This is a genomic window from Enterococcus phoeniculicola ATCC BAA-412 (assembly GCF_000407505.1).
In the GTDB taxonomy this organism is placed as follows: domain Bacteria; phylum Bacillota; class Bacilli; order Lactobacillales; family Enterococcaceae; genus Enterococcus_K; species Enterococcus_K phoeniculicola.
Genome location: NZ_ASWE01000001.1, coordinates 288,358 through 346,028 on the forward strand (window position 1 = coordinate 288,358; position 57,671 = coordinate 346,028).

Below are 57,671 nucleotides of genomic sequence, written 5' to 3' on the forward strand. Positions count from 1 at the left end.
CAAGAACATGGGGCGTATCTTTTAAGCGGACAAGGGATGTATAACTTAGATAATCAGTGGTACCCAGTTGAAAAAGGGGACTATATCTTTATGGGAGCGTATGTTCAACAGGCAGCTTATGCAGTAGGACGTGGAGAACCACTTGCTTATGTATATTCAAAAGACTGCAATCGCGATCCACAGCTATAATTAAGAACTTGTGCAGCCGAGAAAACGGCTAAGTATAAATTAGGAGTAATCATATGATTGAAGAAACAGCGATAGTAACAGTTGAGCCCAATAAATTGCTTCAACTGATTAAAGAAAAATTAATGGCTGCTGGCTTAAAAGAAGCACACGCCCAAGAAACAGCGAAACACTTGGTGTTTGCTGACGCTTGCGGGATTCACTCTCACGGGGCTGTGCGAGTAGACTATTACGCAGAACGCATCGCAAAAGGTGGCGTAACGATTGAACCAGAGATCGTTTTTGAAAAAACCGGCGCATCTACAGGAATTGTTCATGGTGATAATGGGGTCGGACAGTATGTTTGTGATGAAGCGTTGAAGTATGCAATAGACTTAGTACAGGAATCAGGGTTAGCTTTGGTAGGCGTATCTCGTACAAGTCACAGTGGTGCACTATCTTATTACGTAAAAAAAGCAGCTGAGAAAGGCTATCTGGCATTAGCCATGTGCCAGTCAGATCCTATGGTTGTTCCATTTGGCGGCAAACAAACATATTTTGGAACGAACCCAATTGCTTTTTCTGCCCCTAGAAAAGGGAGTAACCCCATTGTTTTTGATATGGCGACGACCGTTCAAGCATGGGGAAAAATCCTAGATGCACGTTCAAAAAACAAAGAAATTCCTGATACATGGGCAGTAGATGCAGAAGGAAACCCGACAACCAACCCGCACAATGTCAATGGACTCTTACCTATCTCAGGACCTAAAGGTTACGGATTGATGATGATGGTAGATATACTAGCTGGTACGTTATTAGGCTTGCCTTTTGGAAAACATGTCTCCTCCATGTACGCAGATTTAACAGAAAAAAGAAATTTAGGACAAATCTATTTGCTGATTGATCCAGCACGTTTTACCGATTCTGAAGTCTTTAAAGAAAATATTGATAAGATGGTGGATGAATTACATGAAATCGAGCCAGCTAAAGGATTCGACCAAGTATATTATCCAGGAGAACTAAGTCAGACTCGTTACGACAAATATATGGCTGAAGGAATTCCTATTGCTGCATCTATTTATGACTACTTAGTAAGTGATACAGTTCATTTTAATCAATATGGTGGTAAAGGTGCGTTTGCTGAATAAAGAAGAAAGTGAGTGAATCCAAGAATGATTCATACAATTATTGAAAAAAATAGTTATCAAGATTCGATTGTTCTCATGCTTTTAACGAATCACTTAGAAGAAATGGAAGGTGTTACCAGTGTCTCCGTTATGATGGGAACGCCTGCAAATAAAGATATTTTTAAGACGGGTGGTTTATACACAGAGGAGCTTGAGACAGCAACACCAAATGATATGGTGATTGTAGCAGATGTGGAAAATACCTCAATTATTGACGAACTTGTAAATGAAGCAAAAAATTACTTAGAAATACAAGCAAGTAAAAATAAAAGTGAAACCACTGAGGAGCGGGTAAAAACCTGGGACAAGGCTTATAGCTTAGGAGAAGAAGCCGCAGTTTCTATTTTATCAATTCCTGGCACTCACGCAGCATTGGAAATTGAAAAAGCGTTGGATGCAGGAAAGCATGTTTTCTGTTTTAGCGACAATGTTTCAATTGAAGATGAACGACGCTTGAAAAAACAAGCGCACGATCAAGGGTTGCTTTTAATGGGACCTGATTGCGGAACGGGTATTATTAATGGAATCCCGCTAGCATTTACGAATGCAGTTAGAAAAGGAAATATTGGGGTGATTGGTGCCTCTGGAACAGGGATTCAAGAAGTGACAACCATTATTCATCGACTAGGCGCGGGCGTTACTCATGCGATAGGCACGGGTGGTCGTGACTTAAAAGAAGAAATCGGCGGAACGACGTTCAAAGACAGTATTTCTTTATTAGAAAGAGATCCCGATGTGAAAGTGATTGTGGCTATTTCTAAACCACCAGCAGCTTCTATTCGTGATGAAGTCTTAGACTTATTAAGAGCAAGCACAAAGCCTGTCGTGACGATTTTTCTAGGAGAGAATCCAGACTATCATGAAGAAGGCTTATTCCATGCACATACGTTAGAAGAAACGGCACGAATTGCAGTGGCTTTATTAAACGGAGAGAATCCAGCAACACTTAAAGAGAAGGTATCGGCTGTTCCTAAAATAGAATTAGCTACTGATCAGCAAACGATTAAAGGATTTTATTCTGGTGGAACATTGGCTTATGAAGCAGGAATGTTGATTAAAGAAGCGTTTCAGCTGAAATCAGCAAGTCCGTCAGAAGGGTTTATCCTTCAAGCTAATGGACATGAAGTGATTGATTTAGGGGATGACGTGTATACAAATGGAAAACCGCATCCAATGATTGATCCAACTATACGTAAAGAAATGCTTTCATCAGCAGGACAAGATAAAACGACAGCAGTTATTTTGTTGGATGTTGTTTTAGGGTACGGTGCTCATGAAGATATGGCAAGTGAGCTTGCACCAACCATTAAGAAAATTCAAAAGGATGCATTGGAAGAGGGACGTCAGCTTACTGTTATCGGTACGATTGTAGGTACGGATGAAGATCCTCAAAATATGCAGGAGCAGCAACGGATTTTAGAGGATGCAGGAGTTATTTTGTGTGAGAGTAATGCACAGGCAGTCAAACTAGCATTAGCTATTGTGGGGCATCCAATCACTGAACAAGTGAAAGTCGTAAAAGAAAAAGAAGCAACGAATACTGAAATTCCAAAAATATCAGAAAGTTTAAGACAGTTATTGCATGCAGATAAATTTATTAATATTGGATTAAGCAGTTTTACAAGAGCTATTACAGACTATGGAGCAAAAGTCGTTCAGTATGACTGGCAACCTGTAGCAGGAGGGAATATTGAACTCCAAAAAGCACTTCAATATTTAAAAAAAGTTTCACTGAAAGCTGAGGTATAACGATGGTTTATCAAACAATTAATGAAGCGAATCAAGCAGTAGTTGCTAAAATTATTGCCGGTTCACCGTTCTTATTAGATGTTGTTCCAGCAAAAGAGGTTATTGAACCATTACGCACAGGTAAGGTCCTTCTTCATGCAGGCCCTCCCATTACGTATGACAAAATGGTAGATCCAATTCAAGGAGCCTGTGTAGGTGCTGTGTTATTTGAGGGTTGGGCAAAAGACGAGGATGATGCTCGTGAATTGCTGGCTAATGGCGAGGTAGAATTAATTCCTTGTCACCATGTGGATGCAGTAGGTCCAATGGGAGGAATTACATCAGCGAATATGGCAGTGCTTGTTGTTGAAAATAAAGATGAAAACAATCGTGCGTACTGTACGATGAATGAAGGAATCGGAGCGGTTTTAAGATTTGGTGCCTACTCAAATGAAGTAGTCACACGTTTACATTGGATGAAAGATGTATTAGGTCCAACACTAAGTAAAGCATTAAAGAAAAAAGGACCGATAAATATTAATGTACTTGTAGCAAAAGCAATTGCGATGGGCGATGAGTTTCATCAAAGAAATATAGCTGCATCTTTAGCATTTCTAAAAGAAGTGGCACCGACGATTGTTTCATTGGAGGACGTAGAGCAAGAAGAAAAAGAAGCAGTCATTCAATTTTTGGCAGATACAGATCAGTTCTTCTTAAATATCATGATGGCTTCTGCAAAATCTGTTATGGATGGTGCTAGAAAACTTCAAGAAGGAACAGTTGTGACAGCGATGTGTCGTAATGGGTATGAATTTGGTATCCGTATTGCTGGAATGGGCGATCAATGGTTCACAGGTCCTGTAAACACACCTAAAGGATTATATTTTTCAGGTTTCTCTGAATCAGATGCTGCTCCTGATATGGGAGATAGTGCAATTACTGAAACATTTGGTGTAGGGGGAATGGCAATGATTGCTGCTCCTGCAGTTACACGTTTTGTCGGATCAGGTGGTTTTAATGATGCGCTAAACACAAGTGAGGAAATGACAGAAATTACATTAGCGCACAATCCGAACTTTTCGGTACCTACTTGGGATTTCCAAGGAATTACAACAGGAATCGATGCTTGTAAAGTTGTTGAAACAGGGATATTACCTGTCATTAACACAGGAATTGCCAATAAAAAAGCAGGTTTAGGACAAATTGGTGCTGGAACAGTCACTCCACCAATTGAATGCTTTGAAAAAGCAGTGCTTGCTTACGCGAAAAAGTTGGGATTTGAAGGATAAGAAAATGAACGTCTTAGATGGAGTCGCGGACTTAGCTGTATTTCCAAAAGGTTCTTCAAAATGGGAACTTCACAGTAAATTTCATCAAACATTTAATCTGATAAATAAGAGCAATCAGCAGCTATTGCTGGTTGCTCCTGAAAATCAGAGTGTCGTGCCTGGAGGACTCTTTTTACAAGAGAAAGCATTTTTTGAACTGCGCTTGCTTGTTGACACCTTTGAATCTGTAGTGATTGAAAAGCAAACGGTGCGTATAGAGACGAAGAATCAAGTATATGTGATTCACGTTCATGAGGGACCATCAACACGACTTAATTATGAAGGTCAAGCACTTGTTTGTTCGAACCAAGTGCTTCATTTTTTGGAGGGCTTTTCAGAAGTCACAGGATTTGATATTGCGTTGAATCAATTTATTGGAAACCAAGGGATTGGCTTACTGCAGGAGCAAACAAAGAATACTTTGAATACAAAGGACGACTGGATTGATTTTCTTATGGGTCGTGGGCGAGGACTCACGCCATCTGGTGACGATTTTCTTATCGGATGGACGATGGTAGAACAACTATATGGGTCAAATGAACTCGGTCAATCAATAAAAAAAAGACTTGATCAGGTGCTTCAACAAACGACGGATATTAGTCAGCATTATTTACGTTTAGCTAGCAAAGGATATTATGGCATAGATCAGCTAGCGCTAAGTGATGTATTGCAAAAAAAGACAGCAGTCACAAGTTTGCCTATTGTCATTAAAAACATACTCAGTCATGGACATACGTCAGGCTGTGATTTTCTAGCAGGAGTGGTATTTGGACTGAGTCTAAGAAACAAATCGTATTTTAGGGGGAAATGAAATGGGAGAACGTGTAGTTATTGCTCTTGGTGGGAACGCAATTTTACGACCAAAACAAGAAGCAACAGTTGCAGTACAGTTAAAAAATTTAGAAACAAGTGCAGAACAAATTGCACGAATTGAACAATTAAATTATGAGGTTGTTTTGACCCATGGAAATGGTCCACAGGTAGGAAACATTTTACGCCAAAATGAAGTAGCAAAAGAGGTAGTTCCACCTGCGCCATTAGAAGTTTGTAACGCACAATCACAAGGGTTTATTGGGTATATGATGGAGCAAACGATTAAAAATGCGTTGAAAAAAAATCAATCGAATGCATCGGTGGTTACTCTGTACACCCAAACAGAAGTAGACCGAAAAGATCCTGCATTTAAACAACCTAATAAACCCATTGGTATTTTTTATGATGAGGATGAAGCAAAGAAGCTGGCTGAGGAAAAAGAGTGGACAATGATGGAGGATGCTGGGCGTGGGTATCGTCGTGTGGTTCCCTCACCAATGCCACTTTCTATTCATGGAATGGAAGCAATTTCTCACTTATTAGAAAAAAATATCATTGTGATTGCAGGTGGAGGAGGAGGAATCCCAGTCTACAAAGACGATGAGGGGATGCTTCACGGGCTAGAAGCAGTCATTGATAAAGATCGTACGGGAAAGAAAATGGCTGAGCAGGTCGATGCTGATATTTTCATGATGTTGACAGATGTGCCTAATGTATATATCAATTATGGAAAACCAAATCAAAAAAAATTAGAAGAATTATCAGTTGCTGAAGCTGAGCAATATATGCAAGAGGGTCATTTTGCAGATGGAAGTATGGGTCCCAAAATGGAGGCTGCTATTTCGTTTGCAAAAGGTGGCCGAAAAGCAATTATTTGTGCGCTGGACGAAGCAGATAGAGCGTTGCAAGGAAAAGCAGGAACTCGAATTGTAGGGTAAGAGAGTAGATAAAATAAGATTAGAGAGCAAACATATCGAAGGATGTGTTGCTCTCTAATCTTATTGTGTTTTTACACTCAGGTAAATGAGAGGAACTTGTGAGTAATGATCTATCTCAACGGTGGTCATTCTTTTCTGATTGTCACTTGGTTTGCTGCCTCAGATAACTCGATTGCCATTCGCAGATTTAAACTTGTCTGCGGGTTTTGAATCGTGCTCTCTAATAGCTCCTCACATTGATTAATCCGATATTTAATCGTATTTCTATGAAGATAAAGAACACTGGCCGTTTTAGAAATCTCACAATTAAAATCGAGATAATACTTTAAAGTCTTGCGCAGTTCAATTAGTGAGGGCTCTGTAGGATACGCTAGCTCTTTTAAGGTTTTTGTACAGAAGTAGCGAATATCCTCCGTGTTGGTCTGTTCAAATAAAGCAAATAGTCCTTTCGCATGATAATACTGAAAGATAGGCGGTTCCTCTAATTGTTTTAATTCCTCCATAGATATTTTAGCCTCCACATAAGAACTAGCCACTTCCTCTAGCGCTTCATAGGCATTGCCCAAAGTGAAATGTAGTTGAATGGGAAGTACTTGTGCCAGTTCAGTAGATAAATCTTGAAAAATTTGCTCAAGAGAGGCTTCTGGTTCCTGAAATAACAAGGCAATATCATTACTCCCTTTTATGGGGAAGATAAGGACATTCTTTACTCTCTCAGGCAGTTTTTCCTGAAGCCATGCCAAAGCAAGCTGAGATTCTTCTGCTTGATATCTTAACTTTGTAGCATCTTTTTGTTGAACAAAACAAGTCGCTATATTTAGTTGATAAAAATGACTGTCAACAATTCCAAAAGACTGTCCTAAATCCAGCCAGTTTCTCCCTTCATTTTTTTCAAAATTTTGAGAAGTAATCAATTGATTAAGATAGTCATTTTTTAGCATGTCAACGGATTCTTGGATTTTTTGGTTTTTAAAAAGCATAAACGTAAGGACAAGAACTGCTTGATCAATTGCAAATTCCGAGGTTGGGAAAGGAATTTGTTCAGGATTTAAAACGAATAAGTAATATGGAAAGTACGTATCAATTTTTATTGGAAATCCAGCTATTTGAATCATTTTATTTTCAGGATTCTGAATTAAAAAGGAAGTTTTTCCTCTATCGATTCTTCGAAAATGATTGTCGTTAATCTGATGGATATAGTGTTCTACTGAGTGTGCTCCTTTTGAAAAATGAGTAGAATACGCAAGAATTTCTTTCCATGGATTTAACAAAATAGTCGGAGCGTTAATAATTTTCCCTAAATCTGTAATAAAACGTTCACTATCTACATCATGAATCAAAAGATTGGTAAAGCGCTTTTGTATATCTAAAGCGTAGGTTAACTGCTCGGTTTTTGAGTCCCAGAGATAGCTGAGCATTTTATGTAAAAGCTGTCCCAAAGGCTGAGTGGAAGGGACTTCAACAATAGGCAAGTCTAATTCTGTTCCGTAGGCGATGATTTCAGCTTCTATTTCACCCAAAAAGCGTCCTACTTTGATACCTAAGCCAGCGCTATTTTTTTCTTTTAAAGAACGAATCATTTGTTTTAAATCAGACTGATTATTTTTAAAAGCCATTGCAGTTGTCAGAATAAATGTTTGTTCGGGAATATAATTAGCGACGTCAGGAGTTTCTGTAATCTCAACACTGACGATTTCATGTTGTTTTGTATGAGTAGAAAGGATGTGTAAATCTGAAAATCTAGGTACTTGTAAAACCTCTTCTAAAGTTGCCAAACATAGCTCCTCCTTAAACTAGTATAAATGAATGAACTCTTTCATTTTAGATGAAAACGAAAACATTTGCAAAATTCTATTAGCTGTTTTGCACAAATAAGTGGAAACATTAGTTAATAAAACCAATGAATGCGTTGATTTTCTCTATTAAAATTAATAAAAAAAGAAATGAGGGTAAGCAATGTATAAAGAAGTGAATGTGAGTAAGCGAATCATTATGACCCCGGGACCTGTAGAAGCACAACCACGAGTGCTACGACAGATGAGTCAAACTATTGTCGGCCAATTTGATCCAGAATTTTTAACCATTATGAGTGAAGTAAAAGAGATGATCAAAATACCATTCGGCACAAAAAATAAACAGGCATTTGCTGTAGATGGAACTTCCAGAGCTGGAATAGAAGCTGCACTTATTGCACTAATTCAGCCAGGAGACAAGGTGCTGATTCCTGCGTATGGTCGATTTGCCTATCTTTTAGGAGAGATATGCCAACGTGCACAAGCGGAAATTATTTGGCTGGAAAAAGAATGGGATGCTCCATTTGAAGAAAAAGAAGTGATTGAAGCGATCAAAAAATCGCAGCCTAAGATTGTTGCCATGATTCATGGAGAAACAGCCAATGGTCAGATGCAGTCTCTGGCTGAGATTGGCGAATACTGCCGACAAAATGAGCTCTTTTTTGTTGTGGATATGGTTGCTACTTATGGTGGAGTAGAGCTAAAGGTTGACGATTGGAATGTTGATATTGCGATTGCTGGGACGCAAAAGTGTGTGAGTGTTCCTTCAGGTTTATCACTAATTACTTATAATGAACGGGTAGAAAAAGTATTAGCTGATCGATACCAAAAAGAATTAGGGCTTGGTGATGATGAGCAAAGTGATGCCTACATTTCCAGTAATTATTTAGATCTTTCTCAATTAGAAAAATACTGGAGTCCAACACCAATCAATCATCATACCGAAGCAACTGTAATGATCTACGGATTACATGAAGGTCTGCGGTTAATGATAAATGAGGGAATGGAGAATGTGATTGCACGTCACAAATATAATTATGAGGTATTAAGAGAATCTTTTGCAAAAATGAATCTGACATTTTATGGAAATATGGATACCATGATGCCTACAGTACTTCCTATTATGATTCCAAAAGGAGTAGATGGAGAAGCTGTCAGAAGCACTTTGTTAAGGGAGTATGGAATTGAGATTGCCTCTTCTTTTGGTTCTCTTCAAGGTAAAGTCTGGCGAGTGGGAAATATGGGGTATAGCAGTCAAAAATCAAATATTCTTCTTCTGTTAAGTGCATTTGAAACCGTTTTGAAGGCATATGGTCATGACTTTGACTATGGTGCAGGAAGTATTCATGCATTACAAATGTATCAAGAAAAAAATGATTGTGCAAAATAGACAAAAAAGTTTGTGAATTTGTGAAAATAGGATGATTTTTTTGCTCTTGTTACCGTTTACAATTAGTCTATCGAGGGAACTCGAATAACGAATTATACGGAGGTCTAAAATGGAAGCAAATGAAGCAAAAGGCAAGGTTGGATTTGCCTATTGGAAAAAAATTGTCATTTTATTATGTGCGGGCTGGGTGACTATTTGGATTTATAGATCTGCATTATCACCAGTCTATCCACAAATTCGCGAATCTTTGGGAGGAAACGTTTCAGATACAGCTTTGGGATCTATCTCTAGTTTTTACTTCCTAGGCTATGTTATCATGCAAATTCCAGCAGGTTTTCTGGTAGATAAAATTGGAAAGAAAAAAGTTTTAATTCCCGGATTTATTGTGTTTGGAATTGCAGCGGCATTAATTTCTCAGGCGCAAAGTTTAGGAATGATTTATGCGGGTAGCTTGTTAGCTGGCTTGGGTTGCGGTTCTTTTTATGGTTCAGCATATTCATTAACTTCACAAAATATTCCCAAAGAAAAGAAGAGTTTTTCAACGGCAATTGTGAATAGCGGGTCGGCAGTGGGTTCTGGCCTAGGAATGATTCTTTCTAGTTTCTTAGTTGCACAACAAGGATTGCCTTGGCAAACGATGATGTATATCTCAGTCATCATGATTATTTGTATGATTTTTGCATTTCAAGCTATTATTCGTAATAATAAAGAGGACATTGAGGCCTTGAAACAACAAGAACTCAATGTGGTGTCTGAAGAAACAGAAAATGTGCAAGCCGCTTCTGAAAAAGTATCCTTTACAAAACTTTTTGCACCAAAAATGCTCTTCACTTATCTTCTTTATTTTGCTACGTGCTATGCTTATTATATGACGGTTACTTGGTTGCCCAATTTCTTAGGAACAGAACGTGGATTTGAAGGAGCAGCAATTGGTTTTTCATCTTCACTGGTTGCATTTGCTTCTATTCCAGGGGCGTTGTTCTTTAGTAAATTAGCAGATAAATATATGCATAAGAAAGTAAGCTTTATTATTATTTTAGAATTACTAGCAGCTGCTATGTTATTGTTAACCGTTCAAGCAAATACATCAACATTTTTATTAGTTGCTTTAATCTCCTATGGTTTTTTAGGGAAATTAGCTGTGGAGCCGATTATCATCTCTTGGTTAGGGGAGAATGCTCCTCAAGTAGGTGTCGGAACAACTCTTGGCGTATTCAACTTCTTTGGGATGATGTCTTCGGTCATTGCGCCTACATTAACAGGCTCAATTTCTGATTCAACTGGCTCAAAAGTAATGGGCTTTTATATTGCTGTTATTCTTCTAGTTGTTGGCACTTTGCTATTTTTACTTGCAAATATTAAAAAAAAGACGAATAGTTAACAGAAAGGAATAACCGATATGCCGAAGATATTAAAAAGCTTAACAAATCAAATTTTATTAGCAACGATCTTAGGTATTATTTTGGGGTTAATCTTTCACGAACAAATTGTATTTCTCAAAGTAGTTGGCGATGTTTTTCTAAGGTTAATTCAAATGTCTGTAGTTATTTTAATTATGGGTGCTGTTGTGGAGGCTGTAGGGAGTTTAGATCCCAAAACGTTGGGTGGAATTGGTCTAAAGGTAATGCTGTGGTTTATTGGGTCAACGATACTTGCTGCTGGAATAGGTGTCGGAATGGGTCTTCTCGTAAAGCCAGGAGCAGATGTAGTCATCGCCAATTTAGATGTCGAACAGATTACATATAATAGTAGCGGCAGCCTTTCAGAAATTATTTTAGAGTTTTTCCCAAGTAATATTATCGAATCAATGGCAAATGCTAATATGATTCAAGTCATTGTATTTGCTCTTTTATTTGGTTTAGCACTTAGCTTAACTGCTAAAAAAAAATCACAGTCCGTTTTGGAATTCGTTGTTAGTTTTAATCATGTGATATTGAAGATGGTAACGCTCGTTATGAAGTTAGCACCAATTGGAATTTTCTGTCTTGTAGCACCAATGATTGGAACTGTTGGTGTTGAAGTGTTGCTGACTTTGACAAAGTTTTTACTTACACTTGGAATAGCATCAATCTTATTTTTAATGCTGTGGTTATTATTAACAGCTGTTTATTGCAGAATCCCCTTTTTCTCTTTATGCAAAAAGATGTGGCGTATGTCTGTGGTAGCTTTTACAACTACATCTTCAGCCGTAACGTTACCTATTCAGCTTGAAGATAGTGAAGAGAAGCTAGGAATCAGTAATAGAATTTCAAAATTGGTTCTTCCATTGGGGATGACCCTAAATAGTAATGGTTTAGCATTGTTTTTATCAATTGCCATCATTACATTTGCTCAATTTTACGGAATAAACTTAGCGTTGCCAAATTTGATACAAGTAGTGATTTTATCAACACTGGCATGTTTAGGCACTGTTGTTGTACCTGGTGGCGGGTTGGTTGCCTTGGCAACAGTTATGCCTATGATTGGTTTACCAACAGAAAGTATTGCAATTTTAGCTGGGATTGACTGGTTTTCAGGGATGTTTAGAACTTTATTGAATGTTGATGCAGATACAACAGTAGCTTTAATTATTGCAAAAGATGAAGGCGAATTAGATTACTCAAAATATAAATAAAATAGACCTCTGGCAAATGTGTAGAGCACTCATCATCAGATTGTTGAGTGTTCCGCTGCTGCTAGGGGTTTTTGATTATTATACGAGGAATTAAATAGGTCAGATTCAGAGAGTGTTCCACTCGTCCAGTCATTTCTTTTTTCGTGTGAAATCATTTAATTCTAAATCAGCCCTTCCTCAACACTTATTTTTCATTTCAAAACTTCTTCCCTGCTTTTCAGTGGTTCTAAAAAAATATTTAATTGAGTTATTAAAACTTTGATGGCACTCTGCAATCTTTTTCGATTGTTTCCAGCTGTTAATAAAACGACTGGATGTGTAAGATAGAATAGTTAATAGACTTCAGAACTATTTAAGACGAAATTTTCAGCGTAAGTACAAATAAAAACAGACAGTATTGAAAAGGAACGCCAAAACTGTCTGTCATAATTTCATTAGAAAATGTAAACCGAATTAATTAACGAAATACACCAAATCCACCAGTCCAAGAAATTTTTTCTGCTGCAGCTAGAGAGATTTGTAGGAAACCCATTGCTTCTAATTCGCGCGCACGTTTTAAAGAGCCTGCGTCAATAACTGCTAAGCCACTTCCTTCTAGAGCGTTGCCAATTGTTGATTTTGCATCCTGATTATCACCTGCAAGTAAAACCGTTGTTTGTTGTTGGTTAGCCACTTTTTTTGTTTCCAATGTAGCACCAAAAGTTGTATTAAATCCCTTAACTACTTTTGCGTCAGGAAGTAGAGTTGCAATTTGAGCTGCCGCTGAACTATCTGCCGGCACCACCAACTCGTCAAAGGTATCAAAATTCACAGGATTTGTAATATCTATTATTATTTTGCCAGAAAGTGCCTCTTTGTATCCTTCAATAATGGAGCGAATAGCTGGGTAGGGGACAGCTAAAATAACAATATCTCCTAATTCACTTTTGGGAGAATCTGATTGAATGTAGCTTACATTGTTTCCTGCTGCTTCAAAATTTTTACCGATAGCTTGTCCCATATTTCCTTTACCGAAAATGCTAACTGTTGTCATATGTATCTCCTCCTCGTTGTCTATATAAAATAGAATACATCCCTTACAAAAAGTAAGCAAGAAGAATGACTCGCAAGTCAACACCATCAAGTCAGCCTTTGAGAGAAACTAAGACTTGTCCCTATCTAAATGTTAATAAACCGAATCAAGGAAAAAGGGTATCAGCAGTTAGATAAGTACGTAATGATAAGGTGAAAATTGATTTCTCAAAAGAGTTGACAACTAATTTTTTCAGAGGTATATTATCAAAGTGAACGATGTTCATCAAAGAGGGAGGGAGCGAATTGAATGTTTCGGTAACATCCAAAGAAGAGATTATACGCCAATGCCAACTGATGGTACAAACAGAGGGACTAGGGTCAATTAGTATCCGTTCAGTAGCTAAGAAATGTAAGATTTCAGTAGGTGCGGTTTATAATTATTTCCCCTCAAAATCTGCGTTACTTTCGGCTGTAATTGGGAGTATTTGGCTAGATATTTTTCATATGCAGGAAGATTCCTTTTCCTTTTCAGATTTCATCGCTTGTCTTTCTTGGTTATTTGAAAGCATTCAAGAAGGTGGAAAAAAATATCCAGACTTCTTTTCTTCTCATATTAGTGTGTTAGCTTCTGATGAAAAAGAAATTGGGAAAAAAATGATGGAGGAGTACTTTTCACACATTAAAGAAAGTTTGCTAAATGTGATTCTTGCAGATAAAAAAATTAAAGAATCTGCATTTAATAAGGTGCTCACACCAGAGTTGTTTGTTGAATATATTTTTCAATTGTTCATGTATGCTACGATGAATGATGCTAAAAATAGTCAAGGGATTCTAGAACTTGCACGAAAGTATCTGTATTAACCCGTTCTTTTTGAATGGGAATTTTTTTAACCGAACATGAACAATGTTCACATTGGTGGAGGATAGGTAAATGAAGATAAAAAAAGAACGTTTGCTGTTAATAGCAGGTTTTGTATGGTCCATAGCTGGAGGGAATATTCTGTTTATCGGATTAAACACGTATGCAGAATATATAAGTATAAGAAATGGCGCTCTGACATTGATTGTATTTTTTCTTTTTTGGCTGTTGGTTTTTAAAAAACTGACAAGAAAACACACGAAACGAATTAGAGAATACCCTGATGAAAAACAATTCTTTTGGCTTTTTTTTGATAAGAAATCATTTATTATCATGTTTTTCATGATGACTTTTGGCATTGTCATACGTACACAGCATTTACTGCCTAATCAATTTATTGCTGTGTTCTATACAGGGTTGGGCACGGCTTTACTACTAGCAGGAATTATTTTTTTAAAAAACTATATAAGAGAACAACGATCTTTGAAAGGATGAACAAAATGAGACGAACAATGAATTTATCAATTGGCTATTTTATAGCAGCGATGATTAGCGGTGTTTTTTATAGAGAGTTTACAAAATGGAATGAGTACACACAGCCAACAGTGCTTGGGGTACTTCATACACATTTACTAATTTTAGGAGTTGGGGTATTTCTCCTTTTAGCCGTTTTGAATAAACAAATTAAGATAGAGAGAAATAAGCAATATAACTCTTTTTTTCTTCTATATAATCTTTCTTTGCCGCTTATGATGCTCACCATGCTTCTTCGAGGGATAACAGAAGTGAAAGCTATATCTTTAAGCAAGATGTTCAATGGAATGTTATCAGGCGTAGCTGGACTTTCTCATATCGGGTTAGCTATCGCCTTGTGTCTGTTACTATTCATAATAAAAAAAGAGTTACTGAGAGAAGAGGTGAAGCAATAAATGTCTATGTTATTAATAATTGCAATTATTTGTATGACGCTAGCACTTGGGTTCTATACAATAGGCGTATTTGCTGAAAAAAAATCAGGAACACTACTTACTTGGCATGCAATTGTATTTTGGTGCGGGTTCATATTTGATACGACTGGAACAAGCATTATGAGTAAACTTGCAGGAAGCGGCTTCCAACTAAATCTTCATGGAGTTACAGGACTCATCGCTCTACTTTTAATGGCTTTTCATGCGATTTGGGCAACGGTTCTCTTGATTCGAAAAGATGATCAGTCAAAGAAAGTATTTCATAAATTCAGTATTGTTGTATGGGCTATTTGGTTAATACCGTATGTCATGGGGATGTTTATTGGAATGAATGGTTAATAAAATCCGTTTGTATGAGTGACTAGCAATAAAAGTCCACAGACAGTCTTTTAGCCCTCACGTAACAAAAGGCTCTATTTTTTACTAGCCAATTGTTATTAAGTAAGGATTACTTGTGTAAGCGGAGACTCATTTTATAAGAGTGAAAACAGACGATCTTTGGTCTGTTTTTTTTGTTGATGGAAGGAGTCGTTTAGGAAAATTGACTTTTTTGTGAAAAGTAGTTCTTTGGTTAAAAAAACAGAAAATTTATACGATTTGGATAAAATTTAAGTTACATGGTGAAAATGCTGAGTTCTTGCAGGTTTAAGAGTAAAAATGGTTTGACAAATTCTTTGCTACTTGATACACTTTAAACGCGATGTTTTGTTTATAAGCGGTTTTTTTTTGATACAAAAATAACCTAAGGTATTAAAACATATGTTTTTTTCGGACGTTGGAAATATCATTTTTAACCAGGGAGAAAACAGTTCGTACTTCGGAATAATTGAATAACTATTCTACTAGTTTTGAATAAGTTGATTCACAAGGATAAACAAGCGTGAGTAGTACAATGATTCAATATCTAGTGAAACATGTTCTAAATAAATAAGGAGGAAAGCAAGTTTTGTTTATTACTATGATTATAAGTAGCTTTCTTTTACTTGGGGGAATGGGGATATTTGTTTATCGGTATCTGGTATATAACCGGCTGAATCAAATTAAAGATGCAGAAAATTACGACCCCACTTTCCAAAGAAAACTAACTTATGTGAAACAGAAAGAAACAGAAAAGCATGTATTCTATCTACTTATCCTCGCTTTTTTATTACTAATTAGTCTGTTTGTGGGAACGATTTCGACTTATCAATTAACAAAAGCGTCAGATGCTTCTCAAAAAGAGATACAGCAGCTACAAGAGGAAGTCACACGGATAAATAAAACACAACAAATTGGATTGAATCAACAGGACTCTAAAGGGATTAATGAAATTCAGCAGAGTGAAGAAGTACCTGATGTTGATTTAAATCTAACTAGTTATAAGTGGAAAGAAGTCTTTGAAAATAAAAACCAAAGTGAAAAAAATAGAATAGAAGCGGACCTATCAAAAGAATTAAAAAACTATTTTAAGGTTGATACGGTTAATGTAACCCTAGTAAATAATAAGGCGATGAATCTCTTTTTAATTGGAGAGTCAAATGCTGCTGACGAAAGTGAGCAGCTATTAGATAAGGTGAGTGAGTTTGTTGAACAAGCAAATGAAGTCCCTGAATTAGACCAGATTCGCTTTGAATCAGACAAAGCACTAAAAAATGATGATACGAGTATTTTATATTCTAGAAAAACGAATCAAGAAAATTTCAAGGAACAGAGCAATAATACTAGTAAGATGAAGGAAGGAAAAGGGTAATGGTAGATAACAAAAAAGAAAGATGGTTTTCTCAAAAAAGTTTGATAGATGAGGTAAATAAAGTGTCGGATGAAGTTATTGAATCACTTTCACAAGACGATAGCGGTTCTAAATACAAAAAAAATACATCTGTTGATACAACATCAAATGACGCAGAAGATATGGAACGTAATATGAAGAGATATGAACGACAAATAAAAATTCTTCAAGCAGAGATGATTCAAGAAAAACAATTACATGAGCAAGAATTAAATGAAGTGAAAGCTGAGTTGGATACAATGAAAGAAACGAATCAAGCGAATTCAGCAGATGCAGAAATTCAAGAAGAGCTAGCACAATTAAGAAAAGAAAATGAAGAATTAAAAGCTGACTCTTTGAAAGTAACGGTGAATCATTCAGAAGAGCTGTCTAAAAAAATAGATTCTCTAAACGGAGAAGTTGTTGGTTTAACAGCGGATAAGCTTGATCTTAAAGATCAGCTCTTGGATATGACAGCAAAAAACAAAACGTTACAAGAAACACTAAAAGAAAAAGAAGCAATTATTCAGTCAATGACAAAACAACTGGATGAGCGAAACGATGGAGAAGCTGATTCAGAAGCTTTACTAAAAGCAAAACGTCAAATTAATGACTTAATGGAACAAAATGAAGACTTAAAACAAGAAGTAATTGAGTCTCAAAAAGAGATTGGTGAAGTTCTTGTTTCTGCCAAAAAACAAGCAAATCAAATGTTGGAAGAAGCACATGTAGAAGCAAAACATATGATTAGTAGTGCAGAGTTAGAATTAGAAAATATTGGTAGTCGTGCGAAGAAAATCTTCATTGAAGTAGAAGATTCTAAAGATCAGGTTGTAAGCATGTATAATGAAATGCAATCAAAAATTAATCAATTAGTTGAGGGAAGTTTACTTTCGGATTATCAATCAAAAAAGTAAGTAGAACTTACTACGGGCTCTATAAATAAGAATGTAGTAAGGCGTTTAAAAAGAATAAAACACCAACACTATTTGGTTTATCTGAAAATAGCAGTTGAGGGAAGTTTTAAAAAATAGTAACTAATAATGGGTAGCCCTCCGAAAATTAGATGAAGTATCTAGCTTTTGGAGGGTCTTTCATTATACTGGTACAAGGTATCTTTATAGAAGCAGCAATCCATGTTAGAATAAATACAGAGATGCAGTAAAAAAATCAATTGAGTGGAAATATAGGCAAAGAAATGCCGGTTGCCCTCTGAGGGCAATTAAATTTTATAACAAAAAATAACGAAACGTATTTATGATGAGTACAGAAAATGTTTAAATGACTAAAAATAGAAAGAGAGAATAACCATGGGGATTTTTAAAAGAAAAAAACAAAAAGCATTATTTGATGAATTTGATGATCTAGATGATGATGAATTTGATGACGACGATGACGAGTTTGACGAGGATGAATTTGAGGATGACAATGAAGAACTTGAGGAACTTCAAGAGAAAAATCTCCTGTTAGAAAAGGAAAATAGTAAATTAGCTTCTGATAAACAGGAGATGGAAAAAAATCGTGTAAAACTAGAAACAAAAATTCATGATTTGGAAACTGAATTATCATCTGTAGAAGCAATTCCATCAGATTATTCTGAGCGTGCAGTAGAATTAGAAGAGTACAAAAAGAGAGTAGAACGATTAACGGCAGAAAATGTAAAATTAACTTCTGACCTGCAAGAAGTTTCAAACGACAGCTCACAAATAGATACGGTAAAAGAAGCGTTTGCGAAAGAAAAACAAGATTTTGAAGCAGAAATTGAACGTTTAGCGAGCGAACAAGAAGCCTTACTTACTGAGAATAATCGCTTGGTAGATGTAAATCAAGAGCTCACAACTGAAAATGAACGTATGTCTGCAGAAATTTCTACATTGACTGAAGAAAATGAAAAACTTTCAAATGAAAATATTCGTCTTGCCTTAGAAATGAGACAATTAGAAGAAAAAGTGGAAGCCGAAGAAGCGACAGAAGCTGTTGAAGAAGTTGAATCACCACGTATTTCACTAGAAAAAGAACGATTAGAAAAAGAAAATGAAACCTTGCAAAATCGTTTGGAATTATTAACTCAACGTAATGATCAATTGGCTGATACTCTAACTAGGTTAGAAGAAGCTATTAGAAACCGTACAAACGAGCCGCAAGACGTAACGCAGACAGAAGAGTACAAAGAACTGTTAGCCCATGCGCAAGCCTTAGAAGAAGAATTAGAGCACATTAGACGTCAAGGACAAGCGGAAGACTATTATTCATTAACAAAAGATGAAATGGCTGAAGTTATGCTGGAAGCAAAAGCAAAAGCGAAAGATATTATTAAGAAAGCAGAAGTTGTTGCTTATGATATCAAGTCTGAAGTAGAAGAGGAATTACGTGCTCTTAAAGCAGAAGCATTGTTGTATCAACGAAATATTGAACGTGCAAAAGATGATTCAGCAGCGCTGTTTAATAAATTGATTGAACAAGCAAGTGAATTGAATCGTACATTCTAGGGGGGAAGAAAATGGATTATAAAAAGGTTGGGGTAGTCAGTAGTGTTGTGTTAGCCTATTCAGGGTTTACAGCAAGCATACCTGTGCAAGCAACAACCGTTTCAACTGATTCATTCACCCTCCAGGACGATCGTGGAGAAAAGCCTGTAGATTTAACAATCAAGCAACTAAGTACACAGAGCAGTTCTGAAATTACAGAGGAAAGCACCTCTCGTGATACAACGAGCGAAAATACAGAAACAAGCGAATCAACACAAATGAGTATATCAGATTCAGAAAGTAGCAGTGATGCTACTTCTGAGTCTTTAACAAGCTCAGAAGTAGAAAGTACATCTACTGATTCGATAAACACAACAGATACTGCCTCAAGCTCATCACAACCAAGTGTAACGACTGATAGCAGTGAACAAAAGACCGGGAATACAAGTCATTCACAAGAATCGTCTAAGATAAAGGAATCTACAAAAGAAACTGAGAAAAAAGAAGCTTCTGAAGAAATTCCTGCAATTATTTTTTATTCACCTAATTATTCTACACAACGATTTGTCAGTCAAATTGCAGAACAAGCAAGGACAATAAGTCAAGAACATGATTTGTATGCGTCAGTTATGATTGCCCAATCAATTTTGGAAAGTGGCTCGGGAAATAGTGGATTAGCTAGCCCGCCAAACTATAATTTGTTTGGAATAAAGGGAAGCTACGGAGGGCGAACCGTTCGATTTGCAACTTCTGAAGATGATGGAAGTGGAAAACTAAATAAAATCAATGCGAATTTTAAAAAATATTCTTCTTACAAAGAATCACTAGAAGATTATGCCAATTTATTGAGTCGAAATCTATATAGTGGTGCTAGAAAAAGTAACACTAGTAGTTATCAAGAGGCGACGAGCTTTTTGACAGGGCGTTATGCAACGGACACAAGCTATGGAGCAAAATTAAATGGACTAATAGAAGCCTATAATTTAGCACAATATGATAATCCTGTAGAGAAAACGACCGATTTAACTGAAGTTAAAGACTCCTCTAGTACGATAGTTAAACCAAAAGTAGAAGCTGATAAAGCTAAAGAAGCATCTAAAATGACAGTGGAGCAGAACTTTTTTATGCATGAAGTACAATTTGGAGAATCATTAAAAAAAATTAGTGAGCTGTATGAAACGCCTATCTCTACTATAGTTCAACAGAACCAATTAAACCGTTTGGTATTAATGGTGGGACAAGTATTAAAAATTGAGACAAGTATTCGTCCAAATGAGGTTGATCAGACAATCATTGAATCAGATACACGTCTTAAACAAGATATTCTTTTAAATAAAAAAATAACTGAAGTTATACCAGAGCCAGTTTTTAAAACAAAAGACTTGCGTTATAAAATTACGGCAACTTCTGCTTTACCGACAGATAGTTATCAGGTACAGCGTGGTGACAGCCTCTTAAAAATATCCCAAAAAGTTGGTTTATCAGTTCAGTCCATTAGAGAATGGAATCAGTTAGAAGGATATTTACTGAGAGAGGGCCAAATTTTACGCATTACGCCAGTCTTAAGCGTGTAAATGTACATTAAAAAATGAGAATAAATAAGAAGTGAATCACTCCTCGAAACTACCACTATCCTTTCAATACATGCGTATATTGAAAATCTTCAGCACTCCCCAGAGGCTTGTTTATACACAATGAATCAAGTCTCAGATGATCGATACAGAAGTATTCAGCTAAGAAGTTACTTCTGTTCTCACCGTTTATTAAAATTTTGGAAGATCTGGGCAGAACTAGTGTAGTTCTGTCTCAGAGTCTTTTTTTTTCGGAATAAAATTGAAAAATAAGATTGATATAAAAATTAGAGTAAAAAATTTGAGATTAGAAGTAGTTCAATCCAAGACTTAAGCAGAGGTATTTGTAAGTTCCATTCATTAGAATTATCGCAAATAAAATCGATAGGATTCATTAGAGATAAGTTGAACTGAATACAAAGAGAGAGTGAGACATAACTATTTAAGTTATATCTCACTCTCGTAAAATCTTAATAAACGGCGGGAACAGAAGTAACTCATCTCCACTGCGTTTCGCTCTCAACAACTTCTACGCATGAGACATGTTAGAGTTGAAGGCTTCGAAAATAAGCTGAAATTCCCAAAGATTTGAGGAGCAATCTTCGTGAATTCCTTCTTATTTCTTGGAGCTGAACACTTCTGTCCCGACCTCTCTTTTTGACAGTTATTGTTTCAAAGTAAGGTATTTATGTTAACGGAAAAGCTCCGCTACCGCATTTTCTACTTTTGATTCTTCTGAAATATAAGGAATAGTGATGTGGTCTGAGCCTTCATTCATCTTGTTATATTCGATGGATGTTTCTATTGCATGCTCATTTCTTGCCCAGCTGCGACGGGCAACACCGCCCATTGTATCCCAGGCAATTGCAGATTTGATGATTTCATCTGTTTCTTTTGTTCCGTCTAAAACTAAGCCAAATCCGCCATTAATTGATTTTCCAATCCCTACACCACCACCATTATGCAAGGCAATCAATGTCATTCCTCGTGCTGCATTTCCAGCAAAGCATTGAGTGGCCATATCTGCACAAACATTACTACCATCCTTAATATTTGAAGTTTCTCTGAATGGGGAATCCGTTCCTGAAACATCATGGTGGTCACGACCAAGCATTACGGGTCCAATTTTTCCTTCTCGAACCATTTCATTAAATTTTAGTGCAATATTTACTCGTCCCATACAATCTTGATATAGAATTCGAGCTTCAGTACCTACAACTAGTTGATTTTCTTCGGCATCACGAATCCAGTTGTAGTTATCACGATCTTGGTAACGACGATTTGGATCAATAACTTCCATTGCTGCATGGTCTGTAGCAACTAAATCTTCATGATTTCCGCTTAAACATACCCAACGGAAAGGACCGTAGCCATAGTCAAAGAGCATAGGACCCATGATATCTTCCACGTAAGATGGCCAAATAAATCCATCTTTATCATCGATTCCATTTTTAGAGATTTCTTTAATTCCAGAGTCATAAATTGCTTTCATGAAAGAGTTTCCGTAGTCAAAGAAATAAGTTCCTTTTGCCACTAAAGACTTAATGACTTTATAGTGGCGAGCAAGGGTTTCATCGACAAGCTTATGGAATTTCGCTTTATCTGAACCTAATAATTCTGTTCGTTCTTCAAATGAAATTCCGGCAGGGCAATATCCTCCTTCATAAACATTATGACAAGAAGTTTGATCTGATAATAAATGGACGTGGATATTTTCTTTATCAATATATTCTAGTAAGTCAACAATATTTCCATGATAAGCAATGGAGGTCTTTTCTTTTTTATCCATATATTCTTTTGCAATACGCATTGCTTGTTCTGGTGTTTCAGCTAAGTTACTAATCCAGCCTTGTTCCAGACGTGTATCGATACGAGATTTATCTACTTCAGCAATAATTGCGACAGCATTAGCAATTTCTCCGGCTTTTCCTTGTGCACCACTCATCCCACCTAAACCAGAGGAGATAAATAATTTTCCAGCTAAATCTCCATCATCAGGAATCCCTAATTTTAATCGGCCAGCATTTAAAAGTGTATTAAATGTTCCATGAACAATTCCTTGAGGGCCAATATACATCCAGCCGCCAGCGGTCATTTGTCCATAGTTTGTCACACCCATTTCTTCAGCAATTTCCCAATCATCGATATTATCATATTCTCCAACTAGAAGTCCGTTTGTAATGATTACACGAGGGGCATCTTTTTTTGATTTAAATAAACCGAGAGGGTGACCTGATTCTAAAACAAGTGTTTGTTCATCAGTAAGAACTTCTAAGTATTTTTTGATTAGCTGATACTGCATCCAGTTTGAACATACTTGGCCTGTTTCACCATAAGTAACTAATTCATAAGGATAAAGTGCAACTTCAAAATCAAGGTTATTATCAATCATTACCTGCATGGCTTTTGCCGCAGTGCAATTTCCTTTATATTCTTCAATTGGTTTTCCATAAACTCTTTCTTTTGGATACCAACGATAACCATAAATTCTTCCACGAGTTCGTAATTCTTCTAAAAATTCAGGAATTACAATATCGTGATATTTAGGATGAACATAGCGTAATGCATTTTTTAAGGCAAGAATCGTCTGATCCTTACTTAAGCGAAATCCACGATCTGGTGCACGACGGATTCCTTCTTGAAAGATTGTTTTTTCTGGTAAGACATCATCTAACTTGATGGTCATTGATGCCTCTACTTCTGTTAACTCTACCATTTGTTTTTCCTCCCTATTAGCCAGATACTTGAATTTTAGAAAAACTGTGATTTGATGACTGCACCTATAAGTATAAATAAGAAAGTCAATAAACAGTCTATCTCCTTAACTAATTTCTATTATATAATAGAATTAAGCGCTTTCAATAATTTGACAGAAATTTGACAGCATTTTATAAAATAGAAGGTGCAAGAATAAAAGGAGTGAATAGAGATGAAAGCAGACAAACTTCTAATTAATTTTAGCCAAATTTTTTGTCCAGTAGATAAAGGGCACCCTTTACGAGGAGAAGAAATGAGTGAGGCAACGATCATTGAAGATGGGTATATAGCAATTAAAGACGGCAAGATCCTTGAAGTAAACTCAGGGAGTCCCAGAGAAGAATTGAAGGGAGAAGAGACGGAGGTTATCGATTACAGTGGTAAGTTAGCTACGCCAGGACTAATTGATTGCCACACGCACCTCGTTTATGGTGGAAGTAGAGAAAATGAATTTTCAAAAAAACTAAACGGTGTCCCTTACCTTGATATCTTAGCAGAAGGAGGAGGCATTCTTAGTACAGTCAATGCAACTCGAGAAGCTTCGTTTGATGAATTATATCAAAAATCCGCTCATTTGTTAGATGAAATGATTATTCATGGAGTCACTACAGTAGAAGCAAAGAGTGGGTATGGACTAGATTGGGAAACTGAAAAACGTCAATTAAACGTAGTAAAAGAATTAACAAAAGACCATGATATTGACTTAGTTTCAACCTTCATGGGTGCACATGCTATTCCAACTGAATTTAAAGGACGGGCGGATGAATTTATAGATCTGCTAATCAAAGAAATGCTGCCAAAAGTGAAAGAAGAATCCTTGGCTGAATTTTGTGATATTTTTTGCGAAAAAAATGTGTTTACAGCGGAACAATCGTATCGATTACTTAGTGCAGCTAAAGAAATGGGCTTCAAACTGCGAATACATGCCGATGAGATTGCTTCAATTGGAGGTTCTAAGGTAGCTGCAGACTTGCATACAGTCAGTGCGGAGCATTTAATGGTTATTACAGATGAGGATATTGATCGTTTGAGTGAAGCCAAGGTCATTGGAAATCTTTTACCAGGAACAACCTTTAGTCTAATGGAGGATACCTATGCGCCTGCTAAAAAGATGATTGAACGAGGCATGGCGATTACATTAACAACGGATAGTAATCCTGGGAGTTGTCCAACCGCAAACTTACAATTTATTATGCAGCTAGGATGCTTCCAATTAAAATTAACACCGATTCAAGTTTTTAATGCAGTCACAATTAATGCGGCATATTCTGTTTGCAGAAATGAAAAAATCGGTAGTTTTGATACCGGTAAGCAAGCGGATATTGCAGTATTTGATGCACCAAACATTGATTTTCCTATGTATTTCTTTGCAACAAATCTGGTAAGTCAGGTATATAAAAACGGGGAGCTAGTGGTGAACGAACGTCAAAGAGTCTAACTGGTAACTAGTTTAAATAGTTTATTCATACACGAAAGGAAACACCCGTCTATTTAGGTGAAATTCCTTTCGTGTTTTATCTCATCTCAATAATTTACTGATGAAATAAAAATATTATCCAAAAAATGGAAGCGCATTCTAATTTTTGTATGTTTTAGAAGAAAAGTATCGTAGAATGGAAGAGAGAAGGTGAATAAATGAAGAAGATGCTGCGATGTGAATTATTTGGTAATCCGAAAATTTATTTGAATGAAGAACCCGTTTTTTTTGCATTTTCAAAAATTAACGCTCTTATCTACTATTTAGCCATTAATGGTTCTGTCAGTAGAGATGAGATTGCGGGGGTTTTATGGTCTAATAAATCAGAGCAAAGTGCAAAAAAAAATCTTCGAAACACGATTTATCAAGCAAACAAAGAATTAGGAGAGGAGTTCATTGTTTCTCCAAATAAATCAATTCTTCAACTAAATGAAACTTTAGTGCAGCCGAGTGATGTAGACTGTTTTTTACAAGATCCAGTAAATCATTTAGATGAATACCAAGATGAGTTTTTAAAAGGATTTTTCTTAAAGGATTCCGATGATTTTGATTTATGGGTGACAAAGATGCGCAATTATTTTGAGCAAAAATTTATTCAAAGCTGCTATCAAAAAGTTGCTGCAGATATTGAAAATAATCAGTTAATTGATGTAGAAAAAAATATTCGACGACTGATTGCTATAGATGAATATGACGAGCGAAACTATCAAATGCTGATGAAATTTTATCAAGACAGTCACAGAAATGGGAAAGTCATTGAAACGTATTATGATTTGTCTAGTATTTTAGATGAAGAATTAGGAATCAAACCAAGTGAAGAAACACGTGCAATTTATGAAAAAACGTTAGCAATTGTTAAAAGAAATAAGGAACAAAAAAAGGTGAAGAATTACCGTTTTTTTGGTAGAACAGCTGAAATAGAAGTATTAGAAGCAAACCTTGACTGTTTCTTTCATAAGCAGGCATTTCAATCGGTCATTGTTCAAGGAGATGATGGTGTTGGAAAAACTGCTTTATGTCAGCTTGTCTTAAGTAATACGGCACCGAAACTTTTAATTAAGGTAACTTGTTACCAAGCAGAACAAGGCTTTACCTTGAGAATGTGGCGGGAGATTATCAATCAGATTGACCAAATTGTTGTTGATGAAAAAATAGTGGAGGAAGAAACATGGCGTGCCATGTGCTATCGGTTTTTCCCTAGTTTTTTGGATAAACAAAGCGCCTGTTTTGAAGAGTCAGTGGATGACTCAGATATGAATTATCTTTCTCAATTTTTGCTTGTCATCCTTAATAAGATAGCAAAAATTCATTCAGTAGTCTTTTTAATCGAAAACCTGCAGTGGATAGATGAGCGAAGTCTTCAATTATTGACAAGTGTGTTGTTACACAATGAAGACTGTATGTTTCTTCTAACCCTGCGCACAGATCACCACAGACGAATCACCGATTTTATTAATGCTGTTAGTCATTATGATAAGCTTACACAGCTTTTATTAGACCCTTTTCCAAGAGAGGCAATAAAAGCCTTTATTGAAAAACAGATACCAGATCAAAAATTCAGCTATGATTTTTATGATAAGCTCTATGAAGAATCAGAAGGGAATCCTCTTTTCTTAATAGAATACGTTAGACAGCTTAGAGTAGGAACAAAGATTGACTATATTACACCAAAAATTCAAGAAGAGCTGGAGTTTTCTCTTACACAGCTTTCAACTTTTGAGGAAGAAGTATTAGAAATTGTTTCATATTTTCGAGAGCTGGCTGAATTGTCCATGCTTGAGACGATTTTACGAACAGATCATGAGCAGCTTGCGCATGCAATTGCAAATTTACAACAGAGAAATTTATTAATTGAACGAGTGTTTTCCGGAAAAATTAGTGTCTGCTTTAAACAAAAAAAATTACGGGAATATATCTACTCGAAACAATCTGCAACAAAACTTCGTGTCATTCACGAACAGATTGCTTTCTTATTTGAACAGCAATGGAAGCTGACAAACGATAAAGAGCTGTTATCTTTGGTGGCCTATCACTATAAGTATGCAAATCAAGAATTGAAATCTCTTGATTATGAATTATCAAAGCTAGAGCTGTCTTTGAAGTTTCAACACGAACTTTTTCCCATTTACAATGAGCGAAGCGAAATAGCAATTGAGCTTCAGCCGGTAGAATGGCAAAAGGAATTTGAAAAATTTGAACAAATTGGTGAGCAGTTAAAAAGAAACGAAGAGCTTTACGGAGAACAAGAGGATTACCAGCTGTTGTTAATGAAATATCTATATCTTGAGGGTCGCTACTTCATTAATCGAGGAAATTACGGTCGGGGAATTGAAAATATTCAACGAGTGATTGTAAAAGCAAGAGAATACCACAATGATCGTTATCTGGTTAAGGCTTATCGACAAATGATTTATTACTTTATTCAGACAGATAATGCAAGCGATATGGCGCACTATATAGAATTAGCGATGTCCATCTCAATAAGGACAAATGATCACGAATCAATCGGGATTTTGTTACGTCTAAAAGGTTTATATAACTTAATGGTTGGTGAACTAGAAGTTGCTGAACGATTGTTTCATGAATCTATTACCATCTTTACTATTTCTGATGAAGTAAGAGAAAAATATGCAAGTAACATAGCAGCTTCTTATGATTATCTTGCAGAAATTGAACGATTGAGACAAAATTATGAGAAGGCAATTTCTTATCAGAAAAAAGCGATTGTTTTATGTGAGGAAACGAGTTTGATTACTAGTTTAGTTATTTTTTATGTAGATATGGGGATTTCAGCTTTTGCTGCACAGGATTATAAAGAAGCTCGACTCTATTTACAACGATCAAATGAAATGTATGTCAATCTCACTTCTCCCTGGAAGAGAACGCAGTTAAGTGTCTATCTTGCACTAATTGATTTGTTGGAAGGGGACTATCAGGCAGTATTTGAAGCGCTCTTGCGATTTAATGAAATTCAAACACAAATGACCAACCCGCGAGATTTAGGAATCTTATATTTCTATAAAGCGATTGTTAAACATTTGTTGAATACACATGTGATGCAAGAGCCAAACCTAAGCAAATTGCTTGATAGAGAAGAGTCCTACTATTACGAGAAAGCAGTCGAAAATCTTAGCCCTTATCGAGATCAATATGAGCTGCACTATCTGCGCGAGGTTGTTTTTGAAGGAGCATCCTCACAAGCTGATTAGATAGGAGTAAATTTGCCATGACACGTATACAAAATTAGATAAATAGAAGTTTTCTGTAGTCTCTAGCTAGGATGAAAAGTTTGAGCAAGGAGAGAAATGATGTGCCCCCAAAAGTTGTACTTGAAAAATACAATTTTTGGGGGTATTTGTTATGAATTATTATGAAGTAGAAGTCAAATTGAAGATAGTTCAAGAATAAGTAGAAGGACGCCATTACGTTTGTCTATCAACAACTTCTGCGCATGCATGCTAGAGTTGAAGGCTTCACAAATAGTTGCATAAACGTACCTATTTGGTACTGCAAATCATGTAGCTTCACTTCCGCTGATCCATATCCATAGTACCTACTTGGTTCTTGGAACTGAACTCTTTTATTTCGACCACTCTTTTTCTAAGTCTTTTTAACAAGGTAAAATCATTTTTTTCAACAGAAGAAGGGCTGCTTGCGGATAGCTTTGGGAAAGAAGCCCGAGTGCTGAAAATAAATAATGTGTATCAATAAAAAAAGTGGGAGCTAAGGGTTTTAAATGAGTAGTATCAGAAAAACACGCATACTTTAGGATTTGTTTGGGTTGCTGATGATAGACAAGAACGCCCCCAGTCCCTATGACATTTGGAAATGTACGCAAGTCTTTTCCTTTTTGATAATAAACGGTTCGATTAGGTGTTTGACTCGCACGTAGCGTCCCCGCGTGCCGATTAACTGAAAGTTCTATCGCTTTTGAGGCAAGTAGTGTATCTAACTGCTGCTCTTTTTTTGTGTCGGGAAGATAGGTCGGCTGTGTGATTCGTTTTTTAACGCTTCGGTGTAATGCTTGTTTATCACCCTGAAATAGTTTCTGAAAGTCATCAAACCCAACAGCTTCAATCAAACTTTCCGAAGAATATCGCATGCCTAAATCACCTTCTACTGTTCTCTTAGCGTGAGGTTCTTCTAGCCCTTCAAAAAATGTCTGATTATCTGTGATTGGCGGATTTCCAACACTAAATACATCTGTAGTTGCACCGCCGACATCAACTACTAATGTTGGACCGATTCCCTGAATATTTGGCAGTCCATCTGCTAATAACTGAATCGCCAATAAAACAGATGTAGGAGTCGGAATAATTGGTAACTGACTCTTTTTTGCAACTTCCTCAATGCCATTTGTTTGAATAATCTTTTTTAAAAAGATGTCTCTGGCTATTTCTCTTACTGGTTCTGCTTGTAAAACATTTACTTTAGGCATGACATTTTTTGTGTAATAGACGGTTAGATGAGGGCTAGTTAAAAGAGAACGAATTTCAGGAATTGCTGCTTCATTTCCAGCAACTAAGATAGTTCCTGAGGATAAATAACGATTTAACATTTGTGCATTATGACAGATAATTTGTTGGTTTCCACCATTTGTTCCTCCAGATAATAGAATAATATCTGGATTTAATTGGTTCATTTCTATCACTTGTTCTTTTGTTAGTCTATAGTGATAGGTATTGATGACTCTTGTTCCAGCACCTAGTGCCGCTCGTTTTGCCGCTTCTGCAGTGAGACTTTCAGTTAGACCAATAGAGACCATACGAAATCCGCCCCATGCAGAGGAGCAGATAAAGACCTCGTCAAAAGCGGATTTTCCTAGCTGCTGTAAAAGTGTGTGTTCTCCTTTTTGATAGCATGCCATAATTCCCTGTTCATGGGAGGTAGGTAGGCTGATATGAGCAGCTACCTGTATGGTTGTTACATTGATTGCGGTAAACTTCGAATAGGTACTACCAAAGTCGACGAGTAAAATAAGTTTATCCATCTATCCGACCTCCTGTTTAAAAAATAATTAATGAGAAAAATTTAATTTTAGTTCTTCTTTTTCTCATTTTAGAATCAATTAAACGTCAAAAGAACTAAAACTCATTACAAAATCTATTGATTGATTCTTTTTTCGTAGTTGTAAAAAAATAAATAATTGGTTTTATGTTTATTTTTTTCTCTTTATTTCTTGCACTGTTTTTCCGTTCGTTTTATAATCCTTTTATTTTATTTATGAAAACACCTAGATTGCGTATGTTATCAAAAGTGTTTAGGGAATAGATTATTTTTAAGTGACGACTCAGTTATTTCTTCCTTATGAGTTCTACTCCAAGTGTAAAAAAAGCAGTCAAAAAAGTGTCAAATTATTTGCTCATAAAAAATAAGGTGAACGTTTCAAACAGAATTCTCTTGATAGAAATTGTCTTTGAATGATGAGAAAAGGCTGGTAACACGCAATTTTGACGTGTTGACCAACCCATATAAGCATGGTAAGGTAAAGCCGTAAATGAAAGCGTTAACAAGTTTTTGAGAGGTTGTTAACGTATAAATCTTGACTTTTTTGAAATAAAAATTGTGAGGATGAACTGCGTATTTTTATTTTGTACAGGAGTGATGACCTGTACAAGCTGAAGTATTTACTTTGTTACTTAAAAGAAATTTTGAAGACGAGAGCGTAAAAAAGAAAGGATGTTTTAAATGGCAAAATTAATTGAATGTATCCCAAATTTTAGTGAAGGTCGCGATGAAAAAGTAATTGAAGGATTAGTGAATACTGCAAAAAGTGTGAATGGTGTGACTCTTTTAGATTATTCATCTGATACAAGTCATAATCGTAGTGTATTTACTCTAGTTGGAGATGAAGACGGTATTCAAGAAGTTGCTTTTCAACTAGTTAAGTATGCAAGCCAACACATTGACATGACAAAGCATCATGGGGAGCATCCTCGTATGGGCGCAACAGATGTTGTTCCATTTGTACCAATTAAAGACGTGACTACAGCAGAATGTGTTGAAATTTCAAAAAAAGTAGCGAAAAGAATTAATGATGAACTAAACATTCCAATTTTCTTATATGAGGAATCTGCAAGTACACCTGCTCGTACAAACTTAGCGAAAGTAAGAAAAGGACAATTTGAAGGAATGGCAGAAAAATTGTTGGAAGAAGAGTGGGCACCTGACTTTGGTGAAAGAAACCCCCATCCAACTGCGGGAGTCACTGCTGTGGGGGCTCGTATGCCATTGGTTGCATTTAATGTGAACTTAGATACAGATAATATTGACATCGCAAATAAAATTGCGAAAATTGTTCGCGGATCTGGCGGCGGATTTAAATATTGTAAGGGAATTGGCGTGATGCTGGAAGATCGGAACATTGCACAAGTTTCAATGAATATGGTCAATTATGAAGGAACTCCTTTATATCGAGCGTTTGAAACAATTCGATTTGAAGCCAAAAGATATGGTGTAAATATTATTGGCAGTGAAGTGATTGGGTTAACTCCTGCAAAAGCACTTATTGACTGCGCAGAGTATTATCTTCAAATTGAAGAATTTGATTATAAAAAACAAATTTTGGAAAATCATCTACTAAATTAGGAGGACTGACCATGCAGTTAATCGATAGAGAAGTAAAAGACTTTGTAACGGTCTTAGGATCAGATGCACCAGCTCCTGGTGGGGGCTCCGCATCAGCACTTGCAGGTGCAATGGGGATATCATTAACAAAAATGGTAACAGAATTAACCATTGGAAAAAAGAAATATGCAGAATTTGAAGAGGAAGTAAGTAAGGCACAAAAAGAAGCGGCTCGATTACAGTCTGCATTTATACGTGCAATCGATGAGGATACAGAGGCATTTAATAAAGTATCTGCAGTATTTACAATGCCAAAAGATACTGAGGAAGAAAAAGAAATCCGTAAGCAAGCAATGCAGCGTGCCTTGGAGGGCGCAACACAGACACCTTTCAAAATGATGGAAATCGCAGTAGAAGCGTTAAAGGTGACAAGAGAATTGATTGGAAAATCAAATACAAATGCAGCAAGTGATTTAGGTGTAGCTGCGTTGAATTTGAAATCTGCTCTGCAGGGTGCTTGGCTAAATGTTTTGATTAATCTTTCTGGGGTAAAGGATGAAGAATTTGTCACTCGCTACAAAGAAAAGGGAAATGTACTGTTAAGTGAAGGAACGAGTCTAGCAGATGAAATTTATACTGCCATCGAAAAAATTGTTTAGGTAGGAAGGAAGAAAAAAATGACAAATTTATCAGATATCGAAATTGCAAATCAGGTTAAGATGAATCCAATTACGAATGTTGCTGAAAAACTTGGAATTCCTAGAGACAGTCTATCATTGTATGGAGATTATAAAGCAAAAATAAATGTTAGTAAATTAGGCGATTTAGATAAAGCTAAGCGTGGCAAATTAATTCTTGTTACGGCTATTACGCCAACTCCAGCTGGAGAAGGAAAAACCACGACATCCGTTGGGCTAGTGGATGCCTTGTCAAAAATTGGCAAAAAGGCTGCCATTGCACTACGTGAGCCATCTTTAGGTCCAGTATTTGGTGTCAAGGGTGGAGCTGCAGGAGGCGGGTATGCACAAGTAGTTCCAATGGAAGATATCAACTTACATTTTACTGGGGATTTTCATGCAATCGGTGCGGCAAATAATTTATTGGCAGCCTTGTTAGATAACCATATTCATCAAGGAAATGCACTAGGAATCGATAGCCGACGAATTACCTGGAAGCGTGTGGTAGATATGAATGATCGACAACTACGTCATATCGTAAATGGTCTTCAAGGCAGAGTTAACGGCGTTCCACGTGAAGATGGATATGATATTACCGTTGCTTCTGAAATCATGGCGGTTCTTTGTTTGGCAAATAATATTACTGATTTAAAAGAAAAGTTAAAGAAAATCATCGTTGCCTATAACTTTGAAGGAAAACCTGTCACAGCAGGAGACCTAAAGGCAGAAGGCGCAATGACAGCACTTTTAAAAGAAGCGATTCAACCCAATATTGTACAAACACTTGAACACTCACCTGCATTTATTCATGGCGGTCCATTTGCGAATATTGCACACGGTTGTAATAGTGTTCTTGCGACAAAGCTTGCATTGAAGTATGCAGATTACGCAGTAACAGAAGCAGGATTTGGTGCAGATTTAGGCGCAGAAAAATTTATTGATATCAAATGTCGTTTGGCAGAATTAAAACCAGATGCGGTTGTCTTAGTTGCGACTATTCGTGCTTTAAAGATGCATGGTGGAATGAAAAAAGCAGATTTAGGAACAGAAAGTGTAGAAGCGGTTCTTAAGGGACTTCCTAATCTAGAAAAACATTTGAGTAATATTCAGGAAGTATACGGCATGCCTGTTGTAGTAGCAATCAACAAGTTCCCAACCGATACGGACGCTGAATTAGCAGCTATTGAGAACGCATGTAAAGAACGTGGTGTTGAAGTGACCTTATCAGATGTTTGGGCAAAAGGTGGCGAAGGCGGGATTGATCTTGCAAATAAAGTAGTCGAATTAGCAGACAAACCAAATAGTTTCAGCCATGTATATGATCTATCTGATTCAATAGAAGAAAAATTAACAAAAATTGTTCAACGTGTCTATGGTGGAAAAGGAATCGAGCTTGCACCAAGTGCACGAAAAGAGCTTGCAGAATTAGAGAAGCTTGGTTTTACTGAGTACCCAATTTGTATGGCAAAAACACAATATTCTTTCTCTGATGATGCCACGTTGCTTGGTGCACCTAAAGACTTTACTGTAACTATCCGTAATTTGAAGGTTTCTGCTGGCGCAGGATTTATTGTTGCTTTAACGGGTGCAGTAATGACGATGCCGGGACTTCCTAAATCACCAGCAGCAGAACGAATTGATGTAGATGCTGAAGGAAACATTTCTGGATTATTCTAAGATGAAAATAGAACATTTTACGCATAACCAGTATAAGCAGTCAACTTGGAGTGGAGGAAAGACAACTGAGCTTTTCCTCTTCCCTCCAGAGGGAGATTATCAAAAAAGAACATTTGATTATCGAATTTCTAGTGCCACGATTGAACAGCAGTATTCAGAATTCACTTTATTACCTGGATACCATAGACTTTTGATGCCACTTGAAGGAAGCGTTATCCTGACACATGGAGAAAAAACGATACGACTAGACACATACGAGGTAGGAGAGTTTGATGGAGCACTTCCTACAACAAGTGAAGGGAAATGTATTGATTTTAATTTGATCTATAAAAAATCTATGCAAGGGGAGATGAAGCTGGTTCAAGCACATAATTCTCTATACTCGATAGAAAAAGACAGCTATTTATATTGCATAGATGAGTGTGCAGTAAAAATAAATGACGCTACTTATTTCTTGAAACGATACGATAGTCTCGCACTTACTGAAATAACTGAACAAACTGTTTTAGAACTGTTAAACAAGGACGATGCAGTAAAACTAATTTATGTCAGTTGCACTTAGGTTTAAACGAGAATGAAAACGTTTTAAACGAGAGGAGAATAACCATGCAAAATGAGGAACAGATTCCGGAGGTTTCGGATATTAAAGACCCAGAGGAGCTATCGAGCAGTGAGGATAAAGCAAAGTTTAGTCTGAACGGAGCTACGTTATACGGAATTAATGCGGTAATTGGTTCAGGGATTTTCTTACTTCCTAGAACCATTTATCAGGATTTAGGACCAGCATCGCTCGTCGCTATGCTAGTTGACGTATTACTTGTATTAATGCTTGCTGTCTGCTTTGCGGAAGTTGCTGGATACTTTAACAAAAATGGTGGGGCATTCCAATATGCAAAAGCAGCATTTGGTGATTTTGTTGGATTTAACGTAGGAATTTTGGGCTGGTTTGTGACGATTATTGCCTGGGCTGCAATGGCTGCAGGATTTGCGAAATTATTAATTCAAACATTTCCGTCATTAGAAGGACAAAATACACTTATAAGTGTGCTATTAATCATCTTTTTATCAACAATTAATAGCATGGGAATTAAGACATCAAAGATTTTTACAATCACGATTACTATTGCGAAATTAATTCCTATTATTGCTTTTACGCTGATGAGTATTTTCTTTATTAAAAATGGAATTGACGCTGGAAACTTTACTCCTTTTCTACAGTTAAATCCTGACATGACCTTATCTCAGGCGATGGCTTCTACCTCACTGACTGTATTTTATGCCTTTATTGGGTTTGAAGCGTTGCCGGTAGTAGCAGGAGAAATGCGTAATGCGAAGAAAAACGTACCAAAAGCAATAATTGGCTCAATTAGTATCGTATCTATCTTATACTTTATGATTATTGCTGGAACAATCGCAATGCTTGGTATGGGGATTTTACAAAGTAATGCCCCAGTACAGGATGCCTTTGTGGAGATGGTCGGACCTGCAGGGAAATGGATTATTTCAATTGGCGCATTAATTTCTATTGCCGGGTTGAATATGGGTGATTCTTTGATGATCCCACGTTATGGTGCATCAATTTCAGATGAAGGATTATTACCAAAAATAATTGCAAAGAAAAATGGTAAAGGGGCACCGATTGTCGCTATTATCGTCTCCGGGTTAATTACAATCGGATTTTTATTAAGTGGTTCATTTGAACAATTGGCTGAACTGAGTGTTGTTTTCCGTTTCTTCCAATATATTCCAACAGCTTTGGCACTGATTTGGCTTAGACGGAAAAAGATGGATACTGTACCAGCCTTTAAACTACCTCTAGGACCAGTCATTCCTGTTATTTCCATTGTGGTGAGTATTTGGATGGTTGCAGCAGCAAATCCAGTCAATCTGATTGCAGGATTAATCGGAGTAATTGTTGCAAGTATTCTATATTTTGTCATTAATAAAGAGAAAAGACCAGGCGCGACACAAGACTAGAAACATTTGTATATAAGCAAATGAAAATTGGAGGATATTAGACATGAAAGAGGATAACAAAGTAATTATTTTAGATGGCGAAAGCTTAACATTGGAAGATGTTGTTGCCGTTGCAAGAAAAAATGTTCAAGTAAGTATTGCAGAAAGTGCAGAGGAAGCAGTTAACCGCTCTCGTAAGATTGTTGACGATATTGTAGCAGAAAAAAGAGTGGTATATGGAGTAAATACAGGGTTTGGTTCATTGTGTAATGTAAGCATCTCCCAAGATGATACAGTGCAGCTACAAGAAAATCTTATTCGTACGCACGCTTCTGGATTCGGTGATCCGTTTGCAGAGGATGTGGTTCGTGCAATCATGTTGATTCGCGTAAACTCACTTGTGAAAGGCTATTCTGGTATTCGATTAAGTACAGTTAAAGCACTGATGGCTATGTTAAATAAAGGGGTTCACCCATTTATTCCAGAAAAAGGCTCATTAGGTGCATCTGGAGATTTGGCACCATTGGCACATATGGTGATGCCTTTATTAGGTCTTGGGAAAGCCTACTATAAAGGAGAATTGCTGTCAGGAAAAGAAGCAATGCAGAAGGCTGGACTAGAAGTGATTCAATTGAGTGCAAAAGAAGGGCTGGCATTCATTAATGGAACAACTGTTTTGACAGCAGTCGGTGCACTAGCTACGTATGACGCGATTGAATTACTAAAACTTTCAGATATTGCAGGTGCACTTTCTTTAGAAGTACATGGGGGCATTTCCAGTCCATTTGAAGAAGAACTTCATACCATTCGCCCACAAAGCGGACAACTAGCAACTGCTAGAAATATTCGTCGACTCATCGAAGGAAGCGGATATATCACCGAAGCAACACCTGATCATGTGCAAGATCCATATACATTACGCTGTATGCCACAAATTCATGGTGCGAGTAAGGATTCTATTGCATATGTGAAAGAGAAAGTTGAGATTGAAATAAACTCAGTAACAGATAATCCAATTATTACGCGTGACGGAAAAGTGATTTCTGGCGGGAATTTCCATGGGGAACCAATGGCTCAACCATTTGATTTCTTGGGAATCGCCGTGGCTGAAATTGGAAATGTTTCTGAACGTCGGGTAGAACGATTAGTGAATACACAATTAAGTAAGCTCCCTTCATTCTTAGTAAAACATCCTGGTCTAAACTCTGGATTTATGATTACACAATATGCATGTGCTTCTTTAGTTTCTGAAAATAAAATCTTGGCACACCCAGCAAGTGTTGATTCTATTCCATCATGTGAAAACCAAGAAGACTTTGTTAGTATGGGAACCACTGCCGCAAGAACTGCTGCAGAAATCTTATTGAATTCTAGACGGGTGGTGGCAACGGAAATAATGGCTGCGTGTCAGGCATTAGATATTCGTGGTTATCAGGACAAACTAGGAAAAGGAACACAGCCTGCTTATAAAACATTCCGTCAATTTGTCGCATTCATTGAACATGATAAAGATATTGAAATGTATGATGAATTAAATAAAGCGACAGATGTCATGATTCATGGAGACCTTTTATCGACAGTAGAAAAAGAAGTGGATTTGGATATTCAATTTAGCTAGTCGCTAAATAGATGAGTGGAACAAGTAGAAAGCAACGGTCAATTCGGTCCTTTTTACTTGTTCACACTTTTTTGACTTCCTACAGCAAATCACTTTTAAATGAGGAGGATGAAGGATGAATTACCAAAAACCAAAAGGGACGGTAGATATTTTACCGGGGGAATCTGAAAAATGGCAATTTATTGAAAACAAGGCACGTGAGGTATTCAATCTATATCATTTTAAAGAACTACGGACACCGATTTTTGAACATTTTGAAGTGATTGTACGGAGTGTTGGAGAAAGCACAGATATCGTATCAAAAGAGATGTATGATTTTTATGATAAAGGAAATCGACATGTGACGCTTCGACCGGAAGGAACTGCGGCTCTGGTTCGCAGTTATGTGGAAAACAAGCTTTACGGACCAGAACACCCGCAACCTTTTAAAGCCTATTATATAGGGCCAATGTTTCGGTACGAACGACCTCAGGCGGGACGTCTGCGCCAGTTTCATCAAATTGGTGTAGAGGCAATAGGAACAAAGAGTCCTGCAACCGATGTGGAAACAATCGCAATGGCATTAGATTTTTTCCAACAATTAGGGATTACTCACACGAAACTTGTTATCAATTCTCTTGGTAATGTAGAAAGTCGAAGCCGATATAGAGAAGCGCTGATTGCCTATTTGACAAAAGTAGAGGATCAATTAAGTCCCGATTCGCTGCGTCGTCTTCATCAAAATCCACTGCGTGTACTTGACAGTAAAGCACCTGAGGATCAAACAATTGTAGAGAAAGCACCTTCTATTTTGGCTTATTTGGATGAGGAAAGTAAAACTTTTTTTGATGAAGTGAAAAAATTGTTAAATAACTTAAGCATCCCATATGAAATCGATCATCGCATGGTTCGCGGATTGGATTATTATAATCATACCGTATTTGAGATTATGAGTGATGCGCCAGGGTTTAATCATGTTCTAACGACAATTTGTGCAGGAGGAAGATACGATGGGCTAATTGGTGAGTTTGGCGGTCCTGATGAGAGAGACACAGGTTTTGGTTTTGCCTTAGGAATTGAGCGCTTATTAATTGCCATTGAAGCAGAGGGAGAAGAACTGACCACCTCACAATCAATTGATGTCTATGTTTCTTGTTTTAGTCATGAAGAAAGCAGCGTAGCCTTACGTATCGCTCAAATCGCCCGACATGCCGGGTTGATTGCTGAGCAGGAGATCCAGTATAGGAAACTAAAAGCGCAGCTACGAACGGCCAACCGTTTAGGAGCAAAGTTCGTTGTATTTATTGGAGAGGAGGAGATACAGAGTAATAAAATAACGGTTAAAATCATGAAGACTGGTGAAGAAAAACGAGTTCCTTGTGAAGAGTTACAAAATTTCTTTGAGGAAATGAAGGAAGTGTAGTAGAATGTTTAAGGCAAAACAAGAAAAGTTTTGGCAAGATTTTGTGACAAAAGTAACTATTGCGTTAATCTATGCATTTTTGTATTCGATAGCGCTTAACTTTTTTTGGCAACCGGGGCATATTTATGCAGGTGGATTGACTGGGATTGCGCAAATTCTCTCGACCTTATTTGATCGAAGTGGTGGATTTACGCTGTCTATCTCTGTTATTTATTATTTGTTAAATGTTCCGATGTTTATCTTAGCATGGTTCAAGATAAACAAAAAATTTGTCTTTTTTACAGTGATTTCTGTCACCTTTGCTTCTATTGCTATTTCAATGGTTCCAACAGTGCCGCTTACGAATGATCCGATTATTTGTGCTATTTTTGGCGGTGTGATCAATGGGTTTTCCTTAGGATTAGCATTGAAATATGGGATTTCTACAGGAGGAATGGATGCACTTATTATTACACTCAGACAGCATACTGGACGGAGTATTGGTGCAATCTCAATGGGAATTAATGGTCTAATTATTTTAACCGCGGGCTATCTTTTTGGCTGGCCCTATGCATTTTATAGTTTGCTTGCTATTTTTGTCAGTGGAAAAGTAACTGATTTAGTCTATGTCAAGCATCAGAAAGTTCAAGTCATGGTGATTACTCAGCAGCCAAACCACGTCATCCCGGAATTACAAAAGGTTTTGAAGCGAGGAATCACGGTCATTCCCCAAGGATATGGTGCGTATGATTATCATGCACAAACAATTTTGATTACAGTCATCACTTTTTATGAGATGGAGCTTTTAGCAAAGGTCATGAAAGAAGTTGATCCAAAAGCGTTTGTTAGTGTCTCACAAGACATTAAAATTTTAAGTCATTTTGAAGAATTAGATATAGTATAAACGAATTGTCAAAATGGGAAAATCAGTTTTTGAAGAATGAGGAGATGGGTATATGTTAAATCCAGGTGAAATTTTACAACAAAGTATCAAGATGGGGAGCCAAAAAATTGAAAAGCCTCTTTTAGCGAAGCTAATTCTAGGATTTATTGGGGGCGCGATGATTTCATTAGGATATTTAGCGTATATTCGTGTATCTGCCTCTATTTCAGTTGAGTTGCCAAGCATTGCAAGTCTGGTAGGAGCAAGTGTTTTTCCAATTGGTCTGATTGTCATTTTATTAGCAGGTGGCGAATTAATCACAGGGAATATGATGGCCGTTAGCAGTGCGTTTTTTGCAAAAAAAGTGACACTGATGGAATTAATAAAGAATTGGCTAGTCATCACACTTGCGAATATTGTTGGTGCTATTTTTGTTGCCTACTTTTTTGGTCACTTTGTTGGTTTAACTCATACAGGTGCTTTTCAAGCGCAAGTGATTAGCGTGGCACAGCACAAAGTGGAGAGCTCATTTCTTCAGGCATTTGTCTCAGGTATTGGCTGTAACTGGTTTGTCGGACTTGCTTTGTGGTTGTGCTATGGAGCAAAGGATAGTGCTGGAAAAATTTTAGGCATCTGGTTTCCGGTGATGGTTTTTGTTGCCATCGGATTTCAGCATAGTGTGGCAAATGCATTTGTCATTCCAGCAGCAATCTTTGAAGGCGGCAGTACATGGATGGACTTTATCCAAAACTTTATCCCCGTTTATTTAGGCAATATTGTTGGCGGAGCAGTATTTGTTTCCGGATTCTATTATCTAAGCTACAATCATCATTAATAAAAAATAACAGAGTAGAGGACAAAGCGTTAAGTGTCACATGAGATGGGATGTTGCTCTATGAACGAAGAATAGTAATTCGCGGTTTTGTCCTCGCATTCGCTGCATGAATCTTTGTGTAGCAGCTCAAGAGGAGATGCTCGTAATGAAGAAATTAAATGTACACGCTATGACGACCATTAGCTTACTTATTGCTTTAATGGTCATACTATCTCAAGTATTTGGTTTTGAAACACAATTAATAAAAATAACCTTTGATTTTATTCCAGAAGTAGTTATGGCGTCTTTGTTTGGGCCTTTTTGGACAGGTGTGGGCGCATCTATTGCAGATATAATAGGAAATACTTTGTTGGGGAAAGCACCGTTCTTTATTGGGTTTACACTCAATGCATTTATTGGCGGATGGGTCTATGGCTTCTTCTTTTATAAGAAAAGTGTTACACTCAAAAATGCTTTTTTCTGTGTATTAGTAAATACATTAGTGATTAGTCTATTTTTAACTCCGTTGTGGTTGTCCATCATGTATGGCATTCCTTTCACAGATGAAAAGCTTTGGGCGATTCGTTTAATGAAGGCTGCTGTGATGCTTCCAATTCAAACAATTCTTATCTTTTTCTTTGGCAATGCCATTCCGATAAGGGTTATTGGTAAACGGTTTGTTTCATAGAATTTATTAAGTAAAATGTGTAGATACTTTGAGTGAATGAAGTCTATCCTTTGAGACAGAATTTTTGTCTGTCTTATAGGGAGGTCATAAATCTGGTATCTACTCTTTTTGTTTTTGTTTGTTTATATTATACTGTAGAAGAAGGTGTCTTAGAGAAATAACACCCCTTTTATATTCAGAAAGGACGCATGAATGATGAATTTACTCCGAGGTAACTCCTCGATATAGCTGATTTTGATAGGCACTGTATCGAGGATAACTAATTTTTCCTATCAATTGGCTATATCGTTTTTATTCAAATTATGAATGAGGAGATATAGAAATGGACAATAAAGAAAAATTAAACAGCTGGAAAAAGAGCGAAGAAAATCAAAAAAGTTTTCAAGGATGGGATTTTTCTTATCTTGATGGCAACTATTATATGGAAGAGACGCCTTGGTGCTATGAGACATTCATCCATGAGCATTTAACAAATGACTGTCAGCTTTTAGACATGGGAACCGGTGGAGGCGAGCTGCTAAACTCTTTTCATCATCCGAAAGAAAAGACGGCAGTGACAGAAGGCTGGGCGCCTAATTATCAGTTATTATTGAAGACGTTAAAGCCTCAGGGCGTAGATGTACAATTTGTTGAAAAAAATGATCAGTTAAATTTTTCTGATTGTTCGTTTGATCTCGTTAGCAACTCCCATGAATCATTTTCAATTGAAGAAGTTGCACGTGTCTTAAAGCCAGATGGCTATTTCATTACTCAGCAGGTTGGAGATTTAAATGGAATTCAGCTCTCGTCAAAGCTTATTCCTGGGTTTCAAAAATTGTCGTTTCCGTTACATTTATCAACTGTCGTTAAAGAGTTGAAGCAAAAGGGTTTCACAATTATTTATGCCAATGAATGCTATCCTGTACAAAAATTTTATACAATGGATGCGCTTATCTATTACGTGAAGACGATTCCCTGGGAATTTCCTGATTTTTCAGTCGAGAAGAATTTTGATGAGTTACTTGCAGTAGAAGAAGAGTTAAAAAGAAAAGGCTATATAGAAAATAGAGAACATCGGTTTATTGTCGTGGCAAAAAAATAAGTAATAATAGAAGCACCTGTTAAGTGGGTTAATACTCACTTTTCAGGTGTGTTTTTACAAAAACATATTCAAATGGAAAAAGAATGGTGACGTGAAAAAGAATGGTGCCTCAAATGAATTGTACTATGAGATGAGAAAAGAGCAGGTGAATAAAAATGAATAATTTGGTGACCGTAGAAAATCAAAGAATCCCTTCTTATGGATTGAATAAATCAAAACGAACGATTGAATGTTATCTTCAATTTGATGGGGAGCTTCGTATTGTTGGGCGTTTGGATAATAACTATATTTATTGGTATTCTTCCTCACATATTGAGTATGAAAGGCTAAATAAAGAAGTATTTGAGTATCTAACAACGATGCCGATAGAGTATGTAACAAGTCTTTATTCTGTGAGTGATGGAAAAGAAGAGACTGCCCACAAGTTCTCCTTAGACTTGTCGAGTATTGAAAAAATGAAGTGGAACACGCCATTTGGTCACTATTATGCCTATGAAAATGAGGAACGTCATGGGGAATATTTTGCTAGAGATCTCAGTAGCTACTACAGAACCCTCCAAAAGAAATGCGAAATACGAGAGGCGGAAGGCTTGTATCTCAGGATTTTAAAAGTTTATCTGGATAAGCTGTCAGAAAAAGAAACGAATTATCCTAAAGTAAAAAATTTAGAAGAAATTTTAACGATTGAAAGTTATTTACTGGTTTCTAAAAATCCTGAAATACGTAAATATTATGGGCTGTGTATTGAAAAAATCAAAGGCCTGTATAATGCCTACATGACGATGATTAGATAGAAGAAGTTAGAAGGGAAAAATTCCCTCTATTTCTTGTCCACATATGTAAATTGTTTTTTTTTGAAGTTAAAGTAAATACTTAATGCAAAATTATGAGCAAATTCTCATGGGAAAAGTAAGCAAAAAAGAGTGATAAATTTCTGTAATTATTATAGAATAAAGAACAGAGGCTTTTTTGTCGTTCTAAAATACGTGTGTCAAAACAAATAGATAAATGAAAAAATAAATGGCCATTTTTAATGGCTGTTTTTTAATGGGGGAGGAAATCATGAAAAATAAAAACAGTATGATGTATTTAGCAATTTCTAACTTATTTTTAGTATTTTTAGGTGTGGGATTAGTGATTCCCGTTATTCCACAGTTGAAAGAGGAAATGAATTTTTCTGGGACAACGATGGGAATGATGATTTCTATTTTTGCTATAGCACAGTTAATTACATCGCCTATCGCGGGTGTTTTATCAGATAAAATCGGTCGAAAAAAAATGATTGCAACAGGAATGATTATTTTTTCTTTATCAGAATTGCTTTTTGGGCTAGCACAAGCAAAAAGTGGCTTTTATATTTCTCGAGGGTTGGGGGGAATAGCGGCAGCCTTGATTATGCCTTCAGTGACAGCTTTTGTTGCAGATATGACTACTATTACCGAACGACCAAAAGCAATGGGAATGGTATCAGCAGCTATTAGTGGTGGATTTATCATTGGACCAGGAGTTGGTGGTTTTATTGCCTATATGGGGATACGTGCCCCTTTTTATGTAGCATCTATTTTAGCATTCGTTGGTTTTATCTTAACGTTGACTGTATTGAAGGAACCTGAAAAACGAATTCAAGCGGCGATGGAACAAAAAAAGGGTTCATTTATGGATATTCTTAAAAACCCAATGTTTACCTCACTGTTTATAATTATTTTAATTTCTTCCTTTGGACTGCAGGCGTTTGAATCTATTTATAGTATCATGGCAACCATTAACTTCGCATTTACAACGGGTGAAATTGCGATGGTTATTACAGTCAGTGGTGTTTTGGCACTTATCTGTCAGTTGTTTTTCTTCGATGCAATTGTACGGAAAATTGGTGAGATTGGTCTGATTCAATTGACCTTTTTTGCAAGTGCCATCTTTATTGCGGTTATTGCCTTTACAAATAGTAATTTAGTAGTTGTGTTTGCAACCTTTGTGGTCTTCTTAGCATTTGATTTATTCAGACCTGCTGTGACAACCTACTTATCCAAACATGCAGGAGACCAACAAGGAACAATCAATGGGTTAAATTCAACCTTTACAAGTTTTGGGAATATCTTAGGCCCAATGGCAGCAGGTTCTCTGTTTGATATTAATCATTTCTTCCCGTACTATGTTTCAGCAGCAATTCTTTTAGGAACAGGATTTTTATCCCTGTTTTTGAATAGGAAAAGTAAGCAAGTAGTGAACAGATAAGCTATTGTTCATGAAGAGACAAAACTGTTTTTCTTTTAATTTTTCTTCGTATTTTAAGAGAGTAGAATGTGACTAGTTTTAGTTATGTTTTGCTCTTTTTTTCATGGCATAATCAGTTTGATAAAATATTGGAGCAGTAATTTCATTAATTTGAAAGGATTTGATTGTTATTTGAATTCTTTTCAGAAATTTGGTATAATTTTCTGAAAATTAGAATGATTAAAAAATGGTGAGGAGTACATATGAATGTTGTAGGGGTATGGAATCGGTTTTCATTGATTCAGCAGATTATTTTTTGGATTGTTTTAGGTATTATTTTGGGTATGCTTGTTCCGACATGGACAGCGATAGGTGTTTTAGGAGACTTATTTATAGGGGCATTAAAGGCAATTGCGCCATTGTTGGTTTTCTTTTTAATTATCGAATCTCTTTCTAAACATAAGAAAGGAACAAAGACCCATATGAAGACGGTGTTTGTTCTCTACATTCTGGCTACACTGGTGGCAGCTTTTGCAGCAGTGGTTGCCTGTTACTTATTTCCTGTGAAGCTGGTCTTGCCAGATGCGTTTACAGGACAGGAGGCACCAGATAATTTAAGCGAAATTCTGACAGGCATTTTAACCAATGCAGTGTCCAATCCGATTCGCGCGTTGATGGATGGGGAGTACTTAGCTATTTTATTTTGGGCAAGCTTAATTGGTTTTAGCTTAAGAAGCTTTAGTGAGAGTACAAAAAAAGTGGTGAGTGATTTCTCAGGGGCGATTTCTAAAGTGGTCCAAATCATTATCCGCTTTGCGCCATTTGGTATCGTTGGGTTGGTATTTAATTCAGTTGCTGAAGTTGGCGTTAAAGGATTAGCCGAGTATAGTAAAATTATTTTGTTAGTTGTAGGGACAATGTTAGTGGTCTCTTTTGTTGTATACCCGTTAATGGTGTTTGTTCTTATCCGTCAAAATCCGTTTCCATTAACGATTTATACGATGAAAGAAAGCGGGATTCCAGCATTCTTTACTCGAAGTTCTGCGGTGAATATTCCAATTAATATGGAATTATCTGAGAAGCTAGGACTAAATAAAGAATCGTACGCTATTTCTATTCCTTTAGGAGCAACAGCTAACAGTGGAGGCGCGGCAATTACGATTTCTATCATGACACTTTCTACAGCACACACACTTGGAATGGAGATTCCCTTTACACTTGCCTTTTTACTATGTCTGTTATCTGCTATTTCAGCAACTGGAGTATCAGGAATTGCTGGGGGAAGTTTGCTGTTAATCCCACTAGCTTGCAGTTTATTCAATATTTCAAATGATATTGCGATGCAGGTAGTTGGAGTAGGCTTTGTGATTGGGGTTATTCAAGATTCAGTTGAAACGGCGGTTAACTCAGCAAGTGATTTGCTCTTTACTGCTGTGGCGGAATTTTATGATTTGAAAAAAGCTGGAACTCCTGTAGATGTTAATCAGCGAGTGAAGATGGCTATTACAAACAAGGAAAATTAAGAAAGACGAGTCGGCTGATTGTTGAAAAAGCTGATTCGTTTTTTTGTTGAATGAAATCAATAGAGGAAGTGTGATTCATAAATCCTCAACAAAAAAAGTGATTCAACCTTAAGTCTTTGATTTTGAATTAGATAGAGAAGAGATAAAACTAAGTACAACCTTAGATTAAAAAAAATCTATTTTACCTCTTAATTCAAAGACAATCAAAAATTTAGCAAGTTCTATGATCGATTGATGAATGGAACCAGTGGAGTGACTTGTTAGCTCCACTGGTTTTTGTGCCATGCTTAAAGAGCATAGCAGTTCAACAGGAGGAGTATTGGACGACGATTTAAGTGGAACGTATTATATAAGCTATACGAAGGGACACTTTATAAGGGAGAAGGATTATGCGTTTAGTGAGTCAAGTGAAGAGTTAGCTCTTCTAATCAAAAGACGTGAGAGGAATCCTTCTTTTTTTGATTGTTTCTAATAGATGAGAAATAGTGAAACAGAAGATTAGCATGATTCTATTTTTCTAAAATTTACCATAGGAACTATGTTGCATTTAAGAGAAGCAATGAGATACTTTTGTTTTTACTAGGGGAGGATACGATGAAATTTTTTTCAATGAAATTAATGGCTTTATTATCTGTTGCTTTAATTGTTAATTCTGCACCAGCAATTTCGGCAAACATTCCAGCGATTATGGCTGATTATTCAGAAATTAATCCAGTTTATGTGGGGCTTTTGACGACGATTCCATCCTTATTTTTAGTCATAGGTATTTTTTTAACCAATGTCGTTGAAAAAAAGCTAGGCGCAAAAAATACGATTCTGGTAGGCTTGGCTATGGTTTCTATATTTGGAACCTTACCTGCATGGTATCAAGGACATTTTTGGGTACTTTTTGCTTCACGATGCTTGTTAGGTTTAGGAATTGGCTTGTTTAATCGTTTAATGATCCAGATGATTAGCCAGTTGTATCAAACAGAGAATGACAAAAAAGCAAAAGCGCTAGGATTAGAGAGTGCCTTTGAAGGGCTCGGTGGTATTTTTATGACGGTTGGTGTAGGGCAGCTGGTAAGAATTAGTTGGGAGCGTTCGTTTCTTGTTTATGGTGTCGCCCTGATTGGATTTATCTGTATTGCCCTTTTCATCCCACAAAAAGCAAGCCAACAAAAAGAAGAAGTATCTGAGCTTTCAGTGAAGATGTCCAAGGAAAAAAAGAGAAAGATTCTTCTTTTAGGCTCAGTATTATTTTGGATTGTTTTATTATTTATAAATTATAATTTGCAAATTACGCCTTTATTAATTGAGCAGGAGATTGGCGATGCAACTGCAGGGAGCAATATGATTGCAGCGATTGCTACAGGGGCATTTATTGCAGGAAATTTATTTGGTTTTACGTTCAAGTGGCTTAATCAGTGGTTACTGCCTATCGCTGCATGTATGGCAGGAGCGAGTATTTATTTGAGTAGCCAATCAACCTCCTTGATTTTTAGTCTGATTTGTTCATTTGCTTTAGGTTTTTTCTTTCGTAATATTATGCCTTATTTTATGCATACATTTACAAGTGGGGGGCAGGATGCGGCAAAATTTGGAACGACCGTTGTATTGGTGGCTTATAATTTAGGTGCCACTATGGCTCCCTATGCTTCTCAAGTAATCTCTTATTTTAGTGGACAAACAAGCGCAGGAAATCAGATGACAATTATAGGAATTACCTTATTCGGGATTGGCTTGTTTAGCTTAGCAACGAATCGATTTATAAAGATAACGTGAGAAATAGTATGTAAGTCCAAGAATACTGTAGGAGGAAAAGGATGAATATTTCAAAAGCAGCTGCTCTTTATGAAGTGACTCCAGCAACATTAAGGTATTATGAACAACAAGGATTAATTCCGCCAGTAAAGAGAAAGAAGTCCGGAATCAGAGATTATTCTGTGGAGGATTTAAATTGGATTGAGTTTGTCAAATGTATGAGAAATTCTGGCTTGTCGATAGGAGCATTATCTAAATACATGACGCTCTATTCAAAGGGTGACAGCAGTTTGGAAGCACGTAAAGATATTTTGGTAGATGAATATGAAAAATTAGTAGAAAAACAACGTCAACTAACTGAAACGGTCGCAAGATTAAATGATAAGATAAAAAATTATGAAGTAAAAATACATCAATCCACTAAGAATGGTAGTGGTGAGGAATTATTCAATCGTCAGATAGAGGGAGTGAAGTAAGGTGTATCTTTTTCAGAGGATTGAAGAAGCCGTGTTCAAACAATATGATGCACGCCGCACGATTGGGGAATTTATTTTAGCAAATAGAGAGAAATTAACAGAGTACACAATGGAGGATATCGCGAATCTTACACACACGTCTAAGCCGACCTTAGTTCGTTTTGCAAAATACTTTGAATATTCTGGCTGGAAGGAGTTCATGTATGCATTCACACATGAGGTGGCGCAATTTGATGCGAATCATTTTGAGGTGGATAGTAATATTCCTTTTGACAATCAAGCTGATACGCTAGAGATTATTGAAAACATTGCCAAATTACGCATCCAAACAATCAAAGAAACAACTTCCTTGATGTCTGTGTCTGATATCAACAAAGCGGCACTTCTAATCAATCATGCAGAGTCAGTCATAGTTTATGGAAGAAGTCCAAATTCTTATTTTGGCGAGTCATTTAAGCGAAATCTTAACACCATTCATAAAAAGGCATTCGTAGCAGATAGCAATGAATCAGGGTTAATTTCTAACACGTTGACTGAAAAAGATTGTGGGATTATTATTTCATATTCGGGGAATAACTCAGATACTTATCCGATGAAAAATGTGAAATTTTTGATGAGTAGAAATGTACCCATCATTAGCATTACTAGTGGTGGAGAAAACTATTTAAGAGATTATTCCACCGTCATTTTAAATATTGCTAGCCGTGAAAAACTTTATTCAAAGATTGCCAATTTTTCTACAGAGGAATCAATTCAATTTATTTTAAATATTTTGTACGCCAAGGTATTTTCTTTGAATTATGAAGAAAATATGCAAGTGAAAATTGAAAATTCTCGCCGATTAGAAGCAGAAAGACAAACAACATTTAAAGACATCTCAGAGGAATTTTAAAAATAAACCAATACTTGTTTGGAAAGAATTTATCTATAAAGAAGTGATATTACATCTGTTTCAAACATTTATGAAGAGTGAACAAGTACAGCACATAATTTTTTAGTTATGTCTCGCACTTGTTTTTTATTCTACTAGACTAATGGAAATAACGATAGATATTTTATAGAAATCGTGAAATAAATTTTATAAAAACTCGAAGAATAAAAAGTAAGATGGAATATATTTCATGTTTATCAAAAAGGGTTGGAACCGCTATCTGACCATGGTAAGTTACAGGCAAGAGACGTCGGCTTATTAATAGATAAAATGAGTACAGGAGTGATAAACATGAGTAAAAAATATGAACAGCTAGCTAAAGAGATTGTTGCCAAGCTAGGTGGAAAAGAGAATATAATCGATGCGTATCATTGTCAAACACGCTTACGTTTCAAGTTATCTGATGAAGCAAAGCTTGATAAAGAAAAGCTAGAGGAATTAGAGGGTGTGACAAAATATATCAACAATGCGGGTGTGCATCAAGTGGTTGTTGGAACTCACGTAAAGGATGTATTTGAGGAGATTGAAAAAAATATTGATATTCAAGGAACTTCTGGTGAGTCAGATAAAAAAGGACCATTATCAGCTAGTATTGATTTTGTATCAGGGGTATTCCAACCGGTGATTCCAGCATTATCAGGTGCGGGAATGGTAAAAGCTGTGCTTGCATTATTAGTCGTATTTAATATCGTTACAACAGACTCACAAACCTATTATATGTTGAATCTTTTTGCAGATGGCGTCTTTTTCTTTCTGCCAATGATTTTGGCATTTACAGTTGCACAAAAACTAAGAAGTAATCCCATACTTGCTGTTTCAGTTGCAGCGATGATGATGCATCCCAACTGGACGGCTTTGGTCACTGAAGGAGAGCCAGTCAACTTCTTTGGCGTAGTTCCTTTCACGTTGGCCACTTATACAGGTTCTGTGATTCCTATTTTGCTGATTGTTTTTTGTCAGTCATATGTAGAAAAATTTTTTGGAAAAGTTATCCCAAAATCTGTTGAATTAGTATTTGTTCCAATGCTTACATTTTTAGTTATGGGAACACTTGCATTTTCAATTTTAGGTCCATTAGGGTCTATTTTAGGTGGCTACTTAGCAACGTTCTTTACTTTCTTAAGTGTGAATGCAAGCTGGGTACCAGCTGTTCTGATTGGTGGATTACTTCCGGTCATGGTAATGTTTGGATTGCACAATGGTGTAGCACCTCTTGGCGTGATGCAAATGGCAGAACTTGGCTATGATAGTATTTTTGGACCAGGTGCATTGGTTTCAAATATTGCGCAAGCAACGGCTTCTGCAGTCGTAGCGATTCGGACAAAAGATGAAAAGCTGAAGCAAGTAGCGATTTCAGGGTCGATTACTGCATACATGGGAATTACAGAGCCTACGCTTTATGGGGTGAATTTACCTAAAAAATATCCATTGATTGCAGCGATGATAGGTGGGGCATCAGGAGGATTGTATGCAGGATTAACGAATACACATCGTTTTGCGACTGGTTCTTCAGGATTACCAGCTGTGTTGCTTTATATAGGTGATGACACGATGCGCTTTTTCTGGAACATCATTATTTCGTTACTTATTTCAGCAGCAGTGACAGCCGTAATTACCTATATATTAAGTTTTAAATATGAAAAAGAAGTAGAAGAACTACCTGACATGAAAGCAGTAATTTTGGAAAATAGTCAGTTGAGCAGTCCTATTCCTGGAAATGTTTTTCCTTTGAGTCAAGTAGAGGATGAAGCATTTGCTTCGGGTGCTTTAGGAAAGGGTTTTGCAGTTGAGCCATCTGTTGGAGAAGTCTATGCACCTTTTGACGGGGAAGTGGTTGCTGTTTTTCCAACGAAGCATGCCATTGGACTTGTTTCGACGACTGGGATTGAGCTCTTAATTCATATTGGGTTGAACACGGTCGAGTTGAAAGGACAATATTTTGATACCTTTGTTGAAACAGGAGATAAAATAGAAAAAGGACAATTATTACTTACTTTTGATATTGAGAATATTCAAGCTGCGGGCTATTCAACACAAGTTCCAGTTGTGGTAACGAACTCAGTACAATATTCAGAAATTGAAACAATCACACAAGGAATGATTCAAAAAAATGAAGCAGTATTAGCAATTAATGTTTAGGAGCGGTTCACTATGGGATTAAGAAAAGATTTTTTATGGGGTGGCGCAACCGCTGCAAATCAATCAGAAGGTGGCGTACTTGAGGGAGGAAGAGGATTATCTACTATTGATCTTCTTCCGATAGGTCCAGATAGAAGGAAGGTGGCTGCCGGAGAATTAGAAATGTTGGACTGGCAAGAAGACTATTATTATCCAGCCAAAGAAGCCATTGATATGTACCATCGCTATGTGGAAGATATTGAAATGTTTGCAGAGATGGGCTTTAAAGTTTATCGAATGTCCTTGTCATGGTCTAGAATTTTTCCAAATGGAAATGATGAAAAACCAAATAAAGAAGGTTTAGCTTTTTATGAAGCAATCTTTCAAGAACTTAAAAAACATAATATTCAACCATTGGTGACGATTGCCCACTTTGATGTGCCTGTTCATTTAATAAAAGAATACGGGGGCTGGAAAAATCGTCGATTAGTCGATTTCTATGTTCGTTATGCAAGCACTGTTCTTCAAGAATTTAAAGACTACGTAACTTATTGGCTTACAATTAACGAGATTAATGTTTTACTTCATCAACCTTTTGTAGGTGGGGGAATTGTCTTTCAAGAAGGAGATAATAAAGAAGAGATCCAATATCAGGCAGCCCATCATCAATTAGTCGCCAGTGCCTTGGTTACTAAGGTTGCCCACGAAATAAATCCTGAAAATAAGATAGGTTGTATGTTGGCAGGTGGCAGTCATTATCCTTACACTTGTAAACCGGAAGATTATCAAGAAGCAATTAATCGTGATCGAGAAGGATACTTTTTTATCGATGTGCAAGCTAGAGGAAAGTATCCAAATTATGCCTTAAAAAAATTTCAGCGAGAAGGATTAACGATACAAATGGAGGCAGAGGATGAAGAGATTCTTGCTGCATCCCCTGTAGATTTTGTCACCTTTTCTTATTATTGTTCACGAACGGTCAGCAGTCGCCCTGAAGATTATGCACAAGCCACGGGGAATTTGTTTCCTTCAATAAAAAATGACTATTTGCCTTCAACTGAATGGGGCTGGCAAATTGACCCGTTAGGATTAAGAAATTCATTAAATCAGCTCTACGATCGTTATCAAAAACCACTCTTTATTGTTGAAAATGGGTTAGGAGCTGTGGATAGACCGGATGAAAATGGTTATGTAGAAGATGACTACCGTATTGATTACTTAAAACAGCATATTCAAGCCTTCAAAGATGCTGTGGAAATTGATGGAGTGGACTTACTAGGCTATACAACATGGGGCTGTATTGATTTAGTTGCTGCCAGTACGGGGCAGATGAGTAAGCGGTATGGGTTTATCTATGTTGATCGGGACGATGAAGGAAAAGGAACACTGAATCGTACAAGGAAAAAATCATTTCATTGGTATAAAAAAGTCATTGCTTCGAATGGGGAGACGTTGTAAAAGGTCGCTCGCAATGAAAAAAGCTAGGGAATCTGAAAATAGATTTCCTAGCTTTTTTGAATGTTATAGGGCATATGTTTTTTACAAGTACTGAAAATTTTTTTGATAGGCTTTCTAGTAGAGCAATTTCCTCCTCAACCGATTTAGTTTATAGCGATGTATTCTTCAAAGAATGTAATCTACTTATTTCTTATAGAAAAACCAGATATTAGCTGTCAGAAAATCGGTGTAAAACATCATTTCAAAAGAAAGCTAATTTGTACTGTATTTCTCACTAATTTATACTCTGCAGTAATTTCTGGAAAACTATTAGAATAATAATGAAAGCGCAAACAATAATTGTTGAAAAGAGGAGTCTTATGAAAGCAAGTGAAGTAGCAAAGCGTTTAGTAGAACAATTGACAATTGATGAAAAGATTAGCTTACTATCGACGACACAATCTGCCGTCCCTAGGCTGGGAATTTCTGCCTATCAAGTGGGAGGAGAAGCAGCCCATGGCGTGGTGGATCGTGAAGGTGGAAAAACGACTGCTTTTCCGTTACCAATAGGATTAGCTCAAACGTGGAATCCTAGACTTTTAAAAGAGGTAGGGAAAGTGATTGGAACAGAAGCGCGTATTAAGTATTTAGATTCAGGAAAGAGAAGCTGGCTGACGTTATGGGCACCAACGATTGATATGCTGAGAGATCCACGATGGGGAAGAAATGAAGAGGCTTATGGGGAAGACCCGTATCTGACGAACCGTTTAAGTAAAGAAGTGATTTTAGGAATGCAAGGAGACAATCCTGAACATCTTCAAATGGCCGCAGCACCAAAACATTTTTTTGGAAATAATAATGAGATTGGTCGGGAGTCTACGTCAAATTTTATTCCACTTCGTGCACAGGAAGAATATTATGTCAAAGCATTTGAAACTGCATTTACTGAAGCTAATGCACAGTCGATGATGACGGCTTATAACGGCGTGAATGGAATTCCTTGTATGCAGGCGCCTGAGGTACAAGAAATTGTCAAGGATCGTTGGAAGATGGACGGTTTTGTAGTGAGTGATGGAGGAGCTTTGACGCTAAATGTAGATACATATCATTATTATGAAACTTACGCGCAGGCTATAGCTGATGCAATAAAGCATGGGGTAGATTGTTTAGTCGATGACAAAGAGCTGGTAGAAACAGCTGCTAAAGAAGCTCTTTCTAAAGGGTTATTAACAGAAAAAGAGATTAACACAGCTGTTGAAAACTGTTTGCGCGTTCGTGCGCGACTGGGGCATTTCACGGAGGATAATCCCTATGACCAAGTAGACAGAAACTTGTTAGCTGGGACAAAGCATGCAGCGATTGCAAAAAAAGCAACACTTGAACAAGTGGTTCTTTTGAAAAATGTAGGAAATCTTTTACCGCTTAAACAAACAGCAAGTATTTCTGTAGTTGGACCTCTTGCAGATGTTGCAGTGAGGGATTGGTACGCAGGGCATGGACCTTATCAAAAGACGATCGCAACCAGTTTAAAGAATGTTCTTTCTGAAGACAAGTGGAAAGGGAGCTGTGACAGTCATGACCGAGTGAGTATAAAAATGAATCAACAGTTTGTCAATGTGACAGATAACTTTTTGACACTTGGTGAAAAGCAAGAATTTCGTGTTGAAGAATGGGCAGATGACCAGCTAGTGCTTGTTGATGAAAAAAGTGGACGCTACCTAACAGAAGATGGGACAGGACGTTATCAACTCCATCAAACAGAAATATATGATTGGTTTGTAAAAGAAGCATGGAAGATCAACAGTGAAAAAGAACAAGTTCAAGAGAATAGCTATATCGGACAGGCTAAGACGTGGGCAGAGGAAGAAATCGGCGTGAAAGATGGGTTTATTCAAGCAAATCAGCAATCAGCGAATATCACATTTATTCAAGAACATTCAGGTATTGAAGAAGCAGTTACTCTTGCGAAAACATCTAATGTGGCAGTAGTTGTCTTAGGGAATCATCCAATGATTAATGGTCGTGAAACACAAGATAGACCCTCTATATCACTTCCCCATCGACAATTAGAATTGCTAAAGCAGGTTTACGAAGTAAATCCGCATGTGGTGCTGATTATTGTTGGCAGTTATCCGTTTGATCTTTCATGGGCAAATGAGCATATTCCAGCAATTTTATTTACTGCTCACGGTTCACAGGAATTAGGAGAGGCGATGGCAGAGATTCTTTATGGTACAGAGCAACCTAGTGGCAAACTTGCTCAAACATGGTTTAGTGATATAAGTTTCTTACCTGCTATTACTAATTATGATTATATTCAATTTCCACGTACGTATCATTATTATCGTCAGCCAGTGTTATATCCATTTGGCTATGGACTAACCTATGGCAATATGACTGCGACAGTTCAAGAATGTCGATGGCGTCAAGAAGAAGTGACCATGGTTGTTACGTTGAAAAATCAATCAGATAAACCTTCAGTGGATACCCTACAGCTCTATGGACAAGTGACTGAATTTGACTTGCCTATGCCTAAAAAGCTGGTTTGGTTTGATAAAGTTCATTTATGTCCACAAGAAGAAAAGAGAGTTTCTATCAGAATTCCATTGGAGGCGTTCAGTTATTTTGATGTACGAACAGAAAGGTTTCAGCTACCTAGTGGGAATCTAGAACTGTTTTGTGGGTTTTCTTCAGAGGCAGAGCTGTGTGGACAATTTGTTCTACCTACACAGTCTGAGCGTGTTCGAATAGTATCTGACAACTTAAATATTTTTAGCTTTGATGCCTATAATCAGGCACAAATAATCGTGAACGAAGAAAAACAACGTGTCATTCAATTGGAATCAAACGGGTGGTTAAGCTATCAAAATACATTATTTGAGGAATCAAGTTACATGATTACAGTGGTAGCCGATAGAGTAGGTACCATTCAAATAAATGAAAAAAGTTATGAGGTAGTGCCAGGGGAACAGAGGATTTGTTTTGAAACACCGCCAAAACTAACGAAGGTTTTCATTGAATCAAGTAGTCCAGTGCTTATTGAAGGCGTTGTGAAATGTACGTCTAAAACAAGCGTATGAAAAAAAGCTGGAAGAAAAAAATTGATAGTGTTGTATCTCCAGTGACTATTAAAAAGCGGCTTTTCTTCATTTTTTCGCTCGTTTTATTACCACTCATTGCGACAGGAATCTATTTAACCCATACAATTCGAGCTGAAATTGTTCAATCAAAAGAAAAAGATGTCTTAATCGAGATGGATCGGTTGAAGAAAAATGTTGAGGATAATTTGAACTCAGTTGTCCTCATCTCTGATTGGATTTATCAAGATACAGTATTACCTGAGGTAGTTTTGAAAGAGTATCACTCCATACAAGAAGTTGTTGAACAATATGAAAATTATCATTTTTTTGAGATTGCGTTGCGCTACTACAAAAATATATCAAATATTCGTTTTTTTGTAGATAATCCAACGCTTCTCTCAAATTCTAACTTTCTTTTGACAGATGAAGCCACAAAAAAGAAAGCTTGGTATCAAGAGGCTATCGAAACACGAGGAAAAGTGCAATGGCGGACATTAATTGATCCGATTACGCAAAAAGAGTACCTAACACTTGTTCGCTCTGTCTGGAACAGTGAGAATACATTTTTAGGTGTGCTTTGTTTATATGTGGACGATTTATTACTTGAAGATATTACCGATTCTGCAACTGTTGATAATCAATTACTGTTAGACAAGACGACTGTGTTTACTCAAGAGAATAGTTATTTTTCAGAGAATGAAAAAACAATTCAAAGAATGTTCTCTGAAGGGAAAAAAGAAGAGGGATTCTCTGAATCTGAAGACAAGCAAACAGGGGCCCATTTTTATCAAGAACCTCTTCAAGTCAACCGCTCTAATCTAAATACGTTTATGCTAGTGACGATGATGAATCAAGAAGAGATTTTAACCGAAGTGAATAATGTGATGATGCGAAGTTATTTCTTGATGGGTGGTATTTTATTTGTTGTATTTCTATTGATTTGGATATTTACAAAGATATTTAATCAACGTATTAATCTATTAAGCTCTGCTATGGAAAAAGTAGCTAAGGGTGATTTTACGATTGCTCCTGAAATAAAAGGAAGCGATGAGATTACCCAAATTTACGCGCAGCTCTATGAAACGATGGGGAGTTTAAGCGAACTGTTAGAAGAACGCTATGCACATGAAATGCAAGAAAAAAACTGGCAGCTGCAACAAAAAGAATCTGAATTTAAATTGCTCGCTAGCCAAATTAATCCGCATTTTCTTTATAACACGCTGGAAATGATTCGAATGAAAGCAGTGAAAAATCAGGACTTAGAAGTAGCTGAAAGTGTGAAAATACTAAGTAAACTTTTACGACGTTCATTGGAAAGTAATCAATCTCGAATGATTTATTTGGAAGAAGAGTTAGAATTTGTTCGCTTGTATTTACGAATTCAGCAAATTCGTTTTGGAGAAAAAGTTCAATTTCAAATTCTGAGAGATATACAAACGACGGACTATCAGGTCTTGCCGTTAATTATCCAGCCAATTGTGGAAAATGCGTTTATTCATGGCATTGAGCGACAAGCCAAAGCAGGCAATCTTCTTATTCATGTGCGAGAAGAAGCAGATACTATTTCTATTGATGTGATGGACAATGGAATAGGCATACCTGGTGAGCTACTAAAAACCATTCAGGAGTTATTAGAAAAAGATACGATGGGTAATCGTATTGGATTAAATAATGTAAATCAACGAATTAAACGTTTTTATGGAGAAAACTATGGTATCACCATAAAAAGTATTGAGCACAAGGGAACGACAGTGACGATTTTCTTTCCAAAAGTTAAGGGGGAGTTGTTATGAAAAAGGTACTGTTGGTAGATGATGAACCCGCTATTCGAGAGGGGCTTTCCTATCTAATTGATTGGGAAGCATTAGGGTATAAAATTCAAGCGATTGCTTCTGATGGTGAGGAAGGACTAAAGAAAATTAAATTGATTCAGCCAGACTTAATCATCAGCGATATTCGAATGCCAGAGATGGACGGCTTAGAAATGATTCAA

The 57,671-nt window shown here is 36.8% G+C and carries 45 protein-coding genes and 1 riboswitch (2 of these 46 only partly in view); of the genes, 41 read left to right on the top strand and 4 right to left on the bottom strand.

What is annotated here, in order from left to right:
* The 6 genes in view from allE to arcC are tightly spaced (at most 53 nt apart) and all read left to right on the top strand, a layout consistent with a single transcriptional unit that may run on beyond the window.
* Window positions 1-189, top strand: partial view of a (S)-ureidoglycine aminohydrolase gene (gene allE / locus I589_RS01255; RefSeq protein WP_010769956.1) — the final stretch only. Its footprint begins 597 nt before the window's first position; the window shows 189 of its 786 coding nt (coding positions 598-786); the start codon falls outside the window, past its left edge; it ends in the stop codon at window positions 187-189.
* 53 nt (window positions 190-242) lie between these two features.
* The gene (gene allD / locus I589_RS01260; protein WP_010769955.1) at window positions 243-1,313 is read left to right on the top strand and encodes an ureidoglycolate dehydrogenase; all 1,071 of its coding nucleotides are present in this window, start codon (window positions 243-245) and stop codon (window positions 1,311-1,313) included.
* A gap of 24 nt (window positions 1,314-1,337) precedes the next feature.
* Window positions 1,338-3,101 (top strand): acyl-CoA synthetase FdrA, encoded by a 1,764-nt coding sequence (fdrA, locus tag I589_RS01265; RefSeq protein WP_010769954.1) that lies wholly within the window; start codon window positions 1,338-1,340, stop codon window positions 3,099-3,101.
* Window positions 3,102-3,103: 2 nt separating this feature from the next.
* Window positions 3,104-4,369 (top strand): YlbE family protein, encoded by a 1,266-nt coding sequence (locus I589_RS01270; RefSeq protein ID WP_010769953.1) that lies wholly within the window; start codon window positions 3,104-3,106, stop codon window positions 4,367-4,369.
* 4 nt (window positions 4,370-4,373) lie between these two features.
* Entirely contained in the window at window positions 4,374-5,219 is an 846-nt protein-coding gene (locus tag I589_RS01275; protein WP_010769952.1) for an oxamate carbamoyltransferase subunit AllH family protein, read from the top strand.
* Between the two features lies 1 nt (window position 5,220).
* Entirely contained in the window at window positions 5,221-6,159 is a 939-nt protein-coding gene (gene arcC, locus I589_RS01280; RefSeq protein ID WP_010769951.1) for a carbamate kinase, read from the top strand.
* 125 nt (window positions 6,160-6,284) lie between these two features.
* Here the strand turns inward: arcC and I589_RS01285 are convergent, their stop codons facing one another.
* A complete protein-coding gene (locus I589_RS01285; RefSeq protein ID WP_010769950.1) occupies window positions 6,285-7,934 on the bottom strand; it encodes a PucR family transcriptional regulator in 1,650 nt (549 codons plus the stop codon).
* A gap of 181 nt (window positions 7,935-8,115) precedes the next feature.
* Between I589_RS01285 and I589_RS01290 the strand changes: the two genes are divergently transcribed.
* From I589_RS01290 to I589_RS01300, 3 genes are all read left to right on the top strand, one after another.
* Window positions 8,116-9,342: a pyridoxal-phosphate-dependent aminotransferase family protein gene (locus I589_RS01290; protein WP_010769949.1), complete on the top strand. Its 1,227-nt coding sequence runs from the start codon at window positions 8,116-8,118 to the stop codon at window positions 9,340-9,342.
* Between the two features lie 109 nt (window positions 9,343-9,451).
* Complete coding sequence (locus tag I589_RS01295) at window positions 9,452-10,723, top strand: MFS transporter (protein WP_010769948.1); 1,272 nt, start codon at window positions 9,452-9,454, stop codon at window positions 10,721-10,723.
* An 18-nt stretch (window positions 10,724-10,741) separates the two neighbouring features.
* A complete protein-coding gene (locus I589_RS01300) occupies window positions 10,742-11,956 on the top strand; it encodes a dicarboxylate/amino acid:cation symporter (protein WP_010769947.1) in 1,215 nt (404 codons plus the stop codon).
* Between the two features lie 457 nt (window positions 11,957-12,413).
* Here the strand turns inward: I589_RS01300 and I589_RS01305 are convergent, their stop codons facing one another.
* The gene (locus I589_RS01305) at window positions 12,414-12,989 is read right to left on the bottom strand and encodes an NADPH-dependent F420 reductase (RefSeq protein ID WP_010769946.1); all 576 of its coding nucleotides are present in this window, start codon (window positions 12,987-12,989) and stop codon (window positions 12,414-12,416) included.
* Between the two features lie 284 nt (window positions 12,990-13,273).
* On the opposite strand from I589_RS01305, the gene I589_RS01310 reads away from it, so the two are divergent.
* From I589_RS01310 to I589_RS01345, 8 genes are all read left to right on the top strand, one after another.
* Window positions 13,274-13,831 (top strand): TetR/AcrR family transcriptional regulator, encoded by a 558-nt coding sequence (locus I589_RS01310; RefSeq protein WP_010769945.1) that lies wholly within the window; start codon window positions 13,274-13,276, stop codon window positions 13,829-13,831.
* A 70-nt stretch (window positions 13,832-13,901) separates the two neighbouring features.
* A complete protein-coding gene (locus I589_RS01315) occupies window positions 13,902-14,324 on the top strand; it encodes a hypothetical protein (protein ID WP_010769944.1) in 423 nt (140 codons plus the stop codon).
* A gap of 5 nt (window positions 14,325-14,329) precedes the next feature.
* Entirely contained in the window at window positions 14,330-14,758 is a 429-nt protein-coding gene (locus I589_RS01320) for a DUF2871 domain-containing protein (protein WP_010769943.1), read from the top strand.
* Window positions 14,759-15,136, top strand: coding sequence for an HsmA family protein (locus I589_RS01325; RefSeq protein ID WP_010769942.1), 378 nt, complete (start codon window positions 14,759-14,761; stop codon window positions 15,134-15,136). It begins immediately after the preceding gene.
* 607 nt (window positions 15,137-15,743) lie between these two features.
* Window positions 15,744-16,526: a hypothetical protein gene (locus tag I589_RS01330; protein ID WP_010769941.1), complete on the top strand. Its 783-nt coding sequence runs from the start codon at window positions 15,744-15,746 to the stop codon at window positions 16,524-16,526.
* Window positions 16,526-17,461 carry a coiled-coil domain-containing protein gene (locus I589_RS01335; RefSeq protein WP_010769940.1) on the top strand — a complete coding sequence of 312 codons (936 nt, stop codon included), beginning with the start codon at window positions 16,526-16,528 and terminating at the stop codon, window positions 17,459-17,461. Before I589_RS01330 ends, I589_RS01335 begins: the two co-directional genes overlap by 1 nt.
* Window positions 17,462-17,854: 393 nt before the next feature.
* Entirely contained in the window at window positions 17,855-19,033 is a 1,179-nt protein-coding gene (locus I589_RS01340; RefSeq protein WP_010769939.1) for a coiled-coil domain-containing protein, read from the top strand.
* Window positions 19,034-19,044: 11 nt separating this feature from the next.
* The gene (locus I589_RS01345; RefSeq protein ID WP_010769938.1) at window positions 19,045-20,586 is read left to right on the top strand and encodes a glucosaminidase domain-containing protein; all 1,542 of its coding nucleotides are present in this window, start codon (window positions 19,045-19,047) and stop codon (window positions 20,584-20,586) included.
* A gap of 688 nt (window positions 20,587-21,274) precedes the next feature.
* Here I589_RS01345 and hutU read toward each other — a convergent pair.
* On the bottom strand, window positions 21,275-23,299 hold the full coding sequence (gene hutU / locus I589_RS01350) for a urocanate hydratase (RefSeq protein ID WP_010769937.1): 2,025 nt from the start codon (window positions 23,297-23,299) through the stop codon (window positions 21,275-21,277).
* Window positions 23,300-23,512: 213 nt separating this feature from the next.
* Between hutU and hutI the strand changes: the two genes are divergently transcribed.
* Together hutI and I589_RS01360 are read left to right on the top strand one after the other, a co-directional pair.
* Entirely contained in the window at window positions 23,513-24,778 is a 1,266-nt protein-coding gene (gene hutI / locus I589_RS01355; RefSeq protein ID WP_010769936.1) for an imidazolonepropionase, read from the top strand.
* A 197-nt stretch (window positions 24,779-24,975) separates the two neighbouring features.
* The gene (locus I589_RS01360) at window positions 24,976-28,026 is read left to right on the top strand and encodes an ATP-binding protein (RefSeq protein ID WP_010769935.1); all 3,051 of its coding nucleotides are present in this window, start codon (window positions 24,976-24,978) and stop codon (window positions 28,024-28,026) included.
* Between the two features lie 401 nt (window positions 28,027-28,427).
* Here I589_RS01360 and glmL read toward each other — a convergent pair whose 3' ends face one another.
* Window positions 28,428-29,807: a methylaspartate mutase accessory protein GlmL gene (gene glmL, locus I589_RS01365; RefSeq protein ID WP_010769934.1), complete on the bottom strand. Its 1,380-nt coding sequence runs from the start codon at window positions 29,805-29,807 to the stop codon at window positions 28,428-28,430.
* A gap of 698 nt (window positions 29,808-30,505) precedes the next feature.
* Between glmL and ftcD the strand changes: the two genes are divergently transcribed.
* From ftcD to I589_RS01475, 22 genes are all read left to right on the top strand, one after another.
* Window positions 30,506-31,405: a glutamate formimidoyltransferase gene (gene ftcD / locus I589_RS01370; RefSeq protein ID WP_010769933.1), complete on the top strand. Its 900-nt coding sequence runs from the start codon at window positions 30,506-30,508 to the stop codon at window positions 31,403-31,405.
* An 11-nt stretch (window positions 31,406-31,416) separates the two neighbouring features.
* Window positions 31,417-32,043, top strand: a complete 627-nt coding sequence (locus tag I589_RS01375; RefSeq protein ID WP_010769932.1) for a cyclodeaminase/cyclohydrolase family protein — start codon at window positions 31,417-31,419, stop codon at window positions 32,041-32,043.
* Between the two features lie 18 nt (window positions 32,044-32,061).
* The gene (locus I589_RS01380) at window positions 32,062-33,738 is read left to right on the top strand and encodes a formate--tetrahydrofolate ligase (protein ID WP_010769931.1); all 1,677 of its coding nucleotides are present in this window, start codon (window positions 32,062-32,064) and stop codon (window positions 33,736-33,738) included.
* Between the two features lies 1 nt (window position 33,739).
* Window positions 33,740-34,300 (top strand): HutD/Ves family protein, encoded by a 561-nt coding sequence (locus I589_RS01385; RefSeq protein WP_010769930.1) that lies wholly within the window; start codon window positions 33,740-33,742, stop codon window positions 34,298-34,300.
* Window positions 34,301-34,344: 44 nt separating this feature from the next.
* A complete protein-coding gene (locus I589_RS01390) occupies window positions 34,345-35,715 on the top strand; it encodes an APC family permease (protein WP_010769929.1) in 1,371 nt (456 codons plus the stop codon).
* Window positions 35,716-35,758: 43 nt separating this feature from the next.
* The gene (gene hutH, locus I589_RS01395) at window positions 35,759-37,312 is read left to right on the top strand and encodes a histidine ammonia-lyase (protein WP_010769928.1); all 1,554 of its coding nucleotides are present in this window, start codon (window positions 35,759-35,761) and stop codon (window positions 37,310-37,312) included.
* Between the two features lie 115 nt (window positions 37,313-37,427).
* Complete coding sequence (hisS, locus tag I589_RS01400; protein ID WP_010769927.1) at window positions 37,428-38,714, top strand: histidine--tRNA ligase; 1,287 nt, start codon at window positions 37,428-37,430, stop codon at window positions 38,712-38,714.
* A 4-nt stretch (window positions 38,715-38,718) separates the two neighbouring features.
* Window positions 38,719-39,597: a YitT family protein gene (locus tag I589_RS01405; protein WP_010769926.1), complete on the top strand. Its 879-nt coding sequence runs from the start codon at window positions 38,719-38,721 to the stop codon at window positions 39,595-39,597.
* A gap of 52 nt (window positions 39,598-39,649) precedes the next feature.
* Window positions 39,650-40,411 carry a formate/nitrite transporter family protein gene (locus I589_RS01410; RefSeq protein ID WP_010769925.1) on the top strand — a complete coding sequence of 254 codons (762 nt, stop codon included), beginning with the start codon at window positions 39,650-39,652 and terminating at the stop codon, window positions 40,409-40,411.
* A gap of 8 nt (window positions 40,412-40,419) precedes the next feature.
* Window positions 40,420-40,518: riboswitch (THF riboswitch) on the top strand.
* Window positions 40,519-40,547: 29 nt separating this feature from the next.
* On the top strand, window positions 40,548-41,078 hold the full coding sequence (locus I589_RS01415; RefSeq protein ID WP_034684249.1) for a folate family ECF transporter S component: 531 nt from the start codon (window positions 40,548-40,550) through the stop codon (window positions 41,076-41,078).
* Between the two features lie 322 nt (window positions 41,079-41,400).
* The gene (locus tag I589_RS01420; protein WP_010769923.1) at window positions 41,401-42,159 is read left to right on the top strand and encodes a class I SAM-dependent methyltransferase; all 759 of its coding nucleotides are present in this window, start codon (window positions 41,401-41,403) and stop codon (window positions 42,157-42,159) included.
* 155 nt (window positions 42,160-42,314) lie between these two features.
* Window positions 42,315-42,953 carry a hypothetical protein gene (locus I589_RS01425; RefSeq protein ID WP_010769922.1) on the top strand — a complete coding sequence of 213 codons (639 nt, stop codon included), beginning with the start codon at window positions 42,315-42,317 and terminating at the stop codon, window positions 42,951-42,953.
* 268 nt (window positions 42,954-43,221) lie between these two features.
* Window positions 43,222-44,391 (top strand): MFS transporter, encoded by a 1,170-nt coding sequence (locus tag I589_RS01430; protein WP_010769921.1) that lies wholly within the window; start codon window positions 43,222-43,224, stop codon window positions 44,389-44,391.
* Between the two features lie 242 nt (window positions 44,392-44,633).
* Window positions 44,634-45,893: a serine/threonine transporter SstT gene (gene sstT / locus I589_RS01435; protein ID WP_010769920.1), complete on the top strand. Its 1,260-nt coding sequence runs from the start codon at window positions 44,634-44,636 to the stop codon at window positions 45,891-45,893.
* 594 nt (window positions 45,894-46,487) lie between these two features.
* Window positions 46,488-47,657, top strand: coding sequence for an MFS transporter (locus I589_RS01440; protein WP_010769919.1), 1,170 nt, complete (start codon window positions 46,488-46,490; stop codon window positions 47,655-47,657).
* A gap of 41 nt (window positions 47,658-47,698) precedes the next feature.
* Complete coding sequence (locus I589_RS01445; protein WP_010769918.1) at window positions 47,699-48,112, top strand: MerR family transcriptional regulator; 414 nt, start codon at window positions 47,699-47,701, stop codon at window positions 48,110-48,112.
* Window position 48,113: 1 nt separating this feature from the next.
* Complete coding sequence (locus I589_RS01450; protein WP_010769917.1) at window positions 48,114-49,004, top strand: MurR/RpiR family transcriptional regulator; 891 nt, start codon at window positions 48,114-48,116, stop codon at window positions 49,002-49,004.
* 330 nt (window positions 49,005-49,334) lie between these two features.
* Entirely contained in the window at window positions 49,335-51,182 is a 1,848-nt protein-coding gene (locus I589_RS01455; protein ID WP_010769916.1) for a beta-glucoside-specific PTS transporter subunit IIABC, read from the top strand.
* A gap of 12 nt (window positions 51,183-51,194) precedes the next feature.
* A complete protein-coding gene (locus I589_RS01460) occupies window positions 51,195-52,619 on the top strand; it encodes a 6-phospho-beta-glucosidase (protein ID WP_010769915.1) in 1,425 nt (474 codons plus the stop codon).
* A 359-nt stretch (window positions 52,620-52,978) separates the two neighbouring features.
* Entirely contained in the window at window positions 52,979-55,678 is a 2,700-nt protein-coding gene (locus I589_RS01465; protein ID WP_010769914.1) for a glycoside hydrolase family 3 protein, read from the top strand.
* Window positions 55,675-57,471: a sensor histidine kinase gene (locus I589_RS01470; protein ID WP_010769913.1), complete on the top strand. Its 1,797-nt coding sequence runs from the start codon at window positions 55,675-55,677 to the stop codon at window positions 57,469-57,471. The genes I589_RS01465 and I589_RS01470 overlap by 4 nt, the downstream gene beginning before the upstream one ends.
* Window positions 57,468-57,671, top strand: partial view of a response regulator transcription factor gene (locus I589_RS01475; RefSeq protein WP_010769912.1) — the start only. It continues 1,215 nt past the right edge of the window; 204 of the gene's 1,419 nt are visible here — the first part of the coding sequence; the start codon lies at window positions 57,468-57,470; its stop codon lies beyond the right edge, outside the window. Before I589_RS01470 ends, I589_RS01475 begins: the two co-directional genes overlap by 4 nt.

Coding starts and splice junctions, on each gene's coding strand:
- allD (WP_010769955.1), top strand. CDS start 243: ATGATTGAAGAAACAGCGATAGTAACAGTTGAGCCCAATAAATTGCTT.
- fdrA (WP_010769954.1), top strand. CDS start 1,338: ATGATTCATACAATTATTGAAAAAAATAGTTATCAAGATTCGATTGTT.
- I589_RS01270 (WP_010769953.1), top strand. CDS start 3,104: ATGGTTTATCAAACAATTAATGAAGCGAATCAAGCAGTAGTTGCTAAA.
- I589_RS01275 (WP_010769952.1), top strand. CDS start 4,374: ATGAACGTCTTAGATGGAGTCGCGGACTTAGCTGTATTTCCAAAAGGT.
- arcC (WP_010769951.1), top strand. CDS start 5,221: ATGGGAGAACGTGTAGTTATTGCTCTTGGTGGGAACGCAATTTTACGA.
- I589_RS01290 (WP_010769949.1), top strand. CDS start 8,116: ATGTATAAAGAAGTGAATGTGAGTAAGCGAATCATTATGACCCCGGGA.
- I589_RS01295 (WP_010769948.1), top strand. CDS start 9,452: ATGGAAGCAAATGAAGCAAAAGGCAAGGTTGGATTTGCCTATTGGAAA.
- I589_RS01300 (WP_010769947.1), top strand. CDS start 10,742: ATGCCGAAGATATTAAAAAGCTTAACAAATCAAATTTTATTAGCAACG.
- I589_RS01305 (WP_010769946.1), bottom strand. CDS start 12,989: ATGACAACAGTTAGCATTTTCGGTAAAGGAAATATGGGACAAGCTATC.
- I589_RS01315 (WP_010769944.1), top strand. CDS start 13,902: ATGAAGATAAAAAAAGAACGTTTGCTGTTAATAGCAGGTTTTGTATGG.
- I589_RS01320 (WP_010769943.1), top strand. CDS start 14,330: ATGAGACGAACAATGAATTTATCAATTGGCTATTTTATAGCAGCGATG.
- I589_RS01325 (WP_010769942.1), top strand. CDS start 14,759: ATGTCTATGTTATTAATAATTGCAATTATTTGTATGACGCTAGCACTT.
- I589_RS01335 (WP_010769940.1), top strand. CDS start 16,526: ATGGTAGATAACAAAAAAGAAAGATGGTTTTCTCAAAAAAGTTTGATA.
- I589_RS01340 (WP_010769939.1), top strand. CDS start 17,855: ATGGGGATTTTTAAAAGAAAAAAACAAAAAGCATTATTTGATGAATTT.
- I589_RS01345 (WP_010769938.1), top strand. CDS start 19,045: ATGGATTATAAAAAGGTTGGGGTAGTCAGTAGTGTTGTGTTAGCCTAT.
- hutU (WP_010769937.1), bottom strand. CDS start 23,299: ATGGTAGAGTTAACAGAAGTAGAGGCATCAATGACCATCAAGTTAGAT.
- hutI (WP_010769936.1), top strand. CDS start 23,513: ATGAAAGCAGACAAACTTCTAATTAATTTTAGCCAAATTTTTTGTCCA.
- I589_RS01360 (WP_010769935.1), top strand. CDS start 24,976: ATGAAGAAGATGCTGCGATGTGAATTATTTGGTAATCCGAAAATTTAT.
- glmL (WP_010769934.1), bottom strand. CDS start 29,807: ATGGATAAACTTATTTTACTCGTCGACTTTGGTAGTACCTATTCGAAG.
- ftcD (WP_010769933.1), top strand. CDS start 30,506: ATGGCAAAATTAATTGAATGTATCCCAAATTTTAGTGAAGGTCGCGAT.
- I589_RS01375 (WP_010769932.1), top strand. CDS start 31,417: ATGCAGTTAATCGATAGAGAAGTAAAAGACTTTGTAACGGTCTTAGGA.
- I589_RS01380 (WP_010769931.1), top strand. CDS start 32,062: ATGACAAATTTATCAGATATCGAAATTGCAAATCAGGTTAAGATGAAT.
- I589_RS01385 (WP_010769930.1), top strand. CDS start 33,740: ATGAAAATAGAACATTTTACGCATAACCAGTATAAGCAGTCAACTTGG.
- I589_RS01390 (WP_010769929.1), top strand. CDS start 34,345: ATGCAAAATGAGGAACAGATTCCGGAGGTTTCGGATATTAAAGACCCA.
- hutH (WP_010769928.1), top strand. CDS start 35,759: ATGAAAGAGGATAACAAAGTAATTATTTTAGATGGCGAAAGCTTAACA.
- hisS (WP_010769927.1), top strand. CDS start 37,428: ATGAATTACCAAAAACCAAAAGGGACGGTAGATATTTTACCGGGGGAA.
- I589_RS01405 (WP_010769926.1), top strand. CDS start 38,719: ATGTTTAAGGCAAAACAAGAAAAGTTTTGGCAAGATTTTGTGACAAAA.
- I589_RS01410 (WP_010769925.1), top strand. CDS start 39,650: ATGTTAAATCCAGGTGAAATTTTACAACAAAGTATCAAGATGGGGAGC.
- I589_RS01415 (WP_034684249.1), top strand. CDS start 40,548: ATGCTCGTAATGAAGAAATTAAATGTACACGCTATGACGACCATTAGC.
- I589_RS01420 (WP_010769923.1), top strand. CDS start 41,401: ATGGACAATAAAGAAAAATTAAACAGCTGGAAAAAGAGCGAAGAAAAT.
- I589_RS01425 (WP_010769922.1), top strand. CDS start 42,315: ATGAATAATTTGGTGACCGTAGAAAATCAAAGAATCCCTTCTTATGGA.
- I589_RS01430 (WP_010769921.1), top strand. CDS start 43,222: ATGAAAAATAAAAACAGTATGATGTATTTAGCAATTTCTAACTTATTT.
- sstT (WP_010769920.1), top strand. CDS start 44,634: ATGAATGTTGTAGGGGTATGGAATCGGTTTTCATTGATTCAGCAGATT.
- I589_RS01440 (WP_010769919.1), top strand. CDS start 46,488: ATGAAATTTTTTTCAATGAAATTAATGGCTTTATTATCTGTTGCTTTA.
- I589_RS01445 (WP_010769918.1), top strand. CDS start 47,699: ATGAATATTTCAAAAGCAGCTGCTCTTTATGAAGTGACTCCAGCAACA.
- I589_RS01455 (WP_010769916.1), top strand. CDS start 49,335: ATGAGTAAAAAATATGAACAGCTAGCTAAAGAGATTGTTGCCAAGCTA.
- I589_RS01460 (WP_010769915.1), top strand. CDS start 51,195: ATGGGATTAAGAAAAGATTTTTTATGGGGTGGCGCAACCGCTGCAAAT.
- I589_RS01465 (WP_010769914.1), top strand. CDS start 52,979: ATGAAAGCAAGTGAAGTAGCAAAGCGTTTAGTAGAACAATTGACAATT.
- I589_RS01470 (WP_010769913.1), top strand. CDS start 55,675: ATGAAAAAAAGCTGGAAGAAAAAAATTGATAGTGTTGTATCTCCAGTG.